The sequence below is a fragment of the Methylobacterium cerastii genome (assembly GCF_022179125.1).
GTDB lineage: Bacteria > Pseudomonadota > Alphaproteobacteria > Rhizobiales > Beijerinckiaceae > Methylobacterium > Methylobacterium cerastii.
This window is the reverse complement of sequence record NZ_BPQG01000079.1, coordinates 1-56,505: the sequence shown is the minus strand read 5'-3', so window position 1 is coordinate 56,505 and position 56,505 is coordinate 1. Positions and strand designations below refer to the sequence as shown.

Genomic DNA, 56,505 nt, shown 5'->3' with positions numbered 1-56,505 from the left:
ACTCGAACAATGACGGGATCGGTGATTTCGAGGGCCTCACCCAGCGGCTGGACTATGTCCGAGACCTCGGCGTCACCGCCATCTGGCTGATGCCGTTCTACCCGTCCCCGTTGCGGGACGACGGCTACGACATCGCCGACTACGAGGAGGTCAACCCGTCCTACGGGACGATGGCGGACTTCCGCCGCTTCGTGGAAGCCGCGCACGAGCGCGGCCTGCGGGTGATCACCGAGCTCGTCATCAACCACACCTCGGACCAGCACCCGTGGTTCCAGCGCGCCCGCGAGGCGCCGGCCGGGTCGCCGGAGCGCGACTTCTACGTCTGGTCGGACACCGACACGCCGTATTCCGACACGCGGATCATCTTCCTCGACACCGAGACCTCGAACTGGACCTGGGACCCGGTCGCCAAGCAGTACTTCTGGCACCGGTTCTACAGTCACCAGCCGGACCTGAACTTCGACAACCCGAAGGTGCTGGAAGCCGTCATCGAGACGATGCGCTACTGGCTCGACATGGGCGTCGACGGCCTGCGCCTCGACGCGATCCCCTACCTGATCGAGCGCGACGGCACGAACTGCGAGAACCTTCCCGAGACCCACACGGTCATCAAGGCGATCCGCGCGGCGCTTGACGCGAGCTATCCCGACCGGATGCTGCTGGCCGAGGCCAACCAGTGGCCGGAGGAGACCGCGCAGTATTTCGGCGACGGCGACGAATGCCACATGGCGTTCCACTTCCCGCTGATGCCGCGGATGTACATGGCGATCGCCCGGGAGGACCGGCACCCGATCACCGACATCATGCGCCAGACGCCCGAGATCCCGGAAGGGTGCCAGTGGGCGATCTTCCTGCGCAACCACGACGAGCTGACGCTCGAGATGGTGACCGCGGAGGAGCGTGACTACCTCTGGTCGTTCTACGCCGCCGAGCGCCGCGCCCGCATCAACCTCGGCATCCGCCGCCGCCTCGCGCCGCTGCTCGAGAACGACCGGCGCAAGATCGAGCTGATGAAGTCCCTCGTCCTGTCCATGCCCGGAACGCCGGTGCTGTACTACGGCGACGAGATCGGCATGGGCGACAACATCTATCTCGGCGACCGCGACGGCGTGCGCACGCCGATGCAATGGTCGCCCGACCGCAACGGCGGCTTCTCGCGGGCCAACCCGCAGCGCCTGTTCCTGCCGGCGATCCAGGACCCGATCTACGGCTTCGACGCCCTGAACGTCGAGGCGCAGACGCAGTCGCAGACCAGCTTGCTGAACTGGACGCGGCGGATGATCGCCATCCGCAACAACAGCACGGCGTTGGGCCGCGGCTCGATGCAGTTCCTATATCCTAGCAACCGCAAGGTGCTGGCCTGGATCCGCGAGTTCGAGGGCGAACGCGTGCTCTGCGTCGCCAACCTGTCGCGCGCGCCGCAGGCGGTGCAGCTCGACCTGTCGGAGCTGCGCAGCGCGGTGCCGATCGAGCTCACCGGCGGCAGCGAATTCCCGCCGATCGGCGAGCTGCCCTACCTGCTCACCCTGCCGTCCTACGGTTTCTACTGGTTCTCGCTGTCGTCTGCGAACACCGGCACGGTCGGGCCGATGAAGGAGGCGCCCGAGCTGTTCACGCTCGTGCTCACCGGCGGCATCGAGAGCCTGATGGCCGGCCGCGAGCGCGTCGCCTTCGAGCGCACCGTGATCCCGCCCTTCATCGCCAGCCGTCGCTGGTTCGGCGCCAAGGGCTCGCGGATCAAGAGCGTGAAGGTCGTCGACTGCGCCACCGTGAAGGAGGCCGGCGGCGAAGCCCGCTTCCTGCTGCCGCGCATCGACGTGCAGCTCTCCAACGGCGAGCGGCAGCAATACTTCGTGCCCGTCGGCGTCGACGAGGGCCGCGAGGACGAGACGCTGCTCGAATTCGCCGTGGCGCGCGTGCGCCGCGGTCCACGCACCGGCTTGCTTTACGGGGCTGCGGCCTCGCCCGACTTCGCGATCTGCCTCGCCGAAGGCATGCGCGACGGCCGCGAGATCCCGACCGAGGGCGGCAAGCTCGTCTTCTCCTCGACTTCGGCGTTCGACCACAGCGTGCCGTTCGAGGCCGCCGACGTGCGCCGGCTGTCGGCCGAGCAAAGCAACACCTCGATCGCCATCGGCGCGAAGATGATGCTCAAGCTGCTGCGCCGCCTGCAGCCGGGGACCCATCCCGAGGTCGAGGTCGGGCGCTTCCTCACCGAGGAGGCGAAGTTTCCGAACACGCCGGCGCTGCTCGGCACCCTGGAGCACGTCGCCGAGGACGGCACCCGCACGGCGCTCGCCGTGCTGCAGAGCTTCGTCCTGAACCAGGGCGACGCCTGGACGGTGATGCTTGAGGGCCTGCGCCGCGACTTCGAGACCGTGGTGCTGGCTCCCGAGAGCGAGGCGCCGACGCCGGAGGACGCGTTCCACGACCACCTGCGCTGGGCCGAACTCCTCGGGCGCCGCACCGCTGAGATGCACAACGCCTTCGCGATCGAGACGGCGGACGCGGCCTTCGCCGCCGAGCCGTTCATGGCCGACGACCTGGCGGTGCTCGGCGCCGACGCGAAGCATCAGGCCGACCGCGCCTTCCGCGGGCTCAAGGGCATCGCCGAGCGCGGGCTCGACGTCGGACGCCCGGCGAGCGCGGCCTTGGCCGAGCGCCGGGCCGAGGTCGACGCGCTGATCGCGTCGCTGACGCGCGATCCGCCGAAGGGTGCGTTCAAGACCCGCATCCACGGCGACTACCACCTCGGACAGGTTCTGGTGTCGAGCGGCGACCTCGTGCTGGTCGACTTCGAGGGCGAGCCCTCGCGACCGGCCGACGAGCGCCGGGCGAAGTCGACGCCGCTGCGGGACGTCGCCGGGATGCTGCGCTCGTTCGCCTACGGCGCCGAGACGGTGACCCGCGAGATCGCCGGCCGCTTCGCCGATTCCGAGGACCGCGCGCGCAACGCGGCCCTCGCCTGGCGTGGCATGATCGATGCGGCGTTCCTCGAAGGCTACGGAAGCGCCGTCTCCGAGAGCCGCGCCGCCGTGACCGACCCGGCGACGCAGGACCGTCTGTTGCGCCTCTGCCTCCTGACGAAGGCGCTCTACGAGGTCGATTACGAGGCGAACAACCGCCCGGACTGGATCGAAATCCCCGCCCGTGGGGTTCTGACCATTCTGGAGGACGCCAAGGCGTCCTGATCCAAGGCGCGGGCCGACGGGGCGAAAACGGCCTCCCCGGCCCGCGCGGAGACTGACGGACTTGAGGCCCTCGCCCGACCCATTCGGGCGCGGCCCCGGTCACCCGAGAGAGGCACCTGAATGACGGCCATCGACCAGACCTTCGCGACCCGCTCCGACCCGTCGGACACGAACCAGGTCTCGAATGTCCCCTCGTCCGGCTCCGCGCCGGCGGGGGCGGCGCACGGCGTCCATCCCGATGCGATCGCGGCGGTGATGGCCGCCAACCATGGCGACGCCTTCAGCGTGCTCGGTCCGCACCAGGTCGGACCCGGCACCTGGGAGGTTCGTGCCGTCCTGCCGGAGGCCAAGTCCGCTGCGTTGATCGTCGGCGGCGACGCGGTGCCGTTCGAGCGGCGCCACCCGGAAGGGTTCTGGGTCGCGAAGGTCGAGAGCCAGGGCCGGCCGCTCTACGAGATCGAGGTCGAGACCTGGGATGGGGCCAAGCGCCGCCGGCACGACCCCTACGGCTTCGGTTCGTCGCTGGAGCAGCACGACGTCGACACCCTGCGCGAGGTCGGCACCAACCTCGTCTACAAGATCCTCGGCGCACAGCTCGGCTGCCTCGACGGCATCGACGGCTTCCGCTTCGCGGTCTGGGCCCCGAACGCCAAGCGCGTGAGCGTCGTCGGCGATTTCAACGAGTGGGACGGGCGCCGCCATCCGATGCGCCTCTGGAAGAACGGCGGCCTCTGGGAGCTGTTCGTACCAGGGCTCAAGGCCGGCCAGAACTACAAGTTCGAGATCCGCGGCCCCGACGGGTCGCTGCTGCCGCTGAAGGCCGACCCGGTCGCCTTCGCCGCCCAGCACCCGCCACAGACCGCCTCCGTGCTGCAGGGCACGAGCGAGCCCGCCTGGCACGACAAGGCCTGGATGGAGACGCGCGGCGAGAAGGACCCGCGGCACGCGCCGATCTCGATCTACGAGGTCCACCTCGGCTCGTGGGCGCGGGTGCCCGGCGAGGGCAACCGCTACCTCACCTACAAGGAGTTGGGCGAGCGGCTGATCCCCTACGTCAAGGAGATGGGCTTCACCCATATCGAGATGCTGCCGATCACGGAGTTCCCGTTCGACGGATCGTGGGGCTATCAGCCGGTGTCGCTGTTCGCGCCGACGAGCCGCCACGGCACCCCGGACGACTTCGCGGCGTTCGTGAACGCGGCGCACGCGGCCGGCATCGGCGTGATGCTCGACTGGGTGCCCGGCCACTTCCCGCTCGACGCGCATGGGCTCGGCCAGTTCGACGGTACGCACCTCTACGAGCACGCCGACCCGCGCCAGGGCTTCCACCAGGATTGGGGCACCTACATCTACAATTTCGGCCGCGCCGAGGTGGCGACGTTCCTCGCCGCCAACGCCCGGTTCTGGCTCGAGCACTACCACCTCGACGGCCTGCGCGTGGATGCCGTCGCCTCGATGCTCTACCTCGACTACTCGCGCCGCCAGGGCGAGTGGATTCCGAACCAGTACGGCGGCAACGAGAACCTCGATGCGATCGAGTTCCTGCGCAAGACCAACGAGGCGACCTACAGCCACGCCCCCGGCACCATCACGGTCGCCGAGGAATCCACCTCCTGGCCCGGCGTCTCGCACCCGACCTATACCGGGGGGCTCGGCTTCGGCTTCAAGTGGAACATGGGGTGGATGCACGACACCCTGAACTTCGTCTCGACCGATCCGATCCACCGGCGCTACCACCACCACGACTTGACCTTTGGGCTGCTCTACGCCTTCTCCGAGAACTTCATCCTGCCGCTGTCCCACGACGAGGTCGTGCACGGGAAGGGCTCGCTGCTCGGTAAGATGCCCGGCGATCGGTGGCAGAAGTTCGCGAACCTGCGCGCGTATTTCGGCTTCATGTGGGGACACCCGGGCAAGAAGCTGCTCTTCATGGGCGGCGAGTTCGGCCAGGAGCGTGAGTGGAACCACAACCAGTCGCTCGACTGGCACCTGCTCGACGACCCGGCCCACGCCGGCGTGAAGGACGTGATCCGCGACCTCAACCACCTCTACGTCTCGACGCCGGCGCTCCACAGCCGCGACACCGAGGCTGCGGGCTTCCAATGGCTGGTGGCGGACGACCAGGACAACAGCGTCATCGCCTGGGCGCGCAAGGGCCGCGAGGCCGGCCAGATCGCCCTCGTCGTCTCGAACTTCACCCCGGTGCCGCGCGAGAACTACCGCGTCGGCGTGCCGGCGGCGGGTTACTACCGTGAGGCGTTCAACTCGGATGCCGGCATCTACGGCGGCTCGAACGTGGGCAACATGGGCGGCCGTGAGGCCGACGCGACGCAGAGCCATGGCCAGGCGCATTCCCTGAGCCTGACCCTGCCGCCGCTCTCGACCATGATCTTCGTTCGCGAGGGCTGACGACAAGGGCGGCCGCGCCGCAAGCTGCGGCCGCCCATGCTGTTTGATGCGGAGGAGGTCGCGTTGCTCGATTCGGTTCGGACTTCGTCGGTCTCCCTCCCGAGCATCCGCCTGCACGTGGCGGAGGCCGGACCGTCCGCCGGCCTCCCCACCATCGTGCTGCACGGCTTCCCGGAGTTCTGGTACGGCTGGCGCCGCCAGATCGGCCCCCTCTCGGAGGCGGGCCTGCGCCTCGTCCTACCGGACCAGCGCGGTTACAATCTCAGCGACAAGCCCGGGGGCATCGCCGCCTACCACCTCGACCGGCTCGCCGCCGACGTGATCGAGCTCGCCGACCATTACCGTTTCGCGAAATTCCGCCTCGTCGCGCACGATTGGGGTGGGCTGGTCGCGTGGTGGACTGCCTCGTTCTACCCCGAGCGGATCGAGCGTCTGGCGATCCTCAACGCGCCGCATCCCGCGATCTTCGGCCCCTACATCCGGCGGCATCCGACGCAGATGCTGCGCAGCGCCTATGTCGCATTCTTCCAGATCCCGCACCTGCCCGAGAAGCGTCTGACCGCGAACGACTGCGCCGTGCTGCGGCAGGCGCTGGCGACGACCAGCCGAAAGGGCAGCTTCACCGACGCCGACCTCGATCTTTACGCCGCTGCCTGGGCGAAGCCCGGCGCGATGACCGGCATGCTGAACTGGTACCGCGCGCTGCGCCTGCCGCGGGCGAGCGCCGCGCCGCGGGTGACGGCGCCGACGCTGATCCTGTGGGGCCGCCGCGACCACGCTTTGGGGAGCGGCCTCGCCGAGGCGAGCCTCGAGCTTTGCGACGACGGACGTATCGAATGGTACCCGGAGGCGACGCACTGGGTGCAGCACGATGCGGCCGACGCGGTGAACGCATCCCTCGTCGCGTTCCTGCGCGCCTGAGAAGACGCCGTTCCGAGACCTGAAAAGACGAAGCCCGCGGATCCTACGATCCGCGGGCTTCATCACAAGATATCCAGTTAAGAGGCGCGAGCCTCAGCGCTTGAACTTGCCGTCGTACTTGAACTCGGGCGCAGCCTTGAGCTGATCCTTGGTGGCGCCGATGATCGCCTTCCACTTCTTCGCGCCCTCGTCGTAGCCGAGCGCAACGGAGGCCGGCTCGACCGAGACGTAGCGCTCGCCCATGCCGAGGAAGCCGCCGACGGAGATGATGTAGCTGGTGAGCTTGCCGTGCTCCATCGCGAGATCCTTGATCTCGCCGACGTTGTTGTTCGAGCCGTCCATCACGTTGAGGCCGATCAGGTTGTAGCTCAGCACCGCATCCTGCGGCACCGGCACGAACTTCGCGGCCGTGGTCGGGGTGGTCTGCTCGGCGGCGAACGCCGCGCCGGAGACGGTGAGGGCGACCATGGATGCCAGGATCAGACGACGCATTGCAATCTCCAAGACCCGAAAGGGGTGCCTAAGAATGCCCTGCGGCCTCGATCGTTCCGTCACCGATTCGCGACGCATCGCGAGCGTCGCCCATGGTCTTGCATGCGCGAAAAAGCCCGCGAACCTTTCGATCCGCGGGCTTTGTGTTGGGGTTCGGCGTCAGGCAGCCTGCTTGCGCTTCTCCGGCATCGCCTTCTCGGACTTCGCGTCGGCGCGCGTTTCGGTGCGCACCTCGTTGCGTCCTTTGGCGGCCGTGAGCGGGAGCTCGATGTCGAGGCCCAGCGTCGAGACGCCCTCGCCGCGCTCCAGCGTGATCTTCACCTTGTCGCGCTCGACCGAGACGTGCTTGGCGATGACGGCCAGGATCTCCTCGCGGAGCGTGATAACGAGGTCGGGCTGGCCGGTCTCGGACCGCTCGTGGGCGAGGATCAGTTGGAGGCGCTCGCGGGCGACGGAGCCGGAGGCGCGCTTGTTGAAGAGGCCGAGGAGGGTCATGCCGCCCTCCGCAGGAAAAGCTTGTCGAGGAAGGACTTGCGGTCCGTCGGCATCGTCATCGGCAGCGTCTCGCCCTTGAGCCGGCGCACGGCGTCGGTGTAGGCGCGGGCGGGCGCGCAGAGCGGGTTGTTCAGCGTGACCGGGCAGCCGACGTTCGAGGCGCGAAGCACCTCCTGGCTCTCGGGGATGATCGCCAGCAGCGGGATCGACAGGATTTCGAGGACGTCTTCGACCTTGAGCATGTCGCCGCGGTCGGCCCGGCTGGGGTCGTAGCGGGTGAGGATCAGGTGCTTGTCCATGTTCTCGCCGCGCTCGGCCTTGACCGTCTTCGAGTCGAGCAGGCCGATGATCCGGTCGGAATCGCGCACCGACGAGACTTCCGGGTTGGTCACCACCACCGCGACGTCGGCGTGGCGCATGGCGAGCTGGGCGCCGCGCTCGATGCCGGCGGGCGAATCGCAGATCACCCAGTCGAACTTCTCGCGCAACTCTTCCATGACGCGGGCGACGCCCTCGTCGGTCAGCGCGTCCTTGTCGCGGGTCTGCGAGGCCGGCAGCAGGTGCAGGGTCTCGAGCCGCTTGTCGCGGATCACCGCCTGGTTGAGCTTGGCGTCGCCGTTGACGACGTTGATCAGGTCGTAGACGACCCGGCGCTCGGCCCCCATGACGAGGTCGAGGTTGCGCAGGCCGACGTCGAAGTCGACGACGCAGACGCTCTGTCCTCCCTGCGCGATCGCGGCACCGAGTGCCGCCGTGGTCGTCGTCTTGCCGACGCCGCCCTTGCCCGATGTGACGACCAAAACCTTTGCCACGCGTGTCGCTCCTTGATCTGCGGTGATCGGATCGAGTTCTGAGATTTCGTAGGTCAGTCCAAACCCGCCATGCGGATCGCGCCGCCGTCGAGCCAGATCTGTGCGGGTTTGCCCTGGAGCTGCGTTCCGATGTCCTCGGCCGTGCGGACGAGGCGATCGATCCCGAGCAGCTCGGGCTGGAACTTGCGGCAGTAGATGCGCGCGCGCGGGTTGCGGGCGGCGCCCGCGATCGCCCGGCCGCGGAGCGCGCCGTAGATGTGGATCGAGCCGCCGGCCAGGATCTCGGCGCCGGAAGAGACCGAGCCCATCACCGTGACGTCCCCGGTGGGATGAACCACCGTCTGCCCGGAGCGGACCGAGCCCTCGATCGTGATCGAGGTCGAGACCGGCTCCTCCGGGACCTTCGGCAACGCGAGGTCGGGCAGGTCCAGGTTGCTGGCCGGGCGTCCGCCGATCAGCAGCGGCGGCAGGCCGGCCGCGATGCTCTCCACGCCCTCGAAGCCGAGGATGCGGACGCGGCGGCCGATGAGGTCGGCGACGAGCGCCTGAAGCGCTTCGTGGTCCGGGCGAAGGGCGCCGAGATCGAGGATGATCGCGCGTCCGTCGAACAGGGTCGGCGAGCGCTTCAGCGCCGCGTCGAGGTCTGCCAGCCAATCGGCGAGCGGCGCTTCGGGCTTCAGCGCCATCGCCTTGAACGCACGGCCCCGGAAGGCGAGGGCGCGCGGGGTGGAAGGCTTGGCGGCGGGCTTGGCCGGCTCGGCAGGCTCGGTCGCCGGGGCGGGGTCGGCAGGCTTTGCCGGGTCCGAGGCCGCCGCAGCGGTCTCGGGCGCGGGCGATTCAGTGCCGGCCGGCAGGCCAACCGCTTCCGGGGAAACGGCTTTCTCGGGCTGTGCCGAAACGGGACGGTCGGGGTCCGGAAAGATCTGTGTTTTCACGGGTCAACGATTCCTTACCGGATCATTGACGGCGGATATGGTTACCGAACGGTTAAGGATGGTGATCCTGTCGCCATCTCATGCCGGTATCCTGTGATCGCGGCCTCAGGTCCGCTCCAACAGTGCCAACCGGATCGCGTCCTCGACGAGGCGGACTTCCACGGCTTGGCCTGTGAAGCTCGGATCGAGGTCGTCGGCGGCCTTGTAGAGGCCGTCGATCGCGATCAGCTCCGGCTCGAACTTCCGGCACCAGATCCGCGCGTTCGGGTTGCCGGCGGCGCCCGCGATCGCGCGCCCGCGCAGCGGGCCGTAGACGTGGATCGACCCGCCGGCGATCACCTCGGCGCCCGAGGCCACGGCCCCCATCACCGTGACGTCGCCTTCGAGGTGGAGCACCGCCTGGCCGGAGCGGACCGGCGCGTCGAGGATCAGCGAGACGGCCGCCGCCTGCGGTGCTGGAGCCGGCGCGGCGGCCTCGGGGGAGGGAGCGTCGGGCTCCGGCATCTCGATCTCGCCGGCGGGGCGCCCCCCCGCCAGGGCGGGCGGCAGGCCGGGTCCGAGCAGGGCCGGAGCCGCCCCCTCGATCCCGTAGATCGCGATGGCGCGGGACGACAGCTCGGCCACAAGCCCGGTCAGGTCGTCGCGGTCGAGGGTCAGCCCGGTCAGGTCGAGGATCACCGGCCGCCCGGAGAAGAAGGCCGGCGCGCGCTGGCGCAGGGCGTCGAGGTCGGCGAGCCAATCCTCCACCGGAGGCAGCGGCGCGAGCACGGTCGCCATGAACGAGCGGCCGCGGAAGCGGATCGGCGGACGGGGCGCGTCGGGCTTGGGCTGGGTCACGGGGGCGGGCATCTCGCGTGTCGGGCCTGGACCTCGCCTGCATGCGGCGTGCGCGCCCGCGGAGCAATCCTCCCGATCGGCTTGCCCACCCCGATGGTGATCCGAGGTCGGCCGGACACGTGCGAGCACCACGCCGCAATCCCTGCTCGAAACCCCGCTAAGCCGTTGCGCGCTAACTGGAATGGTTCTGAAACATAGCGGTTGCAACAGCGCCCGCGGCCTTGCTACCCCCGGCATCGATCGCGCCCCCTTGCGGGGCGAAGCCCGAGGGATGCGCCGCGATGACTCAGCAGAAGGACGCACGGCGCGGTCCGGCCTACCGCCTCGCGGTGGCAGGGCGGATCGTGCTCGCGGTGCTCGGGGGCTACGCGGTCGCAGCGCTACTGACCGCGCTCCTGTCGCTGACGCTGCCCCTCGTCCGCTCGGAGGCGGTCGCGAGCGCAACGCTCGTGAGCTTCGCGGTGATGGTGGCGGTGGTGGTCTACGTCTTCGCCGCCCGCACCCTCGGGCGCGCCGCGCTCGCGGTCGCCGGCCTCGCAGCCGTCCTCGGCGGTGGGCTGTGGCTCGCGGGCGGGTTCTCCGCCGCCGGTGCCGCATGAGGCAGGGCTTCCGCCAGTCGATGGCGTGGCTGCACGCGTGGTCCGGCCTCGTGGTCGGCTGGGTGCTGTTTTCAGTCTTCGTCACCGGCACGGCGAGCTACTATCGCGCCGAAATCTCGCAATGGATGCGGCCGGAGCTGGTGGCCGGCGCGACCGACCCGGCCAGCTCGGCCGACCTCGCTGCCGCCTACCTGCAGAAGGCGATGCCCGACGCCGTGGGCTGGTACGTCGAGCTGCCGAAGCCCGAGAAGCCGGCGGTCGGCGTCATGTGGTGGAAGAGCCTGGACGGCCCGTTCCACCAGGCGCTGCTCGACTCCACGAGTGGTGCGCCGGTCGGGGCGCGCGACACGCGAGGGGGCGACTTCCTCTACCGCTTCCACTTCGAGCTCGGCATGCCGCCACTCTGGGGCCGCTGGATCGTCGGCACCTGCGCGCTGGTGATGCTGGTGGCGTTGGTCTCCGGAATCGTCACCCACCGGCGGATCTTCGCCGACTTCTTCACCTTCCGGCGGCGGCGCTCGCAGCGCGGCTGGCTCGACGCGCACAACGTGTTCGGCGTGCTCGCGCTGCCGTTCCACCTGATGATCACCTACACCGGCCTCGTCACCCTCGCGCCGATGTACATGCCCTGGGGCGTCGCCGCCGCCTACAAGGGCGGCGAGATGCGCTTCTACGTCGACAGCGGGCTGATGCCGGACCTGCGCGGCCCGGCGGGCAAGCCCGGCACGCTGGCGCCGCTCTCAAGCATGATCGCGCAGGCGATCGCGGAACGCGGCGAGGCGCCGGAGGGCGTCTCGGTCTACAACCCCGCCGACGCCGCGGCTTCGGTGGTCGCGATCTTCGAAGAACCGCACGGCCTCGCCCACGAGCACCCGCAGATCGCGTTCGACGGCACCACCGGCGCCGTCCTCGGACGCAACGGCGCGACCCGCGCCGCGGCCAAGACCTCTACGGTGATGCTCGGCCTCCACGAGGGCCACTTCGCCGGCGCGGCCCTGCGGGCGCTGTTCTTCCTCTGCGGAATCATGGGTGCGGCCACCGTCGCCACCGGCCTCGTGCTGTGGGCCGTGGCCCGTGCGCCGAAGGGGGCGAAGGCGGACGGCTTCGGCGTAAGGCTGGTGCGCGTGCTGAACCTCGGCACCATCGCCGGCCTTCCGGCGGGGATCGCCGCCTACTTCCTCGCCAACCGCCTGCTGCCCCTCGACCTCGCGGCCCGCGCCGACTGGGAGGTCGGCGTGTTTTTCGGAGCCTGGGCGCTCGTGGCGGTGCTGGGCGCCGTGCGCCCGGCCGGGACGGTCTGGCGCGAGGGCCTGGCGCTCGTCGGCGCCTTGTTCCTCGCGGTCCCGTTCGTCGGCGCCATCGCCACCGGCCTGCATCCGCTCGCCGGCGAGTTGCGCTTCCTCGGCTTCGACGCCGCGATGATCGTCCTCGGCGTGCTGTTCGTGCTCGCCGCGCGCAAGGCCGGGCGACCGCGGCCTCCGCAGGCGCAACGCGCGGACGCCGCCATCGCCGGACGGGAGGCCCTGCGCGCATGACCGCCATCGTCGTCGCCCTCAACCTGGCGCTCTGCTTTGCCGGCCTCTCGGCGCTGGCACTCAGCCTCGACCGCCACCACCGCGACGCCTTCCTGGTGCGGGCCGGCGCGGCGCGCGCGCGGACTCTCCGAATCGCCGGCTGGGCCGGCATCGGGCTGTCCTTCGCCGCAGCGGTGACGCTGGAGGGCTGGAACTTCGGGTCGGTGCAATGGGTCGGCACCTTGACCGGCGCGGCGCTCCTCGTGGTCGCGTTCCTGTCCTACAGGCCGGGCTGGCTCAGGCCGGCTGCGCTGCTGGCGCTGCCCATCGCCCTAGTGGCGCTGCCGCTGGCGCTGTACGGCTGACCACTGTCTCGGATCGCTGCCCAGAACCACTGCCCAGAACCACTGCCCCCTTGCCGCAGAGGCCGACTCCTTATATTGCGGCGCAATAGCTCGAACCCGTTCTCGACCCGGCGTGGCCGACCGTAACAGCGGTCCGTCCCGTGGCGGGTTCTACTCGCTTCGGAAACACCATGAAGCTGCGCAACATCGCCATCATCGCCCACGTCGACCACGGCAAGACGACGCTCGTCGACAAGCTGCTGTCGCAGTCCGGCTCCTTCCGCGACAACCAGCGGGTCGAGGAACGGGCGATGGACTCGAACGACCTCGAGAAGGAGCGCGGCATCACCATCCTGGCCAAGGCGACCTCGGTCGTCTGGAAGGACACCCGCGTCAACATCGTCGACACCCCCGGCCACGCCGACTTCGGCGGCGAGGTCGAGCGCATCCTGTCGATGGTCGACGGCGTGATCGTGCTGGTGGACGCGGCCGAGGGTCCGATGCCGCAGACCAAGTTCGTGGTCGGCAAGGCGCTCAAGATCGGCTTGCGCCCGATCGTGGCCATCAACAAGGTCGACCGTCCGGACGCCCGCATCACCGAGGTGGTGAACGAGGTGTTCGACCTGTTCGCGGCGCTCGACGCCACCGACGACCAGCTCGACTTCCCGATCCTCTACGGTTCGGGCCGCGCCGGCTGGATGGCGACCGCGCCGGACGGCTCGCAGGAGGACGGCCTCGCGCCGCTGTTCGACCTCGTGCTCGAGCACGTGCCCCCGGCAAAGGTGGAGGAGGGTCCGTTCCGGATGCTCGGCACCCTGCTCGAGGCCAACCCGTTCCTCGGCCGCATCATCACCGGCCGCATCGCGTCCGGCACCGTGAAGCCGAACCAGGCGATCAAGGTGATGGACCGCGAGGGCAAGCTCGTGGAGACCGGCCGCGTCTCGAAGATCCTCGCGTTCCGCGGCCTGGAGCGCGCGCCGATCGATGTCGGCGAGGCGGGCGACATCGTCTCCATCGCCGGCCTCGTGAAGGGCACCGTCGCCGACACGTTCTGCGACCCGCAGGTCGAGACCCCGATCCAGGCCCAGCCGATCGATCCGCCGACCGTGACCATGTCCTTCATCGTCAACGATTCGCCGCTCGCCGGCACCGAGGGCGACAAGGTCACCAGCCGCATGATCCGCGACCGTCTGTTCAAGGAGGGCGAGGGCAACGTCACGCTGAAGATCGAGGAGGCCGCCGACAAGGACAGCTTCTTCGTCTCCGGTCGCGGCGAGTTGCAGCTGGCGATCCTGATCGAGACCATGCGTCGCGAAGGCTTCGAGATCGCCGTGTCGCGTCCCCGCGTCGTGCTCTCGAAGGACGAGGATGGAGGCATCCTGGAGCCGGTCGAGGAGGTCGTGGTCGACGTCGACGAGGAGTATTCGGGCGTCGTCGTGCAGAAGATGTCGGAGCGCAAGGCCGAGATGATCGAGATGCGGCCGTCGGGCGGTGACCGCCTGCGCCTCGTCTTCCACGCGCCCACCCGCGGCCTCATCGGCTACCAGAGCGAGCTGATGACCGACACGCGCGGCACGGCGATCATGAACCGCCTGTTCAAGGCCTACGAGCCCTTCAAGGGCGAGATCGCCGGCCGCCGCAACGGCGTGCTGATCTCGAACGACAAGGGCGAGGCCGTTGCCTACGCCATGTGGAACCTGGAAGACCGCGGCCCGATGATGATCGAGCCCGGCGCCAAGGTCTACCAGGGCATGATCATCGGCGAGCACAACCGCGAGAACGACCTCGAGGTGAACGTGCTCAAGGGCAAGAAGCTTACCAACATCCGCACCACCTCGAAGGACGAGGCCGTGCGCCTGACGCCGCCGATCCGGATGACGCTGGAGAAGTCGCTCGCCTGGATTCAGGACGACGAGCTGATGGAAGTCACGCCGAAGTCGATCCGTTTGCGCAAGACCCATCTCGACCCGAACGACCGCAAGCGCTTCGAGCGCTCGAAAGAAGCCGTCACCGGCGCCGTGTAAGGTTCTCGACCGCACCAGCAAGAAGGCCCGGGCATCGCGACCCGGGCCTTTTTTCGTTCCTGGCGTCCGCCGCCGCGAAAGCACGACAGCAAAGCGTTTTCAGCCGGCGCCCGGGTCGGCGTCCTCGTCCTTCGAAGCGCCGCCCTGCGGTCCCTTGCCCGGATGCCCGTCGGTCTTCTCGTTCGGGTCCATCACCGCGTCCGGCGCGACGTTGGCGGGCTTGCCCTTCGGGGGCTCGTCCGAAGAGTTGCCCGAAGGCTTGTCGTGCTTGCTCATTTTCCCTCCTCGCGCTCGGCCTTGTAGTGCCCGTCGGCGACCGTCTGGTCGGCCTGTGGGCCGCGGGACGCCTTCTGGTCGGAATGCCCGCCCGACGAGCCGCCGGGCGTCGGCGGAGCGCGGCCAGGCTCGCCGCCCTGCTTCCAATCGGCCTTCCGCTCGGGGTCGGACTTGCCGCCCGTTCCCATGTCGGTGATCGCCGACTGCTCGGCGGTGTGCCCGCCGCCGCCGGCCGCGGGCTTGCCGCTGCTGCCGACTTTGTCGTCCGGCTTGCGGGTGACGGTCTCCGAGGCTTCGTCCGTGTCGCGGGCCATCAGCGCTTCCCGTCGTCCTGCCCGACGGCGGCGGTAGCGCGATCGATCGCCTCAGAGGCGGTTGCGCCCGGCTGGCCCTCGCCGCGGATCGCCCGCAGGTTTTCCGGCGGTGTCTCGGCCTCGGTCTGGTCGGTGGCGTCCTCGCTCTTCATGCCCGAGGCGATCCGCGCGGTCTCGGCCTCGCCAGCCGGGTTGCCCTTGAGGCCGGCCTGGGTCCGGGATGGGGTGCCGACGTCGAGGGGCGAATCCTGTCCGAGATCCTGGCCGTTGTGGTCCGTGTTCGCGGAAGAACCCTTCAGCGAGGAGCGGTCTGCGTCGTGCTCGGCCATGATGCGCCTTTCGGGCTGTCGATCCGTCATGTGGATCGACAACACCGATGGCGGGCGACGGTTGCCTCCGACGCCCCGCGCGATCAGGCCGCGCCGGACGCCGGCTCGGGCTTGCCGGACCGCATCAGGGTCACGAACCGGTCGAACAGGTAGTGGCTGTCGCGCGGACCCGGCGAGGCTTCCGGGTGGTGCTGCACCGAGAAGGCTGGCCGGTCGGTGAGGGTGAGTCCGCAATTCGAGCCGTCGAACAACGAGACGTGGGTCTCGACCGCGGTCTCGGGCAGGCTCGCCGGGTCGACGGCGAAGCCGTGGTTCATCGAGACGATCTCGACCTTGCCGGTGGTCTTGTCCTTCACGGGATGGTTCGCGCCGTGGTGGCCCTGGCCCATCTTCACCGTGCGCCCACCGAGCGCGAGGCCCATAAGCTGGTGCCCGAGGCAGATGCCGAAGGTCGGAACCTTCGAGGCGAGCAGCTCGCGAATCACCGGCACCGCGTATTCGCCGGTCGCAGCCGGGTCGCCAGGACCGTTCGACAGGAACACGCCGTCCGGCTTCAGCGCCAGGATGTCGGCCGCGCTGGTGGTCGCCGGCACGACGGTGACCGTGCAGCCGGCCTCGGTCAGCAGCCGCAGGATGTTGCGCTTCACGCCGTAATCGATCGCGACGACGCGCAGGCCCTCGCCCGGTACGCCGCGGCCGTAGCCCGCCTTCACCGTCCAGGTCGATTCACTCCAGTCGGAGCGCTCGCGGCTGGTCACCGGGGGCACGAGATCGAGGCCTTCCATCGGCGCGAGGGCCGCGGCGCGCGCTTTCAGGGCCTCGCGGTCGAAGTTGCCCTGCGGGTCGTTGGCGATCACCGCGTTCGGCATGCCGTGGTCGCGGATGCGGGCGGTGAGCGCGCGGGTGTCGATCCCGGTGATGCCGAGGATGCCGCGGGCCTTCAGCCACGCGTCGAGGTGCGAGGACGAGCGCCAGCTCGACGGCTGGGTCACGGCCGAGGCGATCACCGTGCCGCGCACGCCCGACGCCGGGGCGGCGTCGAGGCTTTCGAGATCCTCGTCGTTGGTGCCGGTGTTCCCGATATGCGGGAAGGTGAAGGTGACGATCTGCCCGGCATAGGACGGGTCCGTCAGGATCTCCTGGTAGCCGGTCATCGCCGTGTTGAAGCAGACCTCGCCGTCGGCGACGCCGGTCTGGCCGATGCCGAAGCCTTCGAGGATGGTGCCGTCGGCCAGCACCAGCAACGCGGTGGCGACGGGCTCGGCCCAGGGCTCGGGCAAGGCGGCGTCTCTCGGCGCGGAAGCGCTGTCTTGCAGCATCACGGTGATCTCGCTTATGTCCGGCCTCGACCGGCGCCGTCGAGACGGCGCGAGCGGGCGGCGGGTGATCGTGTGCGGCGGTCTTATCGAGCCCGCGGCGACGGGGTCAATGTGGTGCCGCATCGAACGCGGCTCAATCGCTGCAAACCGCAGGCCAGCCACCCGTTTCTGCACGACCTTCGCTTTCGCGCCACCTCCGTTCCGCACCACCTCAAGGACAAGCCCGATGCTCCGCGCCCGCCTCACCACCGAGATGAAGGAGGCCATGAAGGCCGGCGAGAAGGCCAAGCTCGCGACGATCCGGATGATCCAGGCGGCGCTCAAGGACAAGGACATCGAGGCGCGGGGGCTCGGCAAGGAGCCGGCGAGCGACGACGAGATCCTGGCGCTGCTGCAGAAGATGATCAAGCAGCGCAACGAATCGGCTGCGGTCTACGAGCAGGGCGGCCGGCCGGAGCTGGCCGAGAACGAGCGCGCCGAGATCGCGGTGATCGAGACCTACCTGCCCAAGCAGATGGACGAGGCCGAGACGCAGACCGCGATCGATGCCGCCATCGCTGAGGCGGGCGCCGCCGGCCCGAAGGACATGGGTAAAGTCATCGCGATCTTGAAGGGCACCTATGCCGGCCGCATGGACTTCGCCAAGGCGAGCGGATTGGTGAAGGCGGCGCTGAACGCGAAGGCGTGACGCGACACCGCGGTTCTGCCCGCTATCCACCGTCGTCCCGGGGAAGGGACTCGGTGCGGGTGCCTGCGGTATACATCCCGGTCCGAACACCGGACACCGGACCCGCCGCATACCTGTGCGCTACCCGCCCCACATCCTCGAAGAGATCCGCAATCGGCTTCCCGCCTCCGACGTGGTCGGCCGGCGTGTGAAGCTGAAGAAGGCCGGGCGCGAGTGGCGCGGGCTGTCGCCGTTCAACGCCGAGAAGACGCCGTCCTTCTACGTCAACGACCAGAAGCAGTTCTATCACTGCTTCTCTTCGGGCAAGCATGGCGACATCTTCAGCTTCTTGATCGAGACCGAGGGCCTGAGCTTCCCCGAGGCCGTCGAGCGGCTGGCCGGTGAGGCCGGCGTGTCGCTGCCGGCGCCCAGCGCCGACACCCGCGAGATGGAGACCAAGCGCCGCGGCGCGATCGAGGTGATGGAGCTGGCGACCGCCTGGTTCGAGGAGCGGTTGGCGTCCCCCGCCGGCGCGGCCGGCCGCGCCTACCTCGACCGGCGCGAACTCGGCCCCGAGATCCGCAGCCGTTTCCGCCTCGGCTACGCGCCGGCCGACCGCTACGGCCTGCGCGACCACCTCGCGGCCAAGGACGTCGACAAGGCGCTGATGGGCGAGCTCGGCCTGCTGGTGACGGGCGAGGACATCGCCGTGCCCTACGACCGCTTCCGCGACCGCATCATCTTCCCGATCGCGGACGTGCGCGGCCGGGTGATCGCCTTCGGCGGCCGCGCGATGCAAGCGGACGCGAAGGCCAAGTACCTGAACTCGCCCGAGACGCCGCTCTTCCACAAGGGGCAGGTGCTCTACAACCTGAACCAGGCGCGCAAGGCCGCCCACGATCGCGGCACGCTCATCAGCGTCGAAGGCTACATCGATGCCATCGCGATGACGCTCGCAGGCTACCCCAACACCGTGGCACAGCTCGGCACGGCGCTCACGGAGGAGCAGCTGGCGCTGATGTGGCGTCATGCCGACGAGCCGATCCTCTGCTTCGACGGCGACGGCGCCGGGCAGCGCGCCGCCAATCGGACTCTCGACGTCGCCCTGCCGATGCTGGAGCCGGGCCGGTCGCTGCGCTTCGCGATGCTGCCGGAGGGCCAGGACCCCGACGACCTGCTGCGCTCGGGCGGCGCGGCGGCGATCGACAAGGTGGTCGAGGCGGCCAAGCCCCTGGTGGAGGTGCTGTGGAGCCGCGCCGTCGAGACCGGCTCGACCGACACCCCGGAGCGCCGCGCCGGCCTCGCCAAGACCCTGCGCGGACTGATCTCCGGCATCCGCGACGAGACGGTGCGGAGCTATTATCGCGACGAGATCGAGGAGCGCCTGCGCGGTCTCTCGCCCCGCAGCGCGCCTCAGCAGCGCGGCGCCTACCAGCCGGGCGGACGGCAGAATACTTACCTAAGGAAGCCTCGCCCCGGCGATCCACCGCCGTCGCCGCGGCTCACCGCTGGGCCGAGCGCCGGGCTTGCCCGCTCCAACGGGTTTTCCGGCAGCGGCAGCTCCCGCGAGGCGATGATCGTGGCGAGCCTCCTCGTCCACCCCGAGCTGCTCGGTCTCGAAGCGGAGGACCTCGCCGCCCTCGATCTCGAGGATCCGGATGCGGTGGCCCTGCGCTCGCTGCTCCTGGACCGCGCGGCCGACGCCGCCGACCCGGACGTGGCGGTGGTGGAGAACCGCTTGGCCCGGGCGGGGCTCGAGGCGGCGAGCGCGCGGCTCGCCGCGCGGGTGCGCCCCGGCGACCGTTGGGCGCTCGATCCGCATGCCGACCTGGTCAAGCTGGAAGACGCATTGCGTCAGGCCGTGATCTTGCACCGCAAGGCCGGCGCGCTAAATAGCGAACTCCGACAGGCGGAACGTGCGCTCGTCGAAGAAGAAACAGAGGCGAACTTCGCTTGGCTGTGCGACGTCAAGGAGCGCTTGGCGGTGATCGCGGGAGCGGAGACCGAGGCGGACCTGCAGGACACGAACGACTCGACTGTGTCGTAGGGCCTGTGCGATGGCGGAATACGAAGCGCCTTCGCGGCATGGTTAACAATCGGTCAAGCGTCTCGCTTGCATACCGAGTCCGAGCTACGACGCGGTCGAAGTGATTCGTCCGGGTTCCACACGCATTGCGGCGCCGACGGCGCGGCGTGGCCGAGAGGCCCCCGCATCGTGCCGCGCCGAAACAATAGGCTGATCATGGCGACGAAGGCAACGGAACGGGACGAGACGGACACCGCTCCGGCAGAGCAGACCGATGGGCCGCTCCTCGACCTGACGGATGCTTCGGTCAAGCGGATGGTGAAGCTCGCCAAGAAGCGCGGGTACATCACCTACGAGGAGGTCAACGAGGTCCTCCCCGAGGGGCAGTCCGACCCCGACCAGCTCGAGGACGTGCTGTCCCAGCTCTCCGAGATGGGCATCAACGTCGTCGAGGCCGAGGAGACCGACGAGGCCGCCGCCGACAAGCCCGCCAACGGCGAGGCGTCGGAGGACGAGGAGGGCGCCGAGGGCACGGAGGTGGCCGAGGTCGCCCCGACGCGCGCCGTCGCGGTCGTCACCGCCACCAAGGAGCCGACCGACCGCACCGACGACCCGGTGCGCATGTACCTGCGCGAGATGGGCTCGGTCGAGCTGCTGTCGCGCGAGGGCGAGATCGCCATCGCGAAGCGGATCGAGGCCGGCCGCGAGGCGATGATCGCGGGCCTGTGCGAGAGCCCGCTGACCTTCCAGGCGATCATCATCTGGCGCGACGAGCTCGTCGACGGCAAGGTGCTGCTGCGCGACATCATCGACCTCGAAGCCACCTATGCCGGCCCCGACGGCAAGAACCCGCAGATCGCCGAGGGCGCGACCGAGGGAGAGGAAGCCGAGGCCGAGACGCCGGCGCCCGAGGGCGGCGACGACGACGACGACATGGAGAACAACGTCTCGCTCGCGGCGATGGAAGCCGAGATCAAGCCGCGCGTGCTCGAGACGTTCGACGCGATCGCCAACAACTACCGCAAGCTGCGCAAGCTCCAGAACGAGGAGACCGCGCGCAAGGCCGGCAACGAGAAGACGACGCCCGCCCAGGAGAAGAAGCAGGCCGAGTTCAAGGACACCGTCGTCGCCGACGTGAAGTCGCTGTCCCTGAACAACAACCGCATCGAGGCCCTGGTCGAGCAGCTCTACGACATCAACAAGCGTCTCATCTCGCATGAGGGCCGCCTGATGCGCTACGCCGAGAGCCACGGTGTCGCCCGCGACGAGTTCCTGCGCCACTACCAGGGTTGGGAGCTCGACCCGAACTGGATGACCCGCGTCGGCACGCTGGGCGGCAAGGGCTGGAAGAACCTCGTCGAGAAGGGCTCGAAGCAGGTCTCGGACCTGCGCGAGCAGATTCTTACGCTCGCCTCCGAGACGGGCCTGGAGATCGGCGAGTACCGCAAGATCGTCAACATGGTCCAGAAGGGCGAGCGCGAAGCCCGCCAGGCCAAGAAGGAGATGATCGAGGCCAACCTCCGCCTCGTGATCTCGATCGCCAAGAAGTACACCAACCGCGGGCTGCAGTTCTTGGACCTGATCCAGGAGGGCAACATCGGCCTGATGAAGGCCGTCGACAAGTTCGAGTACCGCCGCGGCTACAAGTTCTCGACCTACGCCACCTGGTGGATCCGCCAGGCGATCACCCGCAGCATCGCGGATCAAGCGAGAACCATCCGCATCCCGGTGCACATGATCGAGACGATCAACAAGATCGTCCGCACCTCGCGCCAGATGCTGCACGAGATCGGCCGCGAGCCGACCCCGGAGGAGTTGGCCGAGAAGCTGGCCATGCCGCTGGAGAAGGTGCGCAAGGTCCTCAAGATCGCCAAGGAGCCGATCTCGCTCGAGACGCCGATCGGCGACGAGGAGGATTCGCACCTCGGCGACTTCATCGAGGACAAGAACGTCGTCCTGCCGATCGACGCGGCGATCCAGTCGAACCTGCGCGAGACCACGACGCGCGTGCTCGCCTCGCTCACCCCGCGCGAGGAGCGCGTGCTGCGCATGCGCTTCGGCATCGGCATGAACACCGACCACACCCTCGAAGAGGTCGGCCAGCAGTTCTCGGTGACCCGCGAGCGCATCCGCCAGATCGAGGCGAAGGCCCTGCGCAAGCTGAAGCACCCGAGCCGGAGCCGGAAGCTGCGGAGCTTCCTGGACAACTGAGCGGCCGATCCGCCATGACGTGTTTCGCCGACTCGTGTCGGCGGACCACGTCGTCGGCGGCCCGAAGCCTTGCTTTGGCGGTCCGCGAACCCACCTTGGCCGTATGCTTGAGCGTCGCCAGCATCCACCCGTGCCGCCGACCGCCGCAGCCGACGGCTCGGAGGCGGACGACGTGCCGTTCGGCGCGCTGCAGGAATGCGTCGCGATCCGCGACTGGTTGCTGAGCGAAGGAGCGCGCCTGCCCGAGCCCGACGACCTGATCGCGGGCTTCGCCGAGCGCCTGAACCAGGTCGGCGTGCCGGTGGACCGGACCTCGACGGCGATCGACACGCTGCATTCCGAGTATTCCGGAATCGGGCGCATCTGGACGCGCGAGGCCGGCACCACCGTGCGGTTGTTTCCGCACGGCGAGGCTTCCGAGCGCGCCTACGCGGCGAGCCCGTTCCGGAAGGTGCACGAGGACGCCGCATGGCTGATCCTCGACCTCGCCGACACGCCGGACGACGCCTACTCGGTGATCCCCGACCTGAAGGCCGCCGGCTACACCCACTACATCGTCGTGCCGCTGTTCTTCACCAACGGCACCCATAACGGCATCACCTTCGCGACCCGCGACCCGGACGGGTTCCGCGACGAGGACGTCGCGATCCTGCGCTTCGTCATGCCGGCGCTCGCGGCCGTGATGGAGATGCGCCTCGTCACCAAGCAGCTCGACACGGTGCTGCGCATCTACGTCGGCGACGAGCCGCACCGGGCGATCCTGTCGGGGGACATCCGTCGCGGCCAGGTGAAGCGCATCCGCTCGGCGATCCTGTTCGCCGACATGCGCGACTACACCCGCATCTCGGCGGACATGACGCCGGAAGAGGCGGTGGACCTGCTCAACATCTTCTTCGACTGCCTGGTCCCGCCGATCGAGCGTGAGGGCGGCGAGGTGTTGAAGTACCTCGGCGACGGCCTGCTCGCGATCTTCCGCGAGCCGGGCGACGACCTCGGCGGCGCCGCCAAGGGCGCGCTGACGGCGGCGCAGGGCGCACTCCAAGCGCTCGAGGAGGCCAACACCCTTCACCAGTTCGCGGTGCCGATGATGGCCGGCATCGCGCTCCACCACGGCGAGGCCGCCTACGGCAACGTTGGCTCGGGCACGCGGCTCGATTTCACCGTCATCGGCCGCGACGTGAACATGGCGAGCCGCATCGCCCGGCTCAACAAGACGCTGGGCGAGCCGCTGCTGATGTCGAAGCCCTTCGTCGACTTCCTGTGGGGCGATCCGGTGCCGCTCGGCGAGCACGTCCTCGACGGCTTTTCCGAGCCGATGATGGTCTACCGGCCGCGTCCGAAGCCGCATCGCCGCCAGCGCTGATCTCAGCCCCGCAGCGTCAGCGTGCCGCCGGCGATGCTGAAGTCGCGCACCCGCTTGAGGAACGACATCCCGAGCAGGTTCGTGCCGAGGCTGCCGCCGGGCACGACCACCGCTTCGACGTCGCGCACGGTGACCGGCCCGATCCGGATCATGCCGATGCGCACCGGGGCGACCCGCACCACGCCGTTGGCCGTCATCACCGGTTGGGTGAAGTCGCGCGGCGTGAGGACGAGGCCGAGACGCGCGGCCGCCTCCTCGGTGAAGCTGCACGCGGTGGCGCCGGTGTCGACCATCATCCGGAGCGAGCGGCCGTCCACCAGGGCGTCGGCGAGGAAGTGACCGTTGCGGTCCGCATTGAGGGCGATCGCACTCGGTGCCGAGGATGATGGCGGCGCCGCGGGCGCCGGCCGCGCGTCGGCCTTGCGGTGGGTCAGGCGGTCGCCGACCCCGCCGAGCACGCCTGCGGCGAGGCCGGCCCCTACGCAGAGCAACAGGATCGTCCGCAACGCCAACCTCCGCGCCCCGAGGGGGACCGGCGGAGACCACCACGGAACCGGTGAACGATACGTGGCGCCTCGCGCGTACCCGGCGGAAACTCGCTGCCTTTCGTGCCGACAGGGTTTCCGAACCGTCTCGGCGTGACGACGACAGACGGCGACCATCCTGCGCGTTCGCCCCTTTGACGGGGTTGACCGGGCCGGCCAGTGGGACCACATCTGCGGTGTTCCAGGGAGATCCCCGGCAAGGGGCTGAGAAACCGCTGGCAGGCTCGCAAGGGCTCGCGGCGCGGAAATCCTTCGAACCTGATCCGGTTCACACCGGCGTAGGGATTGGACCGTGGGCGTCGTCCTCGTGGACGGATCGCACCAGCTTCTCGAAGGAAGCGTCAGGCCCGGTCTCTGCGACACCACGCGGAGGATCTTTTGGGTCGTCACCCAGCATCACCGATCGGGGTTCGCCGGACGAACGGCGGCACGAACCCGTCCGTCACGTTGCCAGCCCGCGCCGACGTCGCCATCGTCGGCGGCGGCTTGATCGGGCTGTCGATCGCCTGGCGCATCGCGCAGTCCGGTCGGTCCGTCGCGGTCGTCGAGCGCGAGACCATCGGGTCCGGCGCGAGCCTCGCCGCCACCGGCATGCTGGCGCCCGCGGCCGAGCACGAGCCCGGCTCGGACCCGCTGCTCCCGCTCGCCCTCGATTCGCTGCGGCGCTGGCCCGGGTTCCGCGACGAGCTCGAAGCGGCCGCCGGCCACGACATCGACTACCGCGAGGATGGGACGCTGGTGCTGGCCATCGGCCGCGACGAGGTCGAGCGCCTGCGCTTCCGCTACGACTTGCAGCGCCGCTCGGGCGTCGCCGCCGAATGGGTCGCGGGCACCGAGGTCCGCCGCCGCGAGCCGGCCTTGCGCCCCTCGGTCACCGCCGGCGTGTTCTGCCCGCTCGACCACCAGGTCGATCCGAGCCGGGTGATGGCGGCGCTCGTGCAGGCCTGCCGTGGCGCCAGCGTGGCGCTCGTCGAGAACAGCCCGGTCGTCGCCCTCGAACGGACATCCGGGCGCGTCACCGGCCTCCGCACCGCCAATGGCGTTCTGCAGGCCGACACCGTGATCCTTGCGGCCGGCGCCTGGAGTGGGGAGGGCGGCCTGCTGCCCCAAAACCTCGCCCTGCCGGTCCGCCCGCTCAAGGGCCAGTCGCTGGCGCTGAAGACGACCGCGCACACCGGCACGCTGTCGCACATGGTGTGGACCGAGCAGGTCCACATGGCACCGAAGGGCGACGGCCGCATCGTCGTCGGCGCGACGGTGGAGGACTGCGGCTTCCGCCCCGGCGTCACCGCCGGCGGGCTCTACGCCCTTCTGGAGGGCGCGCGGCGCGTGCTGCCCGGCATCGAGGAGATGGAGGTCGAGGCGGTGTGGAGCGGGTTCCGCCCGACCTCGGACGACGACGCGCCGATCCTGGGCGAGATCGCCCCCGGGCTGGTCGTCGCCACCGGCCATCATCGCAACGGCTACCTGCTCGCCCCGGTGACCGCCGACGCGATCGCAGCCCTCGTCACCACGGGCGCGATGCCGGCGGTGGCCCGGGATTTCTCCCTCGCACGGTTTACCGCAAGCCAGGACGTGAGGGCTTCGGCATGAGGCTGACGGTGAACGGGCAAGCCCGCGAGATCGAGGCCGCCGACCTCGCCGCGTTGTTCGCGCACGCGGCGGAGGAGACCGGCAGCCCCGATCCGCAGGGGGTCGCCATCGCGGTCAACGGCCACGTCGTCCGCCGTCGCGATTGGGAGCGCACCCCGATCGCGGACGGCGACCGCATCGAGATCGTACGCGCCATGCAGGGAGGCTAGAGGATGCTCGAGACGCTCACACCCCTCCGTCCGGAGGCCGACGACCCCTTCGTCGTCGCCGGCGTCACGCTGAGTTCGCGCCTGTTCATCGGCACGGCCGGCTATCCGACGCAGGTGATCATGCGCGATGCGGTCGCGGCCTCGGGGGCCGAAGTCGCCACCGCCTCGATCCGCCGGGTTTCGCTCCAGGGCCACGGCTCGGACACGGTCAAGATCCTGAAGGGGCGTCGCTTCCTGCCCAACACCGCCGGCTGCGAGACCGCGCGCGACGCGATCATGACCGCGGAGCTGGCGCGCGAGGCCCTCGACACGAACTGGATCAAGGTCGAGGTCATCGGCGACCGCGAGACGCTGTACCCGGACGTGACCGAGCTGATCGAGGCCTGCCGCCACCTCGTCGACGACGGCTTCGTCGTGCTGCCATACTGCAACGACGACCCGATCGTCTGCCAACGGCTCGCCGACCTCGGCTGCGCCGCAGTGATGCCGATGGGCTCGCTCATCGGGTCGGGCATGGGCATCGCCAACCCGGCCAACCTGGAGCTGATCTGCCGCCGCATGAGCGTGCCGGTGATCGTCGACGCCGGCATCGGCACGGCCTCCGACGCGGTGATCGCGATGGAGCTTGGGGCCGACGCCTGCCTGATCAACACCGCCGTCGCCAAGGCCGACGACCCCGTCCGCATGGCCTACGCCATGCGCGGCGCGGTCCAAGCGGGACGCGACGCGTATCTTGCCGGCCGCATTCCCCGACGCGGCCGGGCCGAGCCGTCGAGCCCGCAGCTCGGCCTTGTCGGCTCGTAGCCTGCCGTCGCCCCTGTTGGCGGTCACCGACCGGCACGGGCCGCGCCCCCTGGTGGAGGCCGTCGCCGCCGTGCTCCACGGCGGCGGTCGCTGGGTCTGGTTCCGCGACAAGGACCTGCCACCATCCGAGCGGCGGGAGCTGGCGGCGCGGATCGCCGAACGCGTCGGCCAGGCCGGCGGCGTGCTCACCGTCGGCGGCGACGCCGACCTCGCGGCCGACCTCGGCGCCGGGCTCCATCTCGGCGGCGGGACGGATCGTTCCGCCATCGCCGCGGCCCGGCAACGGGTCGGCGCAGCCCTCGTCGGCATCTCGGCCCACACGCTCCGAGACGTCGCGGAGGCGGCCGAGGGCGGCGCGGACTACGTGACGCTGAGCCCGATCTTCGCCACCGCGAGCAAGCCCGGCTACGGCCCCGCCCTCGGGCTCGATGCGCTCGCCGAAGCTGTGCGGATCGGAATTCCGGTGATCGCGCTCGGAGGGATCGATATCATCACCGCCGCCGAATGCCGTCGGCACGGCGCGGCGGGTATGGCCGTGATGGGCGGCCTGATGCGCGCCGCCGACCCGGCTGCCGAGACCCGCGCGCTTTTGAGCGCCTGGGCAACCCGCTCGGACGAGCGCTGAGGCAGGATCAAAGGATCGCAGGATCCTGGCTACCCACTCGGCGTTTCGCCGAAAACCGCTCTCGATCGGTTTCGCCCACCCACCCCCTCATCCTGAGGTGCGGCATCAGCCGCCTCGAAGGAGCCATCCAGCTCGCGCGCGATACCTGGAGGCCTCCTTCGAGGCCTCCGCTTCGCTGCGGTACTTCAGGATGAGGGTGGGGGTGGGAATACCGCTGGCGGTGAACGCTACTTCGTCGGCGCAGGCCCGTAGGGCGGGCGCGGGATCGCACGGTGGGCGGCGCGCAAAGCTGCCGACCAGCGTTCGCGCAGGTCGTGGAAGTAGCCCTCGCCGGCTTCGATCCGGTGGTTGACCTCGAGGTCGAGGGCGTTGCGGCGGGCGAGGGCGATGTCGATCGGCAGGCCGACGCCGAGGTTCGAGCGCATCGTCGAATCCATCGAGACGAGGCCGACCTTGAGCGCGTCGTAGAGCTCGGTCTCGAACTTCACGGCGCGGTCGAGGATCGGCTTGCCGTACTTGTGCTCGCCGATCTGCAGGAAGGGCGCGTCGGTGCTGCACTCGATGAAGTTGCCGGCCGAGTAGATCAGGAACAGCCGCATCGGCTCGCTGCCGATCTGGCCTCCGAACAGCAGCGACACGGAGAACCGAAGCCCCGCCGCCTCGAATCCGGTCTTCTCGATCGCGCGGACGCGGCGGATGGCACGGCCGACGAGCTGGGCCGCCTCGAACATCGTGGTCGTCTCGACGAGCTTCAGCTTCGGCTCGCCGTCGTCGCCGGTCACGCCCTCGGAGAGCAGGCTCAGCACCGATTGCGTCACCGAGAGGTTGCCGGCCGAGGCCAGCATCATCACCCGCTCGCCCGGCACGTTGAAGTGGTGGAGCTTGCGATAGGTCGAGATGTCGTCGAGCCCCGCATTGGTGCGGGTGTCGGCGATCATCACCAGGCCGTCCTCGACGAGGACGCCGACGCAGTAAGTCATGGGATCAGGCTTTTCGAAGAGGTGCGCGCGTCAGGATTGCGGTGCCGCCTGGGCTTGCTCCACCCGGAGCTTCACGTCCAGCGTTTCGGTGCCGCCGCCGGTGCGGCTGCCGCGGATCGGGGCGGCGCCGAGGTAGTCGAGGCCGGAGGCGACGCGGATGTAGGCCTCCGTCGTCGCGTCGCCGGTGGTCGGGTCGAAGCCGACCCAGCCGAGATCGGGCACCAGCGCTTCGGCCCAGCCGTGCGGCGTCTGCTGCTCGACGTCGCTTCCCTCCGGACGGTGGTATCCGGAGACGTAGCGGGCGGGAATCGCCCGGTGCCGGGCGGCGGCGATGAAGACGTGGGCGAAGTCCTGGCACACGCCGGCCTCCGCCGCGAACGCCTTCGGCGCGGGCACGGCGGCGCTGGCAGGGCCCGGCGTGTAGCTCATGTGCGCGTGCACCGCGGCCATCAGGCGGTGCAGGAAGGGGAGGGCGGCCGGATCGCCGGCGGTGGCGGCCGCGTCGGACAGCGCCTGGATCTCCGGGCTCGGCAGGACGAGGTCGGTGTCGCGCAGGTAGAACGTCTCGGGCAGCCGCTCGACGGCGCCGCGGACGATGCCGTGGGTCTCGTGGGTGTCGACCTCGCCGGTCACCCGGATCACCAGGGCCTCGGAGGCCTGGTCCGGCGTGAACCAGTGCACGACGTTGCCGTAGCCGTCCTCGCGCTCGGTGAGCCGGCCGTCGACCGACGGCTCGATGCGCCAGCGCCGGACGTACTGGCCGTCGTGGTCGCGCGGCGTCATGCGCAGGACCTGGATCAGCCCGCGTGCCGGTTGCTCGTAGCTGTAGATGGTCTCGTGGACCACGCGGATGCGCATGCGTCGATTCTGCCCGTCTTGCCTCTGCCGGCTTCGTTCGTGCCGGCTTTGCCTTCGCCGTCCCGCCTCCGCCCATCTCGGCGGCGCCGACGGTCGGAGCCACGCGCGGCCCCGGTGCCACGTTCTACACGACGTTCCGCGGTCGCGCGCAACCGAGCCCGCGTCCTTGGAAGCCGAATCGCCACGTCTTCCGCGGACCTCGGCGCTTCAGCCGAGATACTGGTCCGCGATCGCGGCGCCGACCTTGTTGTTCTCGCCGATGAACGCGATCACGAACTCATGCAGCCCCGAGGCGAAGACCCGGTCGATCTCCTCGCTTTCCAGGCGCGCGAGCAAGTTGCTCGCGAGGCGCTGGCTCGCGCCGCGCCGCCCGTAGGCGTCGGCGATCAGGTCGAGATGCTCGACGAGCACGCCGTAGCAGTTGGTGAAGGAACGCGGCATCTGCCGGTTGAGGATCAGCAGGTCGGCCACCAGCAGCGGCTTGACGCTCTCGCGATACACCCAGTGATAGGCGTTGAAGGCGGAGACTTCGCGTAGGATCGTGGTCCACTGGAAGTAGTCGAGACTGCCGCCGACGGTCTCGGATGCCGGCAGGAGGATCTTGTACTTCACGTCGAGGATGCGGGCGGTGTTGTCGGCCCGCTCGATCGCGGTACCGAGCCGCGTGAACCAGTAGGTGTCGTTGCGCAGCATCGTCCGGTAGGCCGAGCCGTCGAAGGTCAGCGAGATGCCCTTCACCCAGTCGAGGAAGCGCGAGAACGCGTCGCGGTCGAGGTCCTTCTTCTCGTAGGACCGCAATTCGAGCCACGCCCCGTTGATGGTGTCCCACATCTCCGTGGTGAGCGCGGTGCGGACGCTCCGGGCGTTCTCGCGCGCGCTCTCGATGCAGGAGCGGATCGAGGACGGGTTGTGCGGGCTGAAGGCGAGGAAGTCGCACACGGTGGCGGCGTTCACGCCGTCGTAATGCGGCTTGAACACCTCCGGGTCGCCGGCAGAGGCCAGCGCCGAGGCCCATTCATTGGTCTCGCCTCCGCCGTAGCTCGTCGGCAGCGAGGCCAGCCGATGCGCGGCGTCGAGGATGCGGGCGACGAATTCCGCCCGTTCGACGTAGCGCGAGAGCCAGTAGAGGTTGTCGGCAGTCCTGGAGAGCATGGCTGTTTCGCTGGGTCTCTTCGGCTCGGCCCGGAGGCGTGCGCCGCTCCGCGGTTCTCGGTGAGGGCAGGCGTCAGGCCGTCACGCGTCCAGGACCCAGGTGTCCTTCGTACCGCCGCCCTGGCTCGAATTCACCACCAAAGATCCCTCCTTCAACGCCACGCGGGTGAGCCCGCCCGGCACGATGCGGATTTCGTCGGCGCCGCACAGCACGAAGGGGCGCAGGTCGACGTGGCGCGGGGCCACGCCCGAGGCGACGAAGGTCGGGCAGGTGGAGAGCGAGAGCGTCGGCTGGGCGATGAAGCCGTCCGGCGCGTGGCGCAGGCGCTTGGCGAACTCCTCGATCTCGCGCTTGGTCGCGTGCGGCCCGACGAGCATGCCGTAGCCGCCCGAGCCGTTGACCTCCTTCACGACGAGCTCGGACAGGTTGTCCATCACGTAGGAGAAGGCCTCCTTCTCGCGGCAGCGATAGGTCGGCACGTTGTGCAGGATCGGCTCCTCGCCGGTGAAGAACTTCACGATCTCCGGCATGTAGCTGTAGACCGCCTTGTCGTCGGCGATGCCGGTGCCCACCGCGTTGGCCAGCGTGACGCTGCCGCGCTCGTAGGCGTTCATCAGGCCCGGCACGCCGAGCATCGAATCGGGGCGGAACACCAACGGGTCGAGGAAGTCGTCGTCGAGGCGGCGGTAGATCACGTCGACCCGGCGCGGCCCCTCGGTGGTCCGCATGTAGACCACGTCGTCCTTGGTGAAGAGGTCGCCGGCCTCCACCAGCTCGACGCCGAGCTTGTCTGCCAGGAAAGAGTGCTCGTAGAACGCCGAGTTGTAGCGGCCGGGCGTCAGCAGCACGACGGTGGGGTCGCGGGTCGCCGTCACCGGCGCGAGGCTGCGCAGCGTCGCGAGCAGGGCGTCCGGATAGTTCTCCACCGGCGCCACGCGGTGGCGGGAGAACAGGTCCGGGAACAGCCGCAGCATCACCTCGCGGTTCTCGAGCATGTACGACACGCCGGAGGGGATGCGGGCGTTGTCCTCCAGCACGAAGAAGTCGTTCTCGCCGGTCCGGACGATGTCGATGCCGGCGATGTGCACGTAGAGGTCGTGCGGCACCCGGAACGAGCGCATCTCCATCCGGTAGTGTGCGTTCTTGTAGACGAGGTCGGCCGGGATGATGCCGGCCTTGATGCATTCCTGGGCGCCGTAGATGTCCTTCAGGAACATGTTGATCGCGGTGACGCGCTGCTTCAGCCCGCGCTCGAGGAAGCCCCATTCCGGCTTGGTGATCACCCGCGGGATGATGTCGAACGGGATCAGCCGCTCGGTCGATTCGTTGTCGCCGTAGACGGCGAAGGTGATGCCGATACGCCGGAACAGTAGCTCGGCCTGGCTCCGGCGGGTGTTGAAGTGATCGACAGGCGTCGCGTCGAGCCACGCCTTGAGCTGGCCGTAGGCCTCGCGGACGTCTGCTTGGCTCGTCGCGCTGCCTGCGAAGGCGGTCATCTCGTCGAAGGCTACGCCCGCCATACAGTCTCTCCCCGATACGGCACGCTAGAGGCAAGAGGCGCGCCACGCAAAGGGATTACGAGCTTGTCCGAGGCTCGTTCCAAACACGTCTCAGATCAGGCGCAGGCCCTTTAAGCTGGCATGACCCGATCGGCCGAGGATGACGTGGTCGTGCACCACGATCTTCAGCGGGCTCAACACGGCGACGACCTCGCGGGTCATCGCCACGTCGGCGGCCGAGGGCGCCGGATCGCCCGACGGGTGGTTGTGCGCCAGGATGATCGCGGTCGCCGACAGTTCGAGCGACCGCCGCGCCACCTCCCGCGGGTAGACCGGCGTGTGATCGACCGTGCCGCGCCCCTGGATCTCGTCGGCGATGAGGTGGTTGCGCTTGTCGAGGAACAGCACCCGGAACTCCTCGCGGGTGGCGAAGGCCATGGTGGCGCGCAGGTACTCGATCAGTTCGGCCCAGGAGGAGAGCAGCGCGCGCTGTGCGATGGCGCCCCGCGCCAGCCGCCGCCCGGCCGCCTCCATCAGCTTGAGGTCGGCGACGACCCCGGCGCTGACGCCCTCGACCTCGGCGAGGCGCGCCGGCTCGGCGCTCAGCACCTCCGCGAAGCTGCCGAAGCGGCGGATCAGCGCCTTGGCCAGCGGCTTCACGTCCCGGCGCGGGATGGCGCGGAACAGGGCGAGCTCGAGCAGCTCGTAGTCGGGCAGCGCGTCGGCGCCGTGCTTGGTGAAGCGCTCGCGCAGGCGGTCGCGATGGCCGAGATAGTGTGGCGGCGCCTCCGGCTTCGGGGCGACGGCCGGCCGTTCGGCGAAGAGCCCGTGCTCGGCCTCGTCGCCGGGGCCCGGCACGGCCTCAGGCTCCCGGGTTGGCGGGCTGGTGCAGCCCCTTCGGCGACACCGTGAAGATCTCCACGCCGGTCTCGGTCACCGCCACCGTGTGCTCGAACTGGGCCGAGAGCGAGCGGTCGCGGGTCACCGCGGTCCAGCCGTCGGAGAGCACCTTCACCGCCGGGCGGCCGAGGTTGATCATCGGCTCGATCGTGAAGAACTGGCCCGGCCTCAGCGACACGTCGTAGCTCGCCTCGACGTAATGCAGGATGGTCGGCGCGTCGTGGTAGCTCCGGCCGAGGCCGTGGCCGCAGAAGTCGCGCACCACCGAGCAGCGCTCGCCCTCGGCGTAGGTCTGGATCGCGCGGCCGATGTCGTTGGTCGAGCCGCCGGGCTTCACAGCGGCGACGCCGCGCATCAGCGCCTCGTAGGTGATCTCGCATAGGCGGGCGGCCTTGCGCGGCACCTCGCCGACAAAGGCCATCCGGCTCGAATCGCCGTGCCACCCGTCGAGGATCAGGCACATGTCGAGGTTGACGATGTCGCCCTCGCGCAAAGGCTTGTCGTTGGGGATGCCGTGGCAGACCACGTGGTTGATCGAGGTGCAGATCGATTTCGGGTAGCCGCGATAGAGCAGCGAGGCCGGGTAGGCGCCGTGATCCATGGCGAACTCGTAGGCGAGCTTATCGAGCGCCTCGGTGGTCACGCCGGGCTGGGTCGCCTCCATCAGCACGTCGAGGCCTTCCGCCGTCAGGCGTCCGGCGCGGCGCATGCCTTCGAAGCCCTCCGGTCCGTGGATCGGTGCTTGGGGCACCCGCCGCGTCGCTTGGTCTTGCTGGGTCATCGAGGGGCTTGTCCGCGCCGGGCCGGTCTTCGACAGCTTATGTACGGCGTGGCCGCCGCAGCGCCAAGTCACGGAACTCTACGCCGGGCGACCGACCCGGCGCCGCGTGACCTGAGGGCGCCTGCGTTCGCTCCGAGGCTTGCGCCGGACGGAGGCACGGCGGCATAAGCGGGGCTCGGGCGACCCGGTGCGACGGGTCCCAAGGCACAGGACGGCGCGATGGCTGACAGGGCGGTACCGCACTTCCACAACGAGCTCGGCGTCGCGGTCATCCATGTCGGCTCGCGCGAGTTCATGTGCATCGGCGCGCTGCCGCCGTTCGACCACCCGCACGTGTTCCTCGACATGGGTGCCGACAACGAGATCATCTGCCAGTACTGCTCGACGCTCTATCGCCACCGCGCCGACCTGAAGGCCGGCCACGCCGATCCGGCGGCGAGCGTCTGGCACGACCAGAAGGCGGCGGCCGAATAGGGCCATGCCGCGAAGCCTGATGCCGCGAGACCCCGGGCCGGCGCTGAGCGTCGCCGTGGTCGGCGGTGGGATCGGCGGGCTGACCGCGGCCCTGGCGCTCAACGCCGCCGGCCACGCCGTCACGATCGTCGAGCGCCGAACCGGGTTCAGCGAGGTCGGCGCCGGTCTTCAGCTCTCCCCGAACGCGAGCCGCGTGCTCGCCGACCTCGGCCTCGCGGCGGCCCTCCGACGCGCCGGATCGGAGCCGCCGGGCGTCGTCGTCCGCGCGCTCGATTCGGGCCGCAAGATTGGCGGCGTGACGCTCGGCGCGGCGGCGCGCGACGCCTTCGGTGCGCCCTACTACGTCATCCACCGAGCCGACCTTCAGACCCTGCTCCTCGACGCGGTGCGCTCCCGCCCCGGCATCCGCCTGCTGATGGGCCGCGAAGTCACCGGCCTCACCGAGACCGAGGACTGCGTCACCCTAGCCCTTGAGAGCGGGAACGGCGCGCGCAGCGAAAGTTTGTCGGCCGACTTGGTCGTCGGCGCGGACGGCCTGCGCTCGCGCATCCGCGGCCACCTCGATCCGCGTGGGCTCAGCCAAGCCGGGATGGCCGCCTGGCGGGCGATCGTGCCGCGTGAGGCGGTGCCGGAGGCGCTTGCGGGCGAGGCGACCGGGCTCTGGCTCGGGCGCGGCCGCCATGTCGTCCACTACCCGATCCATGCCGGGCGCGACCTCAACGTTGTCGCGGTCGTGCCGGAGCGGCAGGGCGACGAAGATTGGGGGCGGCTCGGCGAGCCGGCGGTGCTGCGCGCGCAGTTCCGCGACTGCGCGCCGGATCTGGCCGAACTCCTGACCGTGCCCGATTCCTGGCTGGTCTGGTCGCTCGCCGACCGGCCGGTGGCGCGCCCGATCGCCCGCGGCCGGGTCGCGCTGCTGGGCGACGCCGCCCACCCGGTTCTGCCGTTCCTGGCGCAGGGTGCGGCACTGGCGATCGAAGATTGCGCGATTCTTGCGCAGTGCCTCGCCGCGCAGCCCGTCGTCGAAGCGCTCGACGCCTACGCCAGGGCCCGTCGGCGCCGGGTCCGCCGGGTGCAGCGCGCCGCCCGCGCCAACGGCCGGACCTACCATACCGGCGGCATCACCGCCTTCGTGCGCGACGCGGTGATGCGTCGTCTCGGCCCAGACGGCATGCGCGAACGCTACGCCTGGCTCTACGGTTGGACGCCGGACGCTTGATCTCGAGAAACTTGATCTCGTCCGCGCCGACGGTTACCGCTTCGGCGCATCGCAGGGCCGCTTGCCGAAATTGGTAGACGGAAGGCACTTAAAATGCCTCGGGCTTCGCCCGTGTGGGTTCGAGTCCCACAGCGGCCACCACGCCCCGATCCATCCCCCGATCCTTGCCCGGCACCGGCCGTCCTGATACGCGAGCGGGATCATCTCCAGGGATTGCGGGTGAGGGCGCGCCGCGCCCGATCCGCAGAACCGTACCCCGCAGGGTTCGCCGCGGGCATGGCGCGTGCCTGCCTGGACGACCCTGCACCCGCCATCGGGCCGCGCGACCTCCCGCGCCGGCCCCGCCGAACCTGATAGGATGCCTGCGATGGCCCGCGAATTCATCTACCACATGAAAGGCCTGACCAAGACCTACACCGGCGGGAAGAAGGTGTTGGACAACGTCAACCTGTCCTTCTACCCCGATGCCAAGATCGGTGTGCTCGGTATCAACGGCTCGGGCAAGTCGACGCTCCTGAAGATCATGGCCGGTATCGACACGGAGTGGACCGGGGAGGGCTTCGTCGCGCAGGGCGCACGGGTCGGCTACCTGCCGCAGGAGCCGCAGCTCGATACGACTAAATCGGTCCGCGAGAACGTGATGGAGGGCGTTGCCGAAAAGCAGGCGCTGCTCGACCGCTACAACGAGCTCGCGATGAACTATTCCGACGAGACGGCGGACGAAATGACCCGCCTCCAGGACGAGATCGAATCGCAGAACCTCTGGGAACTCGAATCCAAGGTCGACCAAGCCATGGAGGCCCTGGGCTGCCCGAGCGACGAGCAGCCGGTCGCCACCCTGTCGGGCGGCGAGCGCCGCCGCGTCGCGCTCTGCCGGCTGCTGCTGTGGGAGCCTGAGCTGCTGCTTCTCGATGAGCCGACCAACCACCTCGACGCCGAGACGGTGAACTGGCTCGAAGGCCACCTCAAGAACTACCCGGGCGCGATCCTGATCGTGACCCACGATCGCTACTTCCTCGACAACGTCACCAGCTGGATCCTCGAGCTCGATCGCACCAAGGGCATCCCCTACGAGGGCAACTATTCGGCCTGGCTGGTGCAGAAGCAGAAGCGCCTGCAGCAGGAGGGCCGCGAGGACATGGCCCGCCAGCGCTCGATCGCCCGCGAGCAGGAATGGATCTCCGCCTCGCCGAAGGCGCGCCAATCCAAGTCGAAGGCGCGTATCACGCGCTACGAGGAGCTGGTCGCCAAGCAGAACAACAAGGTCGACGCGGCGGCGCAGATCGTGATCCCGATCGACGAGCGGCTGGGCAACAACGTCATCGAGTTCGATCACCTCAACAAGGCCTTCGGCGACCGCCTGCTGATCGAGGACCTGTCGTTCAAGCTGCCGCCGGGCGGCATCGTCGGCGTGATCGGCCCGAACGGCGCCGGCAAGACGACGCTGTTCAAGATGATCACCGGCCAGGAGAAGCCGGACGGCGGCGACATCTCCGTCGGCACGACGGTGAAGCTCGGCTACGTCGACCAGTCGCGCGACGCGCTCGACCCCAACGCCACGGTCTGGCAGGAGGTCTCAGGCGGCAACGACATCATCTATTTCAACAAGCGCGAGATCAATTCGCGGGCCTACTGCGCGGCCTTCGCCTTCAAGGGCGGCGACCAGCAGAAGAAGGTCGGCACGCTGTCGGGCGGCGAACGCAACCGCGTGCACCTCGCCCGGACGCTGAAGGGCGGCGCCAACGTCCTGCTGCTCGACGAGCCGACCAACGACCTCGACATGGAGACCCTGCGCGCCCTCGAGGACGCGCTGGAGGATTACGCCGGCTGCGCCGTCATCATCAGCCACGATCGCTGGTTCCTGAACCGCATCGCGACCCACATCCTCGCCTTCGAGGGCGACAGCCACGTCGAGTGGTTCGAGGGCAACTTCTCGGATTACGAGGCCGACAAGATGCGCCGGCTCGGCGCCGACTCGCTGATGCCGAAGAAGATCAAGTACAAGAAGTTTTCGCGTTGAAATGAACCGCGACTTGGCTTCCGTCTTCTCAAAAGATGGAGGCCAGGTTTTCTGCAGCCAGCGGCGTCTTCGCTCAATTCGGATGCTCCACGAACCCGGTTCCATCCTCTCCCCGTCATTCCGGGGCTGCGCAGCAGAGCCCGAAATCCAGAACCTTGGGTTGAGTTCTAGATTGCGCCATCTGCGGCTCTGGATTCCGGGCTCGACTACGACGCCCCGGAATGACGGGCAGGGGGCTCTCGGCCGGGAGACACGTTCATGGGTCCCGAACCACAAACCAAAACGGCCGCACCCCTTCCGGGATGCGGCCGTTTTCGTTCGAGGCGAGAGGCCTAGAAGTACGACTTCAGCGTGCCGCGGCGGCGCACGTCGAGGGTGGCGCAGTGGAACGAGCCGCCGAACGGGCCGTAGCTCAGGAACGGCGCCGGGATCGGGTCGAAGCCCCAGTCCTTGAGCGCCTTGATCAACGTCGGCTGGCTCTGGTCCACGACGATCTTCTTCTCGTCGATGGCGAGCACGTTGATCGAGGTCCAGGGCGAGCACATCGAGATCTTGCTCATGAAGCCCTCGACCGGGTCGGGGCGAGGGGCGACGAGCACGTCCCACTTCTTCAACACCGCCGGCAACTTCTCGACGTCGATGTAGTCCGGGTTGACCAGCACCTTGCCCGGGGCGAGCGGCATGAACGACGAATCGATGTGCATCGGCTGCGGGCAGCGGCTCTCGATCTCGTGGACGCGGAAGCCCGAGCCGAGGTGGCGGCGCAGCCACTCGATGCCCATCAGGTTCGTCACGTTGGAGCGGGTGACGAAGATGTCGCGGCCGCAGCGGACGAAGTCGGCGGCGTCGAAGACCGGCTCGAACTCGTTGACCGTGAACTGCATCGGCTCGCCGGCCTTCAGGTTCGGCACGCGGTAGTCGTAGTTGTACAGCTCGTCGGTGAGCTGAGGCCGCGGCGCGGAGGTCCAGCGCGCGCCGGCGCGGAAGTATTCCTTGAACAGCGAGCGGTAGGCGTCGCCCTCGAAGTAGCGCGAGCGCCAGCACATCGGGCTCTCGATGATCTCGTCGCCGATCACGAGGTACGGGTCGCGCGGGCAGGCGACGCAAAAGCCGCGGGACGACCAGCGCGGCGCGCGGTACTTCTTCGAGAAGTCGATGGTGTCCGGGCGGCGGATCTTCACGCCCTCGCCGGCGAGGATGCGAATGAAGTTGTCGAGCTCTTTCTGCGCGAGCTTCTTCATGAAGCCCGGGTAGCGGAAGCCCGAGGCGAAGCGGTAGAACGGCTGCGCCGCCCGCGGCAGGTTGAAGATCACGGTCAGGTGGTGCGTCGGGATCGTGGCGCCGTCGAGGGATCCGACGATCACCTCTTCGAGCGGGTCCCACTCGTTCCACGCCATCACCGGCGAGTGCGGCGCGGGGATTCCGGGTTCCCTGCTGACGAAGCCGTCGGCGCGGGCGTCGTCGAGCACGGCCTCTCCGGCCGAGTGGGAAGCGTCGCGGTCCATGGTGATCCCTTCGTGATGCGCCGTGCGGGCGGTCTGCTCGGGGTGAAAACCCCTGGTGCCGCTTTGGTCCGCACTGTGTCTATCGGGTGATAGACATTGCCGATCGTTGCTGCAACTTGAGCCTTACTCCTCGTCCGCAGCGGTCTTTTTCGGTCGAAATCGCGGCGAGAATCCAGCATCAAGCCACCCCCGAGCTTGAAAGAGGATCATGAAGCGTCTGACGACCCTGGCCCTGATCGCCGGCCTCTGCACGGTCGTCGGCCTGTTTCTGTCCTCCGGTCTCGAGGATGTGGCCGCGGCGGTGGTGAGTGCCGGTTGGGGCGCCCTGGCGGTCGTCGCCGCGCGCGCCGTGGCCGTCGCATGGGCCGGCCTCGGCTGGTACGTGATCTTCCCCGTCTCCGGCCGGCCGAACCTCTCTGCCTGCATCAACCTGCGCTTCGTGCGCGAGGGCATCAACACGCTGCTGCCGGTGGCGACGGTGGGCGGTGACTTCGTCGGCGCGCGCCTCCTGGCCAAGCGCGGCGTCGCCGGCGGCCTCGCCGGCGCGAGCATGTTCGTCGACATGATGACACAGGCGCTGACGCAGCTGCTGTTCACGCTGGGCGGCCTCGGGCTGCTGGTGTGGCTCGCCGGCGACGGCCCGATCGTGCGCACCGTAGCCGGCGGCCTCGCCATCGCGGCGCCGGCCATCGGCGCGTTCTACCTGATCCAGCGCCGGGCTGGGCACCGCCTGATCCAGGGCATTGTCGATCGCTTCGCCTCGGGTCGCGAGTGGCAGGCGCTCGGCGCCGTCGACGTGCTCTACGACAACCTGCGCCGCCTCTACGGCGCGCCCCTGCGCATCTTCTCGGGCATCGGCGTGCACCTCGTCGGCTGGCTGATCGGCACGATCGAGGTCTACGTCTGCCTGCACTTCATGGGATACCCGGTGAGCTTCGCCGAGGCGATCGTGATCGAAAGCCTCGCCCAGGCCGTGCGTGGCGCCGCCTTCGCGGTGCCCGGGGCGTTGGGCGCGCAGGAGGGCGGCCTGATCGCGCTCTGCGCCCTATTCGGCATCCCGGCGGAAGTCGCGCTCGCCCTGTCACTGGTGAAGCGCCTCGCCGACCTGCTCGTCGGCGTCCCCGGTCTCTGGCTCTGGCACACGCAGGAGGGCCGCCTCCGCCGCGAAGCCGCCGAGGCGGACGCCCCCGCGCCGGAGGAGGAGCGGGCCACCTTTCGCCGGGTCGGCGGCGCCTCCGTGCCGGCTACGCTCGGACCGTTCTACAGCTACGCGCCCCCCCGCGGCGCGAACGCCCACAGCGAGGACGCCGCGGTGCCGGAATTGAAGAAGTGCGCCTGATGCGCCGGTTCCTCGTCGCGCTGGCGCTCGCCGCCGCCGCGGTCCCGGCGTCGGCCGCCGACGATCCGGCGGTCGCCGTCGTCGACGGGCTCTACGCCCGCTTCGACGCCACCGTGAAGAACGGCGCCGGAACCCTGAAGGACCGGGTCGACGCGGTCGGCCCGACCCTCGAGCGATCCTTCGACTACCCGGCGATGGTCCGCCTCGCGATCGGCGCCAAATGGGCCGACTTCACCCCCGAGCAGCAGGGTGCGATCACGGAGGCGTTCCGACGCAACTTCGTCGTGACCTACGCCAACCGCCTCGCGCGGGCGGCGGGCGCGAAGTTTGAGGTGACCCGCAAAAGCGAGCCGAGCGGCAGTAACCAGCGCGTGCTCACCCACGTGACCACCCCGGACGGCGACGATTCGCAGATCGACTTCGTCGTGAACGCCGACAACCGCATCCAGGACGTGCTGCTCAACGGCAACGTCAGCGAGATCGCGGGACAGCGGACGACCCTCGGCCCACCGCTGAAGGCAGGCGGGGCCGACGGGGTGCTGAAATTCCTTCGCCAACGCACCGACGGCATGCTGGCCGCCAAACCGGCGCCTTGAACGGCCTGCACAGAACCTTCGCGCCGCCCGCCGCGGCCCACCGATTCTCGCCTCCCGCGACCGAGCGACGTTCCCATGGACCTCACCTGGCTCTCGCCGATCCTTCTGGTCCCCGCGCTCGCGGGCTGCCTCTACGCGTTGACCGCGGCGTTCCTCGCCGGGCGGTTCTCCGCGACGCCGGCGCCCGAGTTCGCTGAGGGCGCGGATCGGCCGTCGGTCACCGTGCTGAAGCCCCTCTGCGGCCTCGAGCCGAACCTGTTCGACAACCTTGCGACCTTCTGCGCCCAGGACTATGCCGGCCCGGTGCAGATCGTGTTCGGCGTGCAGAGCGTCGGCGATCCCTCGATCGGCGTCGTGCGGCGGATCGAGGCGGCCTTTCCGGCCCTGCGGATCGACCTCGTCGTCGACGCGCGTCAGCACGGCTCGAACCGCAAGGTCTCGAACCTGATCAACATGTCGGACGCGATCGCCAACGAGGTCGTCGTGCTCGCCGACAGCGACATGGTGGTGCGCCCAGACTACCTCACGCGGGTCGTGGCCGAGCTGTCGGCCCCCGGCGTCACCGGCGTGACCTGCCTCTACCACGGCATCCCGGCCGACCGGGGCGTCTACGCCCAGCTCTCGGCGCTGGCGATCGACGTGCAGTTCCTGCCCAACGTCGTGATGGGCACCGCGCTCGGCCTCGCCAAGCCCTGCTTCGGCTCGACCATCGCCTTCACGGCGGCGTCCCTCGCCAAAATCGGCGGCTTCGCGACCTTCAAGGACGACCTCGCCGACGACTACGCCATCGGCGAGGCCCTGCGTGGCCTCGGCGGCCGGGTGGCGATCCCGAATTTTACGATCGGGCATACCTGCGTCGACACCGCGATCGCGGGCCTCTGGAGCCACGAGCTGCGCTGGAACCGCACCATCCGCAACGTCGACCCGGCTGGCTATGCCGGCTCGATCGTCACCCACGCCTTTCCGATCGCCCTCATCGCGGCACTCATGCCGGAGGCCGGCGCAACCGCGCTCGGCGTCGCCGCGCTGGCGCTCGCCTGCCGCATCATCCTGTCGATGCGGCTGGAGCGCGCCTTCGGCATAGGCCCTCATCCCTACTGGCTGTTGCCGATCCGCGACATCCTCTCGTTCGCGAACTTCTCATGGAGCTTCGTATCGGGTGCGGTGACATGGAAAGGTCACGATTATCGCGTCGTTGCGGATGGAACGCTTATTCCGGAGGGCAATCTCGGCCAGGATGCTGAGTCGCCCACCGTCTGACCTTGCCAGCCCGCCGTCTCGACTTGCGGTTTCACTCTCTCGTCCCCGATTCGTCGTCCTTCCGACCCGATCGCCCTGCTCTGAGGCCTTGAACCCCATGCGCACGCTCTTCCTTCAGGCTCCCACCTTCGACGGCTTCGACGGCGGCGCCGGTTCCCGCTACCAGGCCAAGCGCGAGATCAAGTCGTTCTGGTATCCGACCTGGCTCGCCCAGCCGGCCGCCCTTGTGCCGAACTCGAAGCTGATCGACGCGCCGCCGCACAACATCAAGCTGCCGGAGATCGTTGCCCAGGCCAACGACTTCGACATGGTCGTGCTCCACACCTCGGTGCCGTCGTTCAAGTCGGACGTGAAGACCGTCGAGGCGCTGAAGGCCGCAAACCCGAAGCTGATCGCCGGCCTGATCGGCGCGAAGGTCGCGGTGGACGCCGCCGGCGCGATGGCCCAGGCCCCGTGCATCGACTTCTGCGCCCGCAACGAGTTCGACTTCACCGTCAAGGAAGTCGCCGACGGCACGCCGATGTCGGAGATCAAGGGTCTGTCCTATCGCAACGCCGACGGCGTCGTGGTCCACAACGAGGACCGCGAGATCATGACCGACATGGATCAGCTTCCCTTCGTCACGAGCGTGTACAAGCGCGACCTCGAGATGGAGAAGTACTTCATCGGGTACCTCAAGCACCCGTACATCTCGTTCTATTCCGGCCGCGGCTGCAAGAGCCGCTGCACCTTCTGCCTGTGGCCGCAGACGGTGGGCGGGCACACCTACCGCACCCGCTCGGTCGCGCACGTGATCGAAGAGATCAAGTACTGCCTGAAGGAGTTCCCGCAGACGAAGGAGTTCTTCTTCGACGACGACACCTTCACCGACAACCTGCCCCGCGCCGAGGAGATCGCGCGCGAGCTGGGCAAGCTCGGCGTGACCTGGTCGTGCAACGCGAAGGCGAACGTTCCCCGTGAGACCCTGGAAGTGCTGAAGGCCAACGGCCTGCGCCTGTTGCTGGTCGGCTACGAGTCGGGCAACCAGAAGATCCTGAACAACATCAAGAAGGGCATGCGCGTCGAGGTCGCCGAGAAGTTCACCAAGGATTGCCACGACCTCGGCATCGCCATCCACGGAACCTTCATCGTCGGCCTGCCGGGCGAGACCCGCGAGACGATCCAGGAGACGATCGCCTTCGCCAAGCGCATCAATCCGCACACCATCCAGGCCTCGCTGGCGGCGCCTTACCCCGGCACATTCCTCTACAAGCAGGCGGTGGAGAACGGCTGGCTCGACGTCGAGAACGCCGAGCTCGTCGATGAGAACGGGGTGCAGATCGCACCGCTGCACTACCCGCACCTGTCGCATGCCGAGATCTACGCGGCGGTCGAGGAGTTCTATCGCAAGTTCTACTTCCGTGCCCCGAAGATCGCCTCGATCGTCTCCGAGATGGTCCGCTCGCCCGACATGATGAAGCGGCGCCTGCGCGAAGGCGTGGAGTTCTACCGCTTCCTCAAGGAGCGTCAGGGTACCGCCAAGGCCGCCTGAACCCTTTCGGTCTCATGATGTCGTCGGCCGGGCCTCGCAGCCCGGCCGTTTTCGTTTATTGGGCCTAAGGCCCCGGCGGGTGGAGGGCAGGTGCCCTGCTCGCGATCTGCGTTCCTGGGGAGTGTCCGTGAAGCGTCTCGTCGTCACCGCCGACGATTTCGGCCTCAGCCGCGAGGTCAACGAGGCCGTCGAGCAGGCGCATCGCGACGGCATCCTCACCGCGGCGAGCCTGATGGTGTCGGCACCCGCCGCCGCGGACGCGGTCGCCCGCGCCAGGCGGATGCCGTCGCTGCGGGTGGGGCTGCACCTGGTGCTGGTCGAGGCCTGGCCGACGCTGCCGACCGCCCAGCTGCCGGACCTGACCGATGCGGACGGCCTGATGCGCCGCGACATGGAGCGCCTCGGCCTCGACCTGGCGCTGAAGCCCGCCGCCCGGCGCCAGCTCAGCGCCGAGATCACGGCGCAGTTCGAGGCGTTCCGGGAGACGGGTTTGCTGCTGGACCATGTCAACGCCCACAAGCACTTCCACGTCCATCCGCTGATCGCGGGCGCGGTGCTGGCGACCGGACCGCGTTACGGGATGCGGGCGATTCGGGTGCCGCGCGAGCCCCGTGCGGTGCTCCGGCTGGCCGAGCCCGGCGCGACCCCGCGTGCGGCCCTCGACACCGCCCCCTGGGCCGCCCTGCTCGCGGTGCGCGCCCGCAGGATGAGCCTGACGATCCCCGACCGCACCCTCGGGCTGGCTTGGTCCGGGGCGATGACGCCGCCCCGCGTCGCCGCGCTGCTGGCCAACCTGCCGGACGGGCTGACGGAGCTCTACACCCATCCCGCGACCGCCGGAGGTTTCCCGGGCGAGGCGCCCGGCTACGCCTACGCCGCCGAACGCGACGCGCTCGTCGCCCCCGAAGCGATAACGATTCTCGCGCAAGAAAAGATCATCCGCGGCGGGTTTTCGGATTTTTCGTAGGGCGCACGGCGGATAGACCACGCCTTCGGTGAATAGAGAACGATCCGATCAACGTCGTTGATACTATATTATACGCATTGTATAACCACTACTAATCGCATTAGGCATTATATACGCGCGATAACGTCACGTTACGAAGGTTTCACGCAACAAGACCCGGCCGCGACTGGGACGGCCACGCACGCGCACTGATCGCGTCTTCCAGCGAAAACGAAAACGGCGCCGTCCTTGGCAGGACGGCGCCGCGTTCAAGGCTTCAGGGACGACCGCCGTCACTTCACGGCGGCGGGCTCCGCGTGGACCTTGGAGCCCGCACCCGGCAGGCGTCCGGCTTCTTCGCCTTCGGGACGGTCGGCGTCGGGCTGCTTCGGCGGCGGGCCGAGGAAGGCCGGCACCACGAAGAAGGCCGCGATCAGCGTGAAGAACAGCGACAGCGCCAGCAGCTTGCCCATGCTCGCCGTGCCGGGATGGCTCGACAGCACGAGCGAGCCGAAGGCGGTGCCGGTGGTCAGCGCCGAGAAGAAGATCGCCCGCGTTAGGCTGGAGGCCAGCATGTCGGTGACGCCGGCGCGCCAGGCGATCACGTAGTAGATGTGGAAGGCCACGCCGACCGCGAGCATCAGCGGCAACGCGATGATGTTGGCGAAGTTCAGCGGCATGCCGACGACGTGCAGGGCCATCAGCGTCCAAAGGGTGGCGAGCACCAGCGGCCCCAGCGTCATCGCCACGTCCCACGGCTTACGCAGCGCCACCGAGAGGATGATGAAGATCAGGACGAGAGCCGTCACCGCCGCCTGAACGAAGGCGCCGAGGATGGTGTAGCTCGACGAGGTCGTGGCGATCGGCGCGCCGGTGGCGTGCGGCGCGACGGTCTGGATCTCGGCCGCGAACTGGCGCAGCACCTCGTCGTCGTTCGAGTTGCCCTTCGGGTGGACCTCGATGCGGGCGCGGCCGTCTGGGGCGACCCACTCGGCCTTCAGCTGCGGCGGCAGGTTGGCGAGGCTGATCCTCTCGGGGTGCAGAATCCCGCGAAGCCGCGCGAGCAGGGGACCGAGATCGGTGGTGAGGGCGACCGACGCGGCTTCGCGCTTCGCCACCGGTGCGGCCGCGAGCTTCTCGAGGGTCCGCGAGAGCTGCCCCGCGGTCTTGTTGCCGGGCGCGTTGCCGCCGGCGATGCCGGACAGGGCGGTCGCGGTGTCCTTCAACGCCTTGACGTTGTCGGCGTCCGTCGGCGGCGGTGGCTTGCGCGTCGGGTTCAGGATCGGATCGAGCAACTCCGCCGTCTCGGCGACGGTCGCGAGCTTCTTGTCCTGGTCGCGTGGCACGAAGGTGTCGATGCTCATGATGTCGGCCGCAAGCGGCAACGCGGCGAGCTTCTTGGTCACCTCCGGCACGGCGTCCACGCTCGGCGCCAGCACGTCGGCAACGTTCGGGCTCGTGGCGGGGTCCTTGATCAGGTCGAGGTAGGTCGCGATCGATTCCACGTGCGGGCTGCGCAGGTGCATCGGGTTCGAATCGAACGGCAGCTTCCACAGCAGCGGCGCGCCGGCCAGCGTGATCAGGCCGACGGCGATCAGCACGGCCTTGCGGTTGCGGATGATCCACGGATCGACGCCGGCGAGCCACGTCGTCTCCACCGCAACCTTCTCGCCCTTCGGCCGGAAGACAGCGATGAGCGCGGGCAGGAAGGTGATCGCGAACAAGTAGGCCACGACCATGCCGACGCCGGCGATGAGGCCGAGCTCGGAGACGCCGCGGAAGGCCGTCGGCAGGAAGGCGAAGAAGCCGGCGATGAGGGACACCGCCGCCAGCGTCAGCGACCAGCCGACGCCGCGCGCGGCGGCGCGAATCGCGTCTTCGAGGGTCGGCTGCTCGTAGCGGTCGGCGCGGTAGCGGACCGAGAACTGGATGCCGAAATCGATGCCGAGGCCGACGAACAAAGCCGCGAAGGCGACCGAGATCGGGTTCAGCTCGCCGACCATCAGCAAGCCGAGCGCCGCCGTGACGATCAGGCCGGAGAAGGTGGTGATCAGCACCGACACGACCAGCGGCGCCGAACGGAGCGCGAGCCACAGGAACAAGACGATGGCGCCGACCGTGACGAGGTTGTTGAGCAGCGCGTCGTCCGAGAGCGTCGCGAACTCGTCGTCGGCGACCGCCACCGGGCCGGTGAGCCGCATCGTCAACCCGTGCTCGGCATCGATGTTGAGATCCTTGGCGACGTTGCGGATCAGCTTGGTCGCCGTGTAGCCCGGCTGCAGCGCGTTGAAGTCCAGCACCGGCTGCATCAACACGAACTTGCGCAGGTCGGTGGTCTTGCTCTCGCCGCCCGAGAGAAGGAGCTGCCAGGACATCCGCGCGGGCTTGCCGTCGAGCACCGTCTGCAGCGTCCGATCGATCTCGCCCATCGGCTTGTCGAGGTCTTCGATCTTGGCGTCGCCGCTCTTGATGCCGCGCGCGCCGAGCCCGAGGACGCGCATCACGCCGCGCAGGCTCGGATCCGAGGCCAGCGGCCCGAGCAGGCCCTGTTGCTGCACGAGCTGCTCGGTGGTCTTCTCGAGCTCCGCCTGCGGAAGCAGCAGCAGGCCGTTCTTCTCGAAGAAGGGGCCGCCGTCGGGGCGGTAGACGGTCTCGATCAGGTTCTTGTGGACGGCGATCGCCTTGGCGAAGGCGTTCGCGGCCTCCTCGGCCTGCTCCGGCGTCTTGCCGTCGATCACCGCCACGACGGTGTTCGTGCGCTGCGGGAACGCCTTCTCGTAGTTGATCTCGTCCTGGCGCCACGGCTCCTTCGGGTCGATCAGGCGCTCGACATCGGTGTTGATGCGGAACAGGTGCGCGGCGACCCCGGTGCTCGCAGCGGTAATCAGCGCCACCAGGGCGATCACGACCCACCGATGCCGGACGGAAAACGCGACGAGTCGTTCGATCACGAGTACCCTACCTACCTGGAGCTGCCGCCCTTCCAGGCCGCATCCCTCTCGAACCTTCGATGCTGCCGCCCCGGTTCCCGCAGGATCCGTCGGCGGCGCGAGCCCTTGGACCGAGCCCTCGGGCCGACCCTAATGGACGAAGCGCCGGACCCCGACGCGTCGACCTCTCGTCCGCCCACGGCCCGGCATAGCTGCAGGACCGGGCCCGTTCGCGGTCCGCACGTCTCACGATGCCGTGTGGACGCAAGCGCGACGCCGACCGGGTTCGCGCACCGGACGACGTCGGGAAAGGACGCATCCGAGGCACGATCGTTGCGCCAAGGCCGCAGCGCTCAGTAATCTTGCAGCCCCTCGATTGCAACGCAGCGACGCCCGGCGCGCCTCGCTCTCCCCATCGATGTGTGGCGCAGGCGCCGTTTCGCACTGCAATATCACCGTGGATGCGGTTTACCGGGAATGCCGTCGCATTGCCGACGCAATGGCAGGATGGGGTCCGCGCTAACGAATTGTGCGCCCGGCGATGGCGACGGGGGCTGTGGCCCGCTTGCGTCAGCGCCGCAAACACCGGCACAGAACGGTCCAGAACCCGCCCGTTCAGATCGGTTCCAGGCTAGAGCGCTGGAATTCGAAATTTTTTCACGTTAAGCAGCCCCTTGGTTCGGGGCTACGCAAACAGGAGCCGTATCTTGGGAATCCCCCTCCGGTATGTCGCGACGATCGGCAGCTACATCCTCAAGCAGCATCTCACCGGCCGGAAGCGCTATCCGCTCGTGATGATGATGGAGCCCCTGTTCCGCTGCAATCTCGCCTGCGCCGGCTGCGGCAAGATCGATTACCCCGACGAGATCCTGAACAAGCGCCTGCCCGTGGCCGACGCGCTTGAGTCCGTGCGCGAGTGCGGCGCACCCATGGTCGTGATCGCCGGCGGCGAGCCGCTGCTGCACAAGGACCTGCCGCAGATCGTCGAGGGCATCATCGCGCAGAAGAAGTTCGCGATCGTGTGCACGAACGCGCTGCTGCTCGAGAAGAAGATCAAGGAGTACAAGCCGAGCCCGTACTTCACCTGGTCGATCCACCTCGACGGCGACAAGGAGATGCACGACGGCTCGGTGTGCCAGCGCGGCGTCTACGACAAGGCTGTCTCGGCGATCGCCAAGGCCAAGGAGATGGGCTTCCGCGTCACCATCAACTGCACGTTCTTCAACAATTCGTCCTCGGACAAGATCGCCGACTTCTTCGACAGCGTGACGAAGATGGGCATCGACGGCATCACCGTCTCGCCCGGCTACGCCTACGAGCGCGCGCCCGACCAGCAGCACTTCCTCAACCGCAAGGCGACGAAGGACCTGTTCCGCGGCGTGTTCCGGGCCGGCAAGGAGAAGGGCCGCCAGAAGTGGGCCTTCCAGCAGTCGGGCCTGTTCCTCGACTTCCTGGCCGGCAACCAGACCTACCATTGCACGCCCTGGGGCAACCCGACCCGCACCGTGTTCGGCTGGCAGAAGCCCTGCTACCTGCTCGGCGAGGGCTACACGGCCACCTTCAAGGAGCTGATGGAGGAGACCGACTGGGATTCCTACGGCACCGGCAACTACGAGAAGTGCGCCGACTGCATGGTCCACTCGGGCTACGAGGCCTCCTCAGTGGTCGATTCGGTCCGCAAGCCCTGGAAGCCGCTGATCCACGCCTTCCGCGGGATCAAGACCGAGGGCGAGATGGCCCCCGAGGTCAGCCTCGAGAACCAGCGCCCGGCGGAGTTCGTGTTCTCGCGCAACGTCGCCCAGAAGCTCTCCGAGATCAAAGCGTCGGGCGTCGACACCAAGCGCGAAGCCCGCAACCGCACCGCGGCCTGATCCGCACGCAGGTCGGATCACCTCGACGATCCAGAGACAAGCCCGCGGCCCTCAAAGGCCGCGGGCTTTTTCGTGTTCGGGCAGGTCGAGCGGCGAGCGGGAGGGAGTCTAGATCTCCGACAGGCCGAGCTCTGCGCCGAGCGTTGCCCGCGCGGCGGCGAGCGCCTTGAACGCCGCAGACGAATCGCGTGCGAGACCGATCAGGTCGCGCGGCCGCGCGCGGCCGGTCGCCAGCGCCCGGAGCACGGCAAGGATGTCGGGATCGCCGTTGGGCTTCAGCGCCTGGGCGGCGAAGGCGGGCAAGGCTCGCTCTGCCGGATCGCAGACCACGCGGATCGCAGCGAAGGGTAGGCCGTGCCGGGCGGCGTAGGCGGCGGCCACGTGCGATTCCATGTCCACGCCCGCGGCCCCGGTCTCCCGGCGCAGGACCGCCTTGTCCGCGACCGTGAGTATCGCGGCGTCGACGCCCGCGAGGTCGGCCGTCACCACGCGTCGTCCCGTCGTTTCGAGCTTTTTAAGAAGTATCGCGGTCCAGCGGGCGTCCGCGGCCCAGCGCGCGTCGGCGACGATCCCGGTCGCGACCACGACGTCGCCGGGCCGCAGGGCCGGATCGAGGCCGCCGGCGATGCCGAAGCTGACGACGCCGCGGCAACCGGGTGCGGCGCGCGCGTCGAGCAAGAGGCGCAGGCGCTGGGGGCTTCCGCCGGCCTGGATCGCTTCGACACCGCGGCCGGCGGCGATACGGGCCTCGCGGGCGAGGCCCGCGACCACGAGGACGTTCGGCTGCAAGGACATCGACACCGGTCTGGAGCGGTGGGGCCGCGGATCGGGCGACGATTCCCACTCGAATCGAATGCGCCGGGAGCGAGCCCCGGCGACGCGTCACATGCCGTAGGCGACCTGGCGGCTGTTGCCGCGCTTGAGGTTGCGGTAGCGCGCCATCGCCCAGAGCGGGAAGAACTTCGGGTAGCCATGGTAGCGCAGGTAGAACACCCGCGGGAAGCCGGTGGCGGTGTAGCGCTCCTCGTTCCAGAAGCCGTCCGCCCCCTGGGTTCGCGCGAGGAAGTTGATACCGCGCGTCACGGCCGGGTCGTCGCATTCGCCCGCCGCCATCAAGGCCAGCAGGGCCCAGGCGGTCTGCGAAGCCGTGGAGGAGCCGGCCTCGAAGGCCGGATCGATCTTGTAGCTCGACGCGTCCTCGCCCCAGCCGCCATCCGGGTTCTGGATGCGGATCAGCCATTCCACCGAGCGGCGGATCTCCGGCGATTGCGGGTCGACGCCTGCGGCGTTGAGCGCGCAGAGCACCGACCAGGTGCCGTAGATGAAGTTCATGCCCCAGCGGCCGTACCAGCTGCCGTCCTGCTCCTGGTCGTTGAGCAGGTAGGTCACGCCGCGGTCCAGCGCCTTTGAGGATTCGCGGGTCTCGCCGAGCTGGGACAGCATCGAGACGACGCGGGCCGTCACGTCCGCGGTCGGCGGATCGAGCAGCGCGCCGTGATCCGAGAACGGGATGTGGTTCAGGTACATATGGTTGTTGTCGGCGTCGAACGCCGCCCAGCCGCCGTCCTTCGACTGCAGCCCCTCGACCCATTCGCGGGCGCGGGCGATCGAGGCGGTGTAGTCCGGCATGTTCGCCACGAGCCCGTGCTGGCGCATGGCGCGGTCCATTGCCATCACGACCACGGCGGTGTCGTCGAGGTCGGGGTAGTGCGCGTTGGCATACTGGAAGGCCCAGCCGCCGGGGCGGACCTTGGGCTTGGCCGCAGCCCAGTCGCCGGCGATGTCGAGCACCTGGCGCGGCAGCAGCCAGTCGAGCCCGGCCCGGGCCTGGCCCTCGGCGTCGGTGCCGCCGGCCTCCAGCAGGGCGTGGCCGGCGAGCGCCGTGTCCCAGACCGGCGAGACGCAGGGCTGCACGTAGGCCTCGTGCGCCTTGACGACCACGAGCTTCTCGATGGCGTCGCAGGCGACGCGGACCTGGGGATGGTCCGGGCCGTAGCCCATCGCCTCGTACATCAGCACGGTGTTGACCATGGCCGGGAAGATCGCCCCGAGGCCGTGCTCGCCGTTCAGGCGCTCGCTGACCCAGGCGCGGGCCTTCTCCATCGCCCGCAGGCGGATGCGCTTGGCGAAGTGCCCCTCGACCTTCTGCAGGATGCGGTCGATCCCGCCGAAGATCGGCGTCCACGGCCAGGTCGCGTGCGGGCTGCCGGGCCAGCGGCGGACGCTGGAGGGCGGCGTCAGGAACAGCTCGCCGATGCCGATCCCGCGCGGGTTCTTCGCCAGCGGCTTCGTCGCCTGCAGCACGAAGAGCGGCACCATCACGCAGCGCGCCCAGTACGACACCTTGTCGAGGTGGAACGGAAACCACTTCGGCAGGAACATCACCTCGACCGGCATCACCGGCACCGCCGCCCACGGCACCTCGCCGTAGAGCGCAAGGATGAAGCGGGTGAACACGTTGGATTGCGCGGCGCCGCCGCGGGAGAGGATCGCCTCGCGGGCGCGGCGCATGTGCGGCGCCTCGATGTCGTCGCCGATCATCTTGAGGGCGAAGTAGGCCTTCACCGTGCAGCTCATGTCGAACGGCCCCTCGTGGACGAGGGCCCAGCCGCCATGCTTCTCCTGCGTGCGGCGCAGGTAGTTGCCGATCTTCGGCTCGAGGCCCTCAGGGGGCTTGGTGTCGCGGAACTGGTGGAACAGGATGTACTCGGACGGGATCGTGGCGTCGGCCTCGAGCTCGAAGCAGATGTGCCCGTCGTCGTGGGACAAGGCCGTGAGCGCACGGGTCGCCCGCGCGACACCGTGATCCACGTCGTCGAGGGAAATCGCCTGGGTCTTCGGGCGTTGCAACGCCTCGACCTTGTTCACAGCCTCTCGCATCATCCTCGCCTCAACCGGCCACAACTCTCGAACCGAACCCGATCGTCCCGGATCGGGTCACGGCTCGCCCGCCTCGTCTCGCCTACGCACGTGCCGTACCGGCGCATCGCCGGCACGGACGAATCGTCGTCCCGGTCGTGCCTCATGCGGCGCCGCGCGTGCGTGCCGCATCGCACGACAGGGCGAGCGCAGCCGTCTTTCCGGAGCGGATCGACCCCTCGATCGTCGAGGGCAGCCCGGTGGCCGTCCAGTCCCCGGCGAGCACGAGATTCGCCCACGCGGTCTCCGCCCCGGCACGGCGCGCGGCCTCGGCCGGTGTCGCAGCGAAGGTCGCACGCTTCTCCTTGACGATCTGCCAGCTTGGCAGTTCTGGTGCAAGGTCGGCAACGGTGGCGATCTCGGCCCAGATCTGCTTGGCTAGATCTTCGCGCGGCACGTCGAGCAGCCTGTCGGCACCGCTGATCGTCACCGAATAGCGATCGGGATAAGCAAACAGCCACTCGGTCAGCGAATTCACCATGCCGAGAATCAGCGGCGAACCGGGCTTCGGCACCATCTTGAAATGCGCGTTGACGATCGACCGGAACGCCTTCGGCGCCGACAGGCCGGGCAGCATCTCGGAGGCGACCCAAGGGGGCAGCGCCAGCACCACCGAATCGTCCGCGGCCAGCTCGACCGCTCCGTCCGAGAAGTCGAGCCGTTCGACGCCCTTGGCGCCGAGGCCGAGCCCGCGCAGGCGCCGGCCGAACCGGACGCTCGCGCCGCGCGCTTCGAGGGTGCGCAGGGCGGGATCGACGAAGGCGTAGGACAGGCCCTTCACCGCCACCAGTGGGCGACAGGCCGCGCCGCCGACGCCCAGCGTCTCGCGCAGAATCTTGGCGGCGAGGCCGACGTCGCTCTCGGCGACCTCGGTGTTCAGCGCGGCGAGGAGGACGGGATGCCAGAGCCGGTCGTAGAGCGGGCCTTCGCAGGCCATGCTGGCGCCGATGGTGCCGCCGGCGCCGTCCGCCTTGCCGGCCGCCGCACGCAGGATGCCCAGGGGCGCGAGATAGTCCCGCGCGCGGCTTCCCGGCACGCGGCGCGCCTTGCTCAGCACCCACCACGGCACGCGGCCGGCGTTCGGGCGCAGGGTCCAGCGTTCGCCGGTCTTCAGGTCGGCGAAGGGGAACAAGGCCTCGTCCGGTCCGGTCAGGGCGTCGCCCGGCGCGCCGATCCGCTTCAGGAAGTCGAGGGAATCGGTGTTCCCCGACAGCAGCAGGTGGTTGCCGTTGTCGAGTTCCAGCCCGAGCGTCGGATCGTAGTAGGAGCGGCAGCGGCCGCCGGCCTGCTTGGCGGCCTCGTGCACGACGACGCGTGCCCCGCGCTCCACCAGGGACACGGCGGCCGAGAGGCCCGCGAGCCCTGCGCCGACGACGTGGACGGTCCCCATCAGACGATGCCGTGCCGAAGCGCAACGGCGACCAGGGCGAGCTTCTTCGGCTTCACCCGCGCCCGCGGCATCGCCCAACCGCGCTTCAGCAGCGCGACGAGGTAGAGCCGGTAGGCCGCCGCCATCAGCCGGGCCGCCTTGGTGGGCTTGCGCGGGCTCTTGGCGATGATCGCCCAGGTCTCCGCGTAATGCGCCTCCGCCTCGGCGGCGACGGCCGCGCACACCTCGCCGATGCGCGGGTGCGCGATGGCCGATTGCGGCGTCGGATCGCTAAGCCCGATGGCGGCCAGCTTCTCCCGCGGCAGATAGAGGCGTCCGCGCTCGGCGTCCTCGTCGATGTCGCGCAGGATGTTGGTGAGCTGCAACGCCCGGCCCTCGTGCCAGGCGAGCTTGATGCCCAGCGCCTCGGGCATGCCGAAGATCCGCACCGACAGCCGGCCGACGGCGCTCGCCACCCGGTCGCAATAGAGGTCGAGGGTCGCCTCGTCCGGCGCGACGATGTCCTCGAACGCATCCATCGCCATGCCGTCGATCACGGCATGGAAATCCGCGCGCTTCAGGTCGTAGCGCTGCACCGGCACGACGAGATCGCGCACCCGCGCGGGCGGCTTGCCGGCGTAGAGCGCGTCGACGTCGGCACGCCAGCGGTCGAGCTCGGCCGCCCGTACGTCGGCCGCGCCGCCGTCGTCGGCGACGTCGTCCACGGCGCGGCAGAACGCGTAGACGGCGTACATCGCCTCGCGCCGCTCCTTCGGCAGCAGCCGCATGGCGGTGTAGAACGACGAGCCGGCCGCCGGCAGGGCAGGGGCCTCGTCGGCGGGCAGCGCCGTCGCGGTGGCTGTGGCGGTCATGGGAAAACCTTGCCGTGCGGCGCCGCGCGCACGATGCGGCCGCGGAACGGCCGGCGCGCCAGCGTCGCGGCGATGCCGCCGAGCGCGGTCAGCGCGAAGCCGACCTTGCCGTGGTGGACCTTCTCCGAGAGCGGGTCGCGGTCGAGCAGGCCTCGGGCGAGGATCACCGCCAGCCGATGGATCGCCGCGATCTCCAGAGACAGGCGCAGGTCGTCGATCAGGTCGGGCAGCACCTTGCCGTCGTCGAGCAGGCCCAGCGTCCGCTCGGCCAGCTCCCGGACGACGGCGCGCAGTTGCGGCGACGCCTTGTCGGCGCCCAGCATCGCGACGGTGGCGCCGTGCCGGTCCAGCGTGTCCTGCGGGAGGTAGACCCGGTCGAGGGCGCGGAAGTCCTTGCCGCAATCCTGGAGGTGGTTGACGATCTGCAGGGCGGCGCAGATCGCGTCCGACGCGGCCCAGACCCGGGCCGGATCCTCGCCGTGCACGTCGAGGACGTAGCGGCCGACCGGCATCGCCGAGTAGCGGCAATAGTGGATCAGCTCGTCCCAGTCGGCGTAGCGGGTCTTGCGCGCGTCCATCCGGAACGCGTCGAGCAGTTCGAGCGCGTGGCGCGGCGGCAGACCGCGGGCGGCGAGCTCGCGCTTCAGCGGCTCGGCTTCGGGATCGGACGGGCCGGCCCCGGTCAGGGCGTCGGCGAGGCCGTCCAGCAGCGCGAGCTTGCGCTCGGGCGACAGCTCGGCGTGGTCGGCGACGTCGTCGCCGGCGCGGACGAAATCGTAGAAGGCCAGGATCGCGCCGCGATTCTTCGGATGGATCAGGTGCGAGGCGACGGGGAAGTTCTCGTCGTTCGCGCCCTTGCCGGAGCGCAGCTCGGTGGCGGAGCCGGGGGCGCTCATCGCGAGACTCCCGGTAGGTATCCGGCGGCGCGGAACCAGTCGATCGCGTCGGACAGCCCCTCGCGGTAGGGCCGAGCGGTGTAGCCGAGCTCGGCCCGCGCCTTGGCGTCGGAGAAGAACATCCGGTAGCGCGACATGCGGATGCCGTCGATCGTTGCGAAGGGCTGCTTGCCGGTGATCCGCGCCATCTGCTCGGAGACGAAGGCGATCGGGTAGACCACCGCCCGCGGCAGGTTCACCGTCGGCGGCTTGCGGCCGACCATGCCGGCGATGTCGCCGAGCATCTGCGACAGCAGCACGTTCTCGCCGCCGAGGATGTACTTTTCGCCGATCCGCCCTTTGCGCAGGGCGAGCAGGTGGCCGGCGGCGACGTCGTCCACGTGGGCGAGGTTGAGGCCGGTGTCGACGAAGGCCGGCATCTTGCCGAGCGCCGCCTCCTGGATGATGCGGCCGGTCGGCGTGGGCTTCACGTCGCGCGGGCCGATCGGCGTCGAGGGGTTGACGATCACCGCCGGCAGGCCGCTTTCCGCCACCATCTCGTCCACCACGCGCTCGGCCACGACCTTGCTGCGCTTGTAGGCGCCGATCGCGGTCTCGGGCGTCAGCGGTCGCGTCTCGTCGGAGGGCGTGACGCCGTCGTCCGGCGGCTTGATGGTCGCGACGCTCGACGTGTAGACGACGCGCTCGACGCCTTCATCGCGGGCGGCGCGCATCAGGTTGCGGGTGCCGTCGCGGTTGGTCCGGACGATCTCTTCCATGTCGGGCGCCCAGAGCCGATAGTCGGCGGCGGCGTGGATCAGGTAGCGCTGGCCCCGCATCGCAGCCGCGCAGGCCGCCGGGTCGCGCATGTCGCCCTCGACCACCTCGACGTCGTCCCAGGTCAGGTTGGTGCGCGGGCTCGTGGCGCGCACCATGATGCGGACCGGAAAGCCGGCGTTGCGGAACACGTCGACCAGGGCGGGGCCGAGGAAGCCGCTGGCGCCGGTGATCAGCACCGGGCCGAGGTCGGAAGAACCGCTTGGGGTCGCCTCTGCCATCACGCTCGAATCGTCACGGGAACGCGGGCGATGCCCTCGATTTGGGCATCGCACCGCAGCAACGCGGCTTTTGTCATCGAATGGCGCGCACGACAAGGCGATCCGGGCCACAGGGGACCCGGATCGCTTTTTGCGGCCTGCGACTCAGGCGAGGCGGAGGCGCGAACGGCCTTCCTGTCGCTCGGGCAGGATTTCCTCGACCTTTTTGACGATGCTGGCGGCGTCGAGGCCGGCTTCGGCGTACATCTTGTCGGGGCTGTCGTGGTCCTGGTAGGCGTCCGGCAGCGTCATAGTGCGGACCCGAAGCCGCATCGCGTCCAGCACCCCGCGCTCGGTGAGCAGGTGCAGCACCATCGCCCCGAACCCGCCGCGCGAGCCCTCCTCCAGGGTGATCAGCACCTCGTGGCTCGCCGCGAGATCCAGGATCAGCGCCTCGTCGAGCGGCTTGGCGAAGCGCGCGTCCGCCACCGTCACCGCGATGTCGGCCGCCGACAGCGTCTCGGCCGCCTTCAGCGCCTCGCCCAGACGCGTGCCGAGCGACAGCAGCGCCACCCGCGCGTTCTCCGGCCGCGTCACGATCCGCCCGCGCCCGATCGCCAGCGGGACGCCGACCTCCGGCATCTCCACGCCCACGCCCTCGCCGCGCGGGTAGCGCAGCGCGATCGGGCCGGAATTGTGCGCGTGGCAGGTCGCCAC

General features: G+C 69.3%; 49 protein-coding genes, 1 tRNA gene and 1 riboswitch (1 of these 51 only partly in view). Of the genes, 25 read left to right on the top strand and 25 right to left on the bottom strand.

Annotated features, from left to right (window positions below; translation table 11 throughout):
• From treS to MFF13_RS22000, 3 genes are all read left to right on the top strand, one after another.
• On the top strand, nt 1–3,191 hold the 3' portion of the coding sequence (treS, locus tag MFF13_RS22010; protein ID WP_147827801.1) for a maltose alpha-D-glucosyltransferase. 73 nt of this gene lie to the left of the window's left edge; only the last 3,191 of its 3,264 coding nucleotides appear in the window; its start codon lies beyond the left edge, outside the window; the stop codon is at nt 3,189–3,191.
• Nucleotides 3,192–3,311: 120 nt separating this feature from the next.
• Complete coding sequence (glgB, locus tag MFF13_RS22005; protein WP_238272931.1) at nt 3,312–5,600, top strand: 1,4-alpha-glucan branching protein GlgB; 2,289 nt, start codon at nt 3,312–3,314, stop codon at nt 5,598–5,600.
• Nucleotides 5,601–5,636: 36 nt separating this feature from the next.
• On the top strand, nt 5,637–6,521 hold the full coding sequence (locus tag MFF13_RS22000; RefSeq protein ID WP_373322591.1) for an alpha/beta fold hydrolase: 885 nt from the start codon (nt 5,637–5,639) through the stop codon (nt 6,519–6,521).
• A 93-nt stretch (nt 6,522–6,614) separates the two neighbouring features.
• Here MFF13_RS22000 and MFF13_RS21995 read toward each other — a convergent pair whose 3' ends face one another.
• From MFF13_RS21995 to minC (MFF13_RS21975), 5 genes are all read right to left on the bottom strand, one after another.
• A complete protein-coding gene (locus MFF13_RS21995; RefSeq protein ID WP_147750117.1) occupies nt 6,615–7,013 on the bottom strand; it encodes a PRC-barrel domain-containing protein in 399 nt (132 codons plus the stop codon).
• A 159-nt stretch (nt 7,014–7,172) separates the two neighbouring features.
• Nucleotides 7,173–7,508, bottom strand: coding sequence for a cell division topological specificity factor MinE (gene minE, locus MFF13_RS21990; protein WP_147761326.1), 336 nt, complete (start codon nt 7,506–7,508; stop codon nt 7,173–7,175).
• A complete protein-coding gene (gene minD, locus MFF13_RS21985) occupies nt 7,505–8,320 on the bottom strand; it encodes a septum site-determining protein MinD (protein WP_147750119.1) in 816 nt (271 codons plus the stop codon). The genes minE and minD overlap by 4 nt, the downstream gene beginning before the upstream one ends.
• 53 nt (nt 8,321–8,373) lie before the next feature.
• Nucleotides 8,374–9,006 carry a septum site-determining protein MinC gene (gene minC, locus MFF13_RS21980; RefSeq protein ID WP_147750158.1) on the bottom strand — a complete coding sequence of 211 codons (633 nt, stop codon included), beginning with the start codon at nt 9,004–9,006 and terminating at the stop codon, nt 8,374–8,376.
• A gap of 354 nt (nt 9,007–9,360) precedes the next feature.
• Nucleotides 9,361–10,104 (bottom strand): septum site-determining protein MinC, encoded by a 744-nt coding sequence (gene minC, locus MFF13_RS21975; RefSeq protein WP_238272929.1) that lies wholly within the window; start codon nt 10,102–10,104, stop codon nt 9,361–9,363.
• 269 nt (nt 10,105–10,373) lie between these two features.
• On the opposite strand from minC (MFF13_RS21975), the gene MFF13_RS21970 reads away from it, so the two are divergent.
• The 4 genes from MFF13_RS21970 to typA all read left to right on the top strand — a co-directional run bounded on the left by MFF13_RS21970 (nt 10,374) and on the right by typA (nt 14,573).
• Nucleotides 10,374–10,691, top strand: a complete 318-nt coding sequence (locus MFF13_RS21970; protein ID WP_147827805.1) for an iron transporter — start codon at nt 10,374–10,376, stop codon at nt 10,689–10,691.
• Nucleotides 10,688–12,226, top strand: coding sequence for a PepSY-associated TM helix domain-containing protein (locus MFF13_RS21965; RefSeq protein WP_238272928.1), 1,539 nt, complete (start codon nt 10,688–10,690; stop codon nt 12,224–12,226). Before MFF13_RS21970 ends, MFF13_RS21965 begins: the two co-directional genes overlap by 4 nt.
• Complete coding sequence (locus MFF13_RS21960) at nt 12,223–12,570, top strand: DUF3325 domain-containing protein (RefSeq protein WP_147827807.1); 348 nt, start codon at nt 12,223–12,225, stop codon at nt 12,568–12,570. Before MFF13_RS21965 ends, MFF13_RS21960 begins: the two co-directional genes overlap by 4 nt.
• 170 nt (nt 12,571–12,740) lie before the next feature.
• A complete protein-coding gene (gene typA, locus MFF13_RS21955; RefSeq protein WP_147750124.1) occupies nt 12,741–14,573 on the top strand; it encodes a translational GTPase TypA in 1,833 nt (610 codons plus the stop codon).
• Between the two features lie 99 nt (nt 14,574–14,672).
• On the opposite strand, the gene MFF13_RS21950 is transcribed toward typA, so the two are convergent.
• The 4 genes from MFF13_RS21950 to carA form a co-directional block, all read right to left on the bottom strand.
• Nucleotides 14,673–14,849 (bottom strand): hypothetical protein, encoded by a 177-nt coding sequence (locus MFF13_RS21950; protein ID WP_187273541.1) that lies wholly within the window; start codon nt 14,847–14,849, stop codon nt 14,673–14,675.
• Complete coding sequence (locus MFF13_RS21945) at nt 14,846–15,163, bottom strand: hypothetical protein (protein ID WP_147814144.1); 318 nt, start codon at nt 15,161–15,163, stop codon at nt 14,846–14,848. Before MFF13_RS21945 ends, MFF13_RS21950 begins: the two co-directional genes overlap by 4 nt.
• Complete coding sequence (locus tag MFF13_RS21940) at nt 15,163–15,492, bottom strand: hypothetical protein (RefSeq protein ID WP_147827808.1); 330 nt, start codon at nt 15,490–15,492, stop codon at nt 15,163–15,165. Before MFF13_RS21940 ends, MFF13_RS21945 begins: the two co-directional genes overlap by 1 nt.
• A gap of 83 nt (nt 15,493–15,575) precedes the next feature.
• On the bottom strand, nt 15,576–16,811 hold the full coding sequence (gene carA, locus MFF13_RS21935; protein ID WP_147827809.1) for a glutamine-hydrolyzing carbamoyl-phosphate synthase small subunit: 1,236 nt from the start codon (nt 16,809–16,811) through the stop codon (nt 15,576–15,578).
• 226 nt (nt 16,812–17,037) lie between these two features.
• Here carA and MFF13_RS21930 point away from each other — a divergent pair, with 226 nt between their 5' ends.
• The 4 genes from MFF13_RS21930 (at nt 17,038) to MFF13_RS21915 (ending at nt 23,078) form a co-directional block, all read left to right on the top strand.
• Complete coding sequence (locus tag MFF13_RS21930) at nt 17,038–17,499, top strand: GatB/YqeY domain-containing protein (RefSeq protein ID WP_147827810.1); 462 nt, start codon at nt 17,038–17,040, stop codon at nt 17,497–17,499.
• Between the two features lie 115 nt (nt 17,500–17,614).
• Entirely contained in the window at nt 17,615–19,525 is a 1,911-nt protein-coding gene (dnaG, locus tag MFF13_RS21925) for a DNA primase (RefSeq protein ID WP_147827811.1), read from the top strand.
• Nucleotides 19,526–19,720: 195 nt separating this feature from the next.
• Entirely contained in the window at nt 19,721–21,715 is a 1,995-nt protein-coding gene (gene rpoD, locus MFF13_RS21920; protein ID WP_147750129.1) for an RNA polymerase sigma factor RpoD, read from the top strand.
• Between the two features lie 103 nt (nt 21,716–21,818).
• Nucleotides 21,819–23,078, top strand: a complete 1,260-nt coding sequence (locus MFF13_RS21915; protein WP_238272927.1) for an adenylate/guanylate cyclase domain-containing protein — start codon at nt 21,819–21,821, stop codon at nt 23,076–23,078.
• A 2-nt stretch (nt 23,079–23,080) separates the two neighbouring features.
• Here MFF13_RS21915 and MFF13_RS21910 read toward each other — a convergent pair whose 3' ends face one another.
• Nucleotides 23,081–23,584: a retropepsin-like aspartic protease family protein gene (locus MFF13_RS21910; RefSeq protein ID WP_238272926.1), complete on the bottom strand. Its 504-nt coding sequence runs from the start codon at nt 23,582–23,584 to the stop codon at nt 23,081–23,083.
• 213 nt (nt 23,585–23,797) lie between these two features.
• Nucleotides 23,798–23,926: riboswitch (TPP riboswitch) on the top strand.
• 75 nt (nt 23,927–24,001) lie between these two features.
• On the opposite strand from MFF13_RS21910, the gene thiO reads away from it, so the two are divergent.
• From thiO to MFF13_RS21890, 4 genes are read left to right on the top strand one after another with little or no spacing between them, the layout of a single operon-like run.
• Complete coding sequence (gene thiO, locus MFF13_RS21905) at nt 24,002–25,216, top strand: glycine oxidase ThiO (RefSeq protein WP_147827813.1); 1,215 nt, start codon at nt 24,002–24,004, stop codon at nt 25,214–25,216.
• Complete coding sequence (gene thiS / locus MFF13_RS21900; RefSeq protein ID WP_147827814.1) at nt 25,213–25,425, top strand: sulfur carrier protein ThiS; 213 nt, start codon at nt 25,213–25,215, stop codon at nt 25,423–25,425. The genes thiO and thiS overlap by 4 nt, the downstream gene beginning before the upstream one ends.
• Before the next feature lie 3 nt (nt 25,426–25,428).
• Complete coding sequence (locus tag MFF13_RS21895) at nt 25,429–26,229, top strand: thiazole synthase (protein ID WP_147761313.1); 801 nt, start codon at nt 25,429–25,431, stop codon at nt 26,227–26,229.
• Nucleotides 26,230–26,245: 16 nt separating this feature from the next.
• Nucleotides 26,246–26,854: a thiamine phosphate synthase gene (locus MFF13_RS21890; protein ID WP_238272925.1), complete on the top strand. Its 609-nt coding sequence runs from the start codon at nt 26,246–26,248 to the stop codon at nt 26,852–26,854.
• 227 nt (nt 26,855–27,081) lie between these two features.
• Here the strand turns inward: MFF13_RS21890 and MFF13_RS21885 are convergent, their stop codons facing one another.
• The 6 genes from MFF13_RS21885 to map form a co-directional block, all read right to left on the bottom strand.
• Nucleotides 27,082–27,834 carry a proteasome-type protease gene (locus tag MFF13_RS21885; RefSeq protein ID WP_147750134.1) on the bottom strand — a complete coding sequence of 251 codons (753 nt, stop codon included), beginning with the start codon at nt 27,832–27,834 and terminating at the stop codon, nt 27,082–27,084.
• Between the two features lie 30 nt (nt 27,835–27,864).
• Nucleotides 27,865–28,692, bottom strand: coding sequence for a transglutaminase family protein (locus tag MFF13_RS21880; RefSeq protein ID WP_147827816.1), 828 nt, complete (start codon nt 28,690–28,692; stop codon nt 27,865–27,867).
• Nucleotides 28,693–28,899: 207 nt separating this feature from the next.
• Nucleotides 28,900–29,844, bottom strand: coding sequence for an alpha-E domain-containing protein (locus MFF13_RS21875; protein WP_238272924.1), 945 nt, complete (start codon nt 29,842–29,844; stop codon nt 28,900–28,902).
• Between the two features lie 81 nt (nt 29,845–29,925).
• Nucleotides 29,926–31,365, bottom strand: a complete 1,440-nt coding sequence (locus MFF13_RS21870; protein WP_147750137.1) for a circularly permuted type 2 ATP-grasp protein — start codon at nt 31,363–31,365, stop codon at nt 29,926–29,928.
• A 90-nt stretch (nt 31,366–31,455) separates the two neighbouring features.
• Nucleotides 31,456–32,202, bottom strand: coding sequence for a RadC family protein (gene radC / locus MFF13_RS21865; protein WP_147761311.1), 747 nt, complete (start codon nt 32,200–32,202; stop codon nt 31,456–31,458).
• Nucleotides 32,203–32,206: 4 nt separating this feature from the next.
• Nucleotides 32,207–33,025 carry a type I methionyl aminopeptidase gene (map, locus tag MFF13_RS21860; RefSeq protein ID WP_147827817.1) on the bottom strand — a complete coding sequence of 273 codons (819 nt, stop codon included), beginning with the start codon at nt 33,023–33,025 and terminating at the stop codon, nt 32,207–32,209.
• Between the two features lie 219 nt (nt 33,026–33,244).
• On the opposite strand from map, the gene MFF13_RS21855 reads away from it, so the two are divergent.
• The 4 genes from MFF13_RS21855 (at nt 33,245) to ettA (ending at nt 36,738) form a co-directional block, all read left to right on the top strand.
• Entirely contained in the window at nt 33,245–33,499 is a 255-nt protein-coding gene (locus MFF13_RS21855) for a zinc-finger domain-containing protein (RefSeq protein ID WP_147750140.1), read from the top strand.
• A 19-nt stretch (nt 33,500–33,518) separates the two neighbouring features.
• Nucleotides 33,519–34,718: an FAD-dependent monooxygenase gene (locus MFF13_RS21850; protein ID WP_147827828.1), complete on the top strand. Its 1,200-nt coding sequence runs from the start codon at nt 33,519–33,521 to the stop codon at nt 34,716–34,718.
• A gap of 55 nt (nt 34,719–34,773) precedes the next feature.
• Nucleotides 34,774–34,859 (top strand) — tRNA-Leu (locus MFF13_RS21845).
• Nucleotides 34,860–35,085: 226 nt separating this feature from the next.
• Nucleotides 35,086–36,738 (top strand): energy-dependent translational throttle protein EttA, encoded by a 1,653-nt coding sequence (gene ettA, locus MFF13_RS21840; protein ID WP_147750142.1) that lies wholly within the window; start codon nt 35,086–35,088, stop codon nt 36,736–36,738.
• Nucleotides 36,739–37,070: 332 nt separating this feature from the next.
• On the opposite strand, the gene MFF13_RS21835 is transcribed toward ettA, so the two are convergent.
• A complete protein-coding gene (locus tag MFF13_RS21835) occupies nt 37,071–38,243 on the bottom strand; it encodes an amidinotransferase (protein ID WP_147750143.1) in 1,173 nt (390 codons plus the stop codon).
• 208 nt (nt 38,244–38,451) lie between these two features.
• Between MFF13_RS21835 and MFF13_RS21830 the strand changes: the two genes are divergently transcribed.
• The 5 genes from MFF13_RS21830 (at nt 38,452) to hpnK (ending at nt 43,936) form a co-directional block, all read left to right on the top strand.
• The gene (locus MFF13_RS21830) at nt 38,452–39,582 is read left to right on the top strand and encodes a flippase-like domain-containing protein (protein WP_147761308.1); all 1,131 of its coding nucleotides are present in this window, start codon (nt 38,452–38,454) and stop codon (nt 39,580–39,582) included.
• On the top strand, nt 39,582–40,178 hold the full coding sequence (locus tag MFF13_RS21825) for an MlaC/ttg2D family ABC transporter substrate-binding protein (protein WP_238272923.1): 597 nt from the start codon (nt 39,582–39,584) through the stop codon (nt 40,176–40,178). Before MFF13_RS21830 ends, MFF13_RS21825 begins: the two co-directional genes overlap by 1 nt.
• A 75-nt stretch (nt 40,179–40,253) precedes the next feature.
• Nucleotides 40,254–41,438, top strand: coding sequence for a bacteriohopanetetrol glucosamine biosynthesis glycosyltransferase HpnI (gene hpnI / locus MFF13_RS21820; RefSeq protein ID WP_238272922.1), 1,185 nt, complete (start codon nt 40,254–40,256; stop codon nt 41,436–41,438).
• A 97-nt stretch (nt 41,439–41,535) separates the two neighbouring features.
• On the top strand, nt 41,536–42,969 hold the full coding sequence (gene hpnJ / locus MFF13_RS21815) for a hopanoid biosynthesis associated radical SAM protein HpnJ (RefSeq protein ID WP_238272921.1): 1,434 nt from the start codon (nt 41,536–41,538) through the stop codon (nt 42,967–42,969).
• 127 nt (nt 42,970–43,096) lie between these two features.
• A complete protein-coding gene (hpnK, locus tag MFF13_RS21810) occupies nt 43,097–43,936 on the top strand; it encodes a hopanoid biosynthesis-associated protein HpnK (protein ID WP_147827820.1) in 840 nt (279 codons plus the stop codon).
• Nucleotides 43,937–44,208: 272 nt separating this feature from the next.
• Here the strand turns inward: hpnK and MFF13_RS21805 are convergent, their stop codons facing one another.
• Nucleotides 44,209–46,866, bottom strand: coding sequence for an MMPL family transporter (locus MFF13_RS21805; RefSeq protein WP_238272920.1), 2,658 nt, complete (start codon nt 46,864–46,866; stop codon nt 44,209–44,211).
• 686 nt (nt 46,867–47,552) lie between these two features.
• Here MFF13_RS21805 and hpnH point away from each other — a divergent pair.
• The gene (gene hpnH, locus MFF13_RS21800; RefSeq protein WP_147761303.1) at nt 47,553–48,716 is read left to right on the top strand and encodes an adenosyl-hopene transferase HpnH; all 1,164 of its coding nucleotides are present in this window, start codon (nt 47,553–47,555) and stop codon (nt 48,714–48,716) included.
• 108 nt (nt 48,717–48,824) lie between these two features.
• Here the strand turns inward: hpnH and MFF13_RS21795 are convergent, their stop codons facing one another.
• The 7 genes from MFF13_RS21795 to MFF13_RS21765 form a co-directional block, all read right to left on the bottom strand.
• On the bottom strand, nt 48,825–49,511 hold the full coding sequence (locus MFF13_RS21795; protein WP_147827822.1) for a phosphorylase: 687 nt from the start codon (nt 49,509–49,511) through the stop codon (nt 48,825–48,827).
• Nucleotides 49,512–49,598: 87 nt separating this feature from the next.
• Nucleotides 49,599–51,596 carry a squalene--hopene cyclase gene (gene shc / locus MFF13_RS21790; protein ID WP_238272937.1) on the bottom strand — a complete coding sequence of 666 codons (1,998 nt, stop codon included), beginning with the start codon at nt 51,594–51,596 and terminating at the stop codon, nt 49,599–49,601.
• Between the two features lie 142 nt (nt 51,597–51,738).
• A complete protein-coding gene (hpnE, locus tag MFF13_RS21785; RefSeq protein WP_238272919.1) occupies nt 51,739–53,025 on the bottom strand; it encodes a hydroxysqualene dehydroxylase HpnE in 1,287 nt (428 codons plus the stop codon).
• Entirely contained in the window at nt 53,025–53,876 is an 852-nt protein-coding gene (gene hpnD, locus MFF13_RS21780) for a presqualene diphosphate synthase HpnD (protein ID WP_147750153.1), read from the bottom strand. Before hpnD ends, hpnE begins: the two co-directional genes overlap by 1 nt.
• A complete protein-coding gene (hpnC, locus tag MFF13_RS21775; protein ID WP_147761301.1) occupies nt 53,873–54,772 on the bottom strand; it encodes a squalene synthase HpnC in 900 nt (299 codons plus the stop codon). The genes hpnD and hpnC overlap by 4 nt, the downstream gene beginning before the upstream one ends.
• Nucleotides 54,769–55,809, bottom strand: coding sequence for a hopanoid-associated sugar epimerase (gene hpnA, locus MFF13_RS21770; RefSeq protein ID WP_147827823.1), 1,041 nt, complete (start codon nt 55,807–55,809; stop codon nt 54,769–54,771). Before hpnA ends, hpnC begins: the two co-directional genes overlap by 4 nt.
• A gap of 144 nt (nt 55,810–55,953) precedes the next feature.
• Nucleotides 55,954–56,505: transketolase C-terminal domain-containing protein (locus MFF13_RS21765; protein WP_283205832.1), on the bottom strand; the 552-nt coding region annotated here is incomplete at its 5' end.

What these genes read in the sequence shown, in the direction of transcription:
- glgB (WP_238272931.1), top strand. Translation starts at nt 3,312, where the DNA reads ATGACGGCCATCGACCAGACCTTCGCGACCCGCTCCGACCCGTCGGAC.
- MFF13_RS22000 (WP_373322591.1), top strand. Translation starts at nt 5,637, where the DNA reads ATGCTGTTTGATGCGGAGGAGGTCGCGTTGCTCGATTCGGTTCGGACT.
- MFF13_RS21995 (WP_147750117.1), bottom strand. Translation starts at nt 7,013, where the DNA reads ATGCGTCGTCTGATCCTGGCATCCATGGTCGCCCTCACCGTCTCCGGC.
- minE (WP_147761326.1), bottom strand. Translation starts at nt 7,508, where the DNA reads ATGACCCTCCTCGGCCTCTTCAACAAGCGCGCCTCCGGCTCCGTCGCC.
- minC (WP_147750158.1), bottom strand. Translation starts at nt 9,006, where the DNA reads ATGGCGCTGAAGCCCGAAGCGCCGCTCGCCGATTGGCTGGCAGACCTC.
- minC (WP_238272929.1), bottom strand. Translation starts at nt 10,104, where the DNA reads ATGCCCGCCCCCGTGACCCAGCCCAAGCCCGACGCGCCCCGTCCGCCG.
- MFF13_RS21970 (WP_147827805.1), top strand. Translation starts at nt 10,374, where the DNA reads ATGACTCAGCAGAAGGACGCACGGCGCGGTCCGGCCTACCGCCTCGCG.
- MFF13_RS21965 (WP_238272928.1), top strand. Translation starts at nt 10,688, where the DNA reads ATGAGGCAGGGCTTCCGCCAGTCGATGGCGTGGCTGCACGCGTGGTCC.
- MFF13_RS21960 (WP_147827807.1), top strand. Translation starts at nt 12,223, where the DNA reads ATGACCGCCATCGTCGTCGCCCTCAACCTGGCGCTCTGCTTTGCCGGC.
- typA (WP_147750124.1), top strand. Translation starts at nt 12,741, where the DNA reads ATGAAGCTGCGCAACATCGCCATCATCGCCCACGTCGACCACGGCAAG.
- MFF13_RS21950 (WP_187273541.1), bottom strand. Translation starts at nt 14,849, where the DNA reads ATGAGCAAGCACGACAAGCCTTCGGGCAACTCTTCGGACGAGCCCCCG.
- MFF13_RS21945 (WP_147814144.1), bottom strand. Translation starts at nt 15,163, where the DNA reads ATGGCCCGCGACACGGACGAAGCCTCGGAGACCGTCACCCGCAAGCCG.
- MFF13_RS21940 (WP_147827808.1), bottom strand. Translation starts at nt 15,492, where the DNA reads ATGGCCGAGCACGACGCAGACCGCTCCTCGCTGAAGGGTTCTTCCGCG.
- carA (WP_147827809.1), bottom strand. Translation starts at nt 16,811, where the DNA reads ATGCTGCAAGACAGCGCTTCCGCGCCGAGAGACGCCGCCTTGCCCGAG.
- MFF13_RS21930 (WP_147827810.1), top strand. Translation starts at nt 17,038, where the DNA reads ATGCTCCGCGCCCGCCTCACCACCGAGATGAAGGAGGCCATGAAGGCC.
- rpoD (WP_147750129.1), top strand. Translation starts at nt 19,721, where the DNA reads ATGGCGACGAAGGCAACGGAACGGGACGAGACGGACACCGCTCCGGCA.
- MFF13_RS21915 (WP_238272927.1), top strand. Translation starts at nt 21,819, where the DNA reads ATGCTTGAGCGTCGCCAGCATCCACCCGTGCCGCCGACCGCCGCAGCC.
- thiS (WP_147827814.1), top strand. Translation starts at nt 25,213, where the DNA reads ATGAGGCTGACGGTGAACGGGCAAGCCCGCGAGATCGAGGCCGCCGAC.
- MFF13_RS21895 (WP_147761313.1), top strand. Translation starts at nt 25,429, where the DNA reads ATGCTCGAGACGCTCACACCCCTCCGTCCGGAGGCCGACGACCCCTTC.
- MFF13_RS21885 (WP_147750134.1), bottom strand. Translation starts at nt 27,834, where the DNA reads ATGACTTACTGCGTCGGCGTCCTCGTCGAGGACGGCCTGGTGATGATC.
- MFF13_RS21880 (WP_147827816.1), bottom strand. Translation starts at nt 28,692, where the DNA reads ATGCGCATCCGCGTGGTCCACGAGACCATCTACAGCTACGAGCAACCG.
- MFF13_RS21875 (WP_238272924.1), bottom strand. Translation starts at nt 29,844, where the DNA reads ATGCTCTCCAGGACTGCCGACAACCTCTACTGGCTCTCGCGCTACGTC.
- MFF13_RS21870 (WP_147750137.1), bottom strand. Translation starts at nt 31,365, where the DNA reads ATGGCGGGCGTAGCCTTCGACGAGATGACCGCCTTCGCAGGCAGCGCG.
- map (WP_147827817.1), bottom strand. Translation starts at nt 33,025, where the DNA reads ATGACCCAGCAAGACCAAGCGACGCGGCGGGTGCCCCAAGCACCGATC.
- MFF13_RS21855 (WP_147750140.1), top strand. Translation starts at nt 33,245, where the DNA reads ATGGCTGACAGGGCGGTACCGCACTTCCACAACGAGCTCGGCGTCGCG.
- MFF13_RS21850 (WP_147827828.1), top strand. Translation starts at nt 33,519, where the DNA reads ATGCCGCGAGACCCCGGGCCGGCGCTGAGCGTCGCCGTGGTCGGCGGT.
- ettA (WP_147750142.1), top strand. Translation starts at nt 35,086, where the DNA reads ATGGCCCGCGAATTCATCTACCACATGAAAGGCCTGACCAAGACCTAC.
- MFF13_RS21835 (WP_147750143.1), bottom strand. Translation starts at nt 38,243, where the DNA reads ATGGACCGCGACGCTTCCCACTCGGCCGGAGAGGCCGTGCTCGACGAC.
- MFF13_RS21830 (WP_147761308.1), top strand. Translation starts at nt 38,452, where the DNA reads ATGAAGCGTCTGACGACCCTGGCCCTGATCGCCGGCCTCTGCACGGTC.
- MFF13_RS21825 (WP_238272923.1), top strand. Translation starts at nt 39,582, where the DNA reads ATGCGCCGGTTCCTCGTCGCGCTGGCGCTCGCCGCCGCCGCGGTCCCG.
- hpnI (WP_238272922.1), top strand. Translation starts at nt 40,254, where the DNA reads ATGGACCTCACCTGGCTCTCGCCGATCCTTCTGGTCCCCGCGCTCGCG.
- hpnJ (WP_238272921.1), top strand. Translation starts at nt 41,536, where the DNA reads ATGCGCACGCTCTTCCTTCAGGCTCCCACCTTCGACGGCTTCGACGGC.
- MFF13_RS21795 (WP_147827822.1), bottom strand. Translation starts at nt 49,511, where the DNA reads ATGTCCTTGCAGCCGAACGTCCTCGTGGTCGCGGGCCTCGCCCGCGAG.
- shc (WP_238272937.1), bottom strand. Translation starts at nt 51,596, where the DNA reads ATGCGAGAGGCTGTGAACAAGGTCGAGGCGTTGCAACGCCCGAAGACC.
- hpnE (WP_238272919.1), bottom strand. Translation starts at nt 53,025, where the DNA reads ATGGGGACCGTCCACGTCGTCGGCGCAGGGCTCGCGGGCCTCTCGGCC.
- hpnD (WP_147750153.1), bottom strand. Translation starts at nt 53,876, where the DNA reads ATGACCGCCACAGCCACCGCGACGGCGCTGCCCGCCGACGAGGCCCCT.
- hpnC (WP_147761301.1), bottom strand. Translation starts at nt 54,772, where the DNA reads ATGAGCGCCCCCGGCTCCGCCACCGAGCTGCGCTCCGGCAAGGGCGCG.
- hpnA (WP_147827823.1), bottom strand. Translation starts at nt 55,809, where the DNA reads ATGGCAGAGGCGACCCCAAGCGGTTCTTCCGACCTCGGCCCGGTGCTG.